Source organism: Streptomyces sp. ActVer (genome assembly GCF_027270795.1).
Lineage (GTDB): Bacteria > Actinomycetota > Actinomycetes > Streptomycetales > Streptomycetaceae > Streptomyces > Streptomyces umbrinus_A.
Genome location: NZ_JAPWHT010000022.1, coordinates 1 through 47187, shown reverse-complemented (window position 1 = coordinate 47187; position 47187 = coordinate 1). Strand labels below are relative to the sequence as shown.

The following is a 47187-nucleotide window of genomic DNA, read 5'->3' as shown; positions in this document are numbered from 1 at the left end:
TGGGGCGGTTCCTCAAGGCCCGGCGGGCCCGGGTCACACCCGCCGACGTCGGGCTCCCGGCCGGACCCGGGCTGCGCCGGACGCCCGGTCTGCGCCGCGAGGAGCTGGCGACCCTCGCCGGGGTCAGCATCGACTACTACACGCGGATGGAACGCGGCAGGGAGACCAACCCCAGCCCGTCCGTCGTCGACGCCCTCGCCACCGCGCTGCTGCTGGAGGAACCCGAGCGCCGGCACCTGCGCGACCTCGCCGCCTGCGCCGCCCGCGGTGCCGCCCCGTTCCGGACGGCCGGGGAACCACCCGCCACGAGCGTGGACCCCGGCATGGAACTGCTCCTGGAGAGCCTGCGCCCCAACCCCGCCCACGTCGTCAGCCGCACCATGGACGTACTCGCCGCCAATCCCGGCGGGCTGCGGCTGATGGCCGGGCTCGCGGACTGGCCGGAGGGGCGGCGCAACATCGTGCGGTACGTCTTCCTCCACCCGACCGCCCGCGTCCTCTTCGAGGACTGGGAGAACCAGATCCGCGGCTGCGTCGCCCGCCTCCGTACCCTGGCCGGCGTCGAACCGGACGCCCCCGACCTCGTCGGGCTGGTCGACGAACTGCTCGCGAAGAGCCCGGACTTCGCCGCCCTCTGGGAGCACTACGACGTCACGGGCCACAGCCACGGCCGGAAGACCTTCCACCACCCCGACGCCGGCACCTTCACCCTCGGCTACCACTCCCTCCAGCTGGACGGCGGCTCGGGCCAGCGTCTGGTGGCGTACCACGCCGTCCCCGGCACTCCGGAGTACGACGTGATGGTCCGGCTCGACCGGGACGGGGATCGGGACCGGGAGCCGGCCAAGGCCGAGGCCGGCGCCGAGGCCGCCGGGCGGGCGCCCCGGCGTCACTGACGCACCCGCATCAGCCGTCGGCTCACGGCTTGACCAGGACCTTCAGCGCCTCGCGGTCCGCCATCGCGCGATAGCCATCCGGTACGCCGTCCATGTCGACCGTACGGTCGAAGACGCGGCCCGGCTCGATCCGGCCCTCCAGCACATCGGGGAGCAGCTCCTCGATGTACGCGCGGGCCGGGGCCATCCCGCCGGTGAGGGTGCGGTTCCTCGCGAACTCCGGGAAGCCGAAAGGGACTTCGGGGTACTGAGGTGCGCCGACGCGGCTGATGGTGCCGCCCGCGCGGACCGCGCCGACCGACATCCGCAGGGCGGGCAGCGTGCCGACGCACTCCAGGACGGTGTGCGTGCCGACGCACTCCAGGACGGTGTGCGTGCCGTCGCCGCCGGTCAGTTCCCGTACGCGCTCGATGCCCTCCTCGCCGCGCTCGACGACGACGTCGGTGGCGCCGTAGATCAGTGTTGCTCGCATGAGTGCATTCCGATCGAGTGTCTTGGTTCGGCGGTGCCGCAGCTCGGGGTTCGGCCGGTGTCGCTGCGCGGGGTTCAGCGGGTGCTGCTGCGCGGTGCGCCGTACTCGGCGTCGTCGACCTTCTCCAGCCAGGTGGTCTCGGGGCCGCCGTCCGGGCCGGGGCCCTCCCACATCGCGAGGTGGGTCATGAAGTGCTCGGCGGCGGCGCCGTGCCAGTGCTCCTCGCCGGGCGGGGTGTGGATCGTGTCGCCGGGGTGGGCCTCGATGACGGTGCCGTCGCGGGTGCCGACCAGGGCGACGCCCGAGACGATGTGCAGGGTCTGGCCCAGGGCGTGGGAGTGCCAGTCGGTACGGGCACACGGCGAGAAACGCACCATGTTGTCGCGCATCCGGGACGGCTCCTGGCCGGCGAGGATGACGTCGAACCAGACGTCACCCGTGAACCAATCGGCGGGCGCCTTCACGGTGGCCTGCTTCTTGAGGATTTCCATGGGGTGCCACTCCTCTGTGCCCGGGCACTCGTCCACGCCCGGGCCTCGTTCATGCCTGGGCCTCGTTCCCGACGATGTCCTTCAGGCGGGTGATCGCGCTCATCACGCTGGGCCGATCGGCGTAGAGGACGAGGCGAGTGATGCCTCCAGGCTGCCCCCGGGCCCGCCCCCGTGGCAGGCCGCATCGTGCCGGGGCCCGACAGGGCCCCCCACGCCGCCGATGCCGCCGATGCCGCCGAGCGGTCAGACGCCCGTGAGATCCCGGGAGGCGCTCATGACCCACCGCGTGATCGTGTCGTCGACGGAGAGGAACGACGCCCCGGAGGAGCCGAGCGACGCGATCACCCAGGAGCTTCAGTCACTCAGCGTGACTACGTACTCTGAAGTACGGTTCTGAGATGGCCGCGAGTACCGGACAACTGTGCCCCCAGCGCCTGACCATGGAGCACGTCACCAGCCGCTGGGGCGTCCTCGTGCTGATCCGGCTCCAGGAGCGTTCGCACCGCTTCGCCGAACTGCGCCGGTCGATCGACTCCACCGAATCCGTCGGCCCGGTGACCGAGAAGATGCCGGCGTAGACCCTGCAGAGTCTTGAGCGGGACGGGATGGTGAACCGCGACGCCGAGCCGGTGGTCCCGCCCCACGTCGAGTACCCCCTGACGGAGCTGGGGCACGAGGCGGCCGTACAGATCCACGCGCCGGCGCTGTGGACCAACGACCGGATGGACCAGGTGGAGAAGGCGCGGGAGAACTACGACGCGGCGAAGGGCCGCACCTGAACGCACGCGCCGAGTTCGGGAGTTCGCGAGTTCGCGAGTTCGCGAAACTTTCTCGGATCCGTGACAACCTCCCGGGCCGCCCGGTCCGTAAGTACGGCATGAAGCACTTCTCACCGCGCACCGCTGCGGTGCCGGGCGGAGGGGGCCTGTGATCCGGACACCGGACGAACAGGACGTCTCCGACACCGGCGGCGCCGTCGAAGTCGGGCTCGACTTCGACGAGTTCGCGCGCAGCCGCCAGGCGCAGCTGCGCCGTACGGCGTATCTGCTGTGCGGTGACTGGCACTTGGCCGAGGACCTGACGCAGACGGCGCTCGCGAAGCTCTACGCGGCGTGGCGGCGGGTGCGGCTCGACACTCCCGACAGCTACGCCCGCAAGGTGCTGTTCCGGACCTTCGTGGACGAGACGCGGCGCCGGCGCTGGTGGGAGCGGCCGAGAGCCTACGAGTTCGACCTGGCGGCCCCGGCGCAGGACCCGGAGCTGCGGCTGACGCTGCTGGCCGCGTTGCGGCAGGTGCCCGCGCGCAGCCGGGCGGTGCTGGTGCTGCGTTTCTGGGAGGACCAGAGCGTGGAGGCGACCGCGGCGGCGCTGGGCTGCAGTGTCGGCACGGTGAAGAGCCAGACCTCCCGGGGGCTGGCCGCGCTGCGCCGGATCCTGGGCGACACGCCGCTTGCGCCGTCGCCGCCCGGGAACGGTGGCGGCGGTCGCGGTAGCGGTGGCGGTGGCGGTGCAGGTATGGACTCGGGCAGCGGATATCTGAGGGCGGGGTGGTGAACATGGCTGAGGAGTCCGGCGCCGGCGGGCGCGGGAACGGGGGCGGGGACGCGTACGAGTTCGCCCTCGTCGACGCGTTGGGCAGGCTGAGTCCTGATGCGGAGCCGCCGATGCCGGATCTGGTGCCGGGCGCGACCGCGCGGGGCAGGCGGATCCGCCGTCGGCGCCGGATCGGGGTGGCGCTGAGCACCGTGGCGACGGTCGCCGCCATGGTCGTCGGGGGGTACGCGGTGCTCCCGTCGACGGTGGAGGAGCGCTCGCCCTCGCCGCCGGCCGCGGAGCCGTCGGTCTGGTACCCCTCGCTGGGGCTGCTGCGGTCGGTCGTCACGGCGAAGTCCGGCACGGTCGAGCCGGCGGATCCGAAGCGTCCGGACGGGGAGCGGCGCTACTTCCGCTGGGTCGACACGTCCGGTCGTCCGAGCTATCTGTACGTGTCGGTCGAGCGGTCCACAACCGGTCAGTCCCTGCTTCCGTCGGGCCCCGTGGGGTGCCGGGACGGTGTCGGCCGCACACTCACGACCCCGTGGGGCGGCCGGCTGACGAAGTGCGCGGTCGTCCCGAGGAAAGAGGGAGACAACCTGCTGGAGTACTTCGTGCGCCAGCAGGAGCTGCCCGGACCGAAGAGCGACGCGAGCGACGACTACGCGATGGGCGTCGCCTACGTGACCTCGGGCGGATGGACCGTGCAGGCGATCGCGAGCGAGACCGGCGAGAACCGCAGGCACGGCCGGGAGTACACGGATTCGGTCCGCCAGACGCTGTACCGGCTGGCCACCGACCCCCGGCTCTTCGACGCCGTCAAGGAGACCGGCGGCTGACAGGTCCGTAACCGACGGGCAAGAACACAACCAGACCCGGCAAGAACACAACCCGACCTGAATGGAGAGGTGTCATGGGCATGCCCAAAAACACCCTGCGCAGTTCCCTGATCACGGCCCTCGCGGTCGGCATGCTCCCCCTGCTGGCCGCCTGCGGCGGCGGTTCGGGCGACGAGGACGGCAAGAGCGGCGGGAGTTCCGCGGCGGGCGGCGGCACGAAGAACGTCGACGGTGCCGTGCAGCTCAACATCCCGGAGGGCGTGAACGCCGAAGCCAAGAAGGAGTACATCCGGGAGAACGCCATCGCGGCCTGCATGAAGAAGGAGGGGTTCACCTACACACCGCACGCGTCAGAGACACCCCCGGCCGACGTCAACACCGACGGTGACGGCGAGGACTACGCGGCGGCGAAGAAGTACCGCCAGAAGTACGGCTTCGGGACCTACGCTGCGGCCGCCTACCCCGACGACCCGAACGTCCCCTTCAGCAACGCGGGCGGCAAGGTCGGCGGAAAGACCCTCGACCCCGTGGACGACGACACCAAGGGACTGACCCCGGCACAGATGAAGGCGTACGAGGCCGCGCTGTACGGTCCCGCGGCCAAGAGCAAGGGAGAGGAGAAGGACGCCGGCTGCACCCTTGAGGGGAACACCGCGGCGTACGGGCCTCCGTTGAGCGCCGCGGCGGAGAAGAAGAAGCAGAACGCCAGGACCGAGGAGAACCGCCAGAACGGGCTGGCGCTCAACGGCGACACCCAACTGGTGCAGCTCGCCCAGCAGTACGCCACCTGTCTGAAGGCGCAGGGCATCCCGGTCTCCACCACCCAGCCGACCGGCATGGCCTACATGGTGCGGGTCGACCTCACCAACAAGCTCCCGGAGGACAGGAGCAAGTGGACCAAGGAGCAGGCGATGCCGCTGCTCACCGCGGACATCGACATCGCTCTGAAGGACCTGGAGTGCGGCAAGAAGTTCCGCGCGGCGTACTTCCCCAAGGAGAAGGCCAACCCGTACTGGGGTGACGGCGCGTGAAGCGGCTCGGCAGCCGCCGACAGCTGGGCGCCCTGGTCGGCGCGGTGGTGCTGGTCGGCGCCGGGGGCTGGTTCGCCGGTACGCAGGTGCGCTCGCCCGCCGACGCCGCCGCGTCGCACCGAGCGCCGAAGGCCGGCCCGGTGACCGTGGAGGTGGAGCGGCGGTCGCTCACCGCGACCGTGGTGGCGACCGGGACGGTGGCGTTCACCTCGCCCCGGCCGCTCTCGCTGGCCGGCTCCGTCGGCACCGGGGCGGTCACGAGCCCGGCCGGCGAGGGCGCGGAGCAGCGGGTCACCAAGGCACCGGTCGCCGGTACGAAGGTCAAGGAGGGCGACGTACTGATGACGGTCAACGGCCGCCCGGTGCTCGCGCTCGCCGGATCCGTACCGATGTACCGCGCGATGGGCCCCGGAGCCACCGGTGACGACGTGAAGCAGCTCCAGAAGGCGTTGCGGCGACTCGGGTTCGATCCCGGATCGGCCGGCGGCACGTTCGGCCGGGCCACGGCCACGGCGGTCACCAACTGGTACCGGAACAAGGGGTACGAGGCCCAGCAGCCGAGCGCGGAGGACCAGCAGCAACTGGGCCAGCTCCAGCAGGCGGTGTCCAGCGCGCAGGAGGCGCTGCTCACGACGCGCGGTGGGAACGCCGGCGAGGATGCCGACACCGGCGACGGCTCCGGCACCGGAGCGGGGACGGGGACGGGCGGGAAGGCGAACACCGGTACGGAGACGGGTGCGGGCACTGGTGCCAAGACCGGTACCGAGACGAGCGCGGGGACTCGTACGGACGCGCAGTCCAGCACCGACCAGCAGGTCCAGGCGATACGGCTCAGGTCCGCGCAGAAGTCCCTGGACATGGCGAACAGCGCCCTCAGCAGCTTCCAGGCCACGTACGGGACGAAGGTCCCGGCCGGCGAGGTCGTCTTCTTCCCGGAGCTGCCCGTACGGCTGGACAAGGTGACCGTGAAGACCGGCGACGCCCCCTCGGGCCCGGTCGGCACCGTGACCGGCTCCGAGCTGCTCGTGGAGGCGGCCGTGCCGGGTGAGGACGCCGAACTGCTGAGGCGCGGTATGCCCGTCGAGGTGACGACAACGGGCGGGGAGAAGGTGAAGGGCAAGGTGGAGGCGATCGGTTCCGCCGCCGCGTCGTCCGGTACGACGGGCGGCGACGGCGAGGCGGCCACCGGTGCGGCATCGGAGGGCAGCGGCGCGGATGCCTCGGACGCGCCCGGCGGCGCCGCCGACGCCAATGCGGCCGACACGTCCGGTACGGACGGCGCTGCCGGGGCGGGCACGCCGGGTCCGGTCCAGTTGCGGATCTCCATCCCCGATCCCGGCCCGCTGGCCGGGCAGGCCGAGGCCTCGGTGAAGGTGACCATCGGGGTCGGCGCTTCGGACGGCAAGGTGCTGACAGTGCCGCTCGCCGCGATCCGTACCTCGGCCGACGGGAAGGCCCGGGTGCAGGTCGAGCGCGACGGCGGGGTGCGCGATGTCTCCGTGACCGTCGGGCTCTCCGCGGCCGGCCTCGTAGAGGTGAAGCCGGCCGACGGCACACTCGAGCAGGGCGACAAGGTGGTGGTGGGCAAGTGACTCTCGGTCCCTCCTACGCCCCTGGCCCCTGCCTGGCCTCCTCCGATGCGGCCGACTCGTCCCATGCGGCCGACTCGTCCGATGCCTCCGCCGTCATCGAACTCACCGACGTGCGGCGGACCTTCGATTCCGAGCCGCCCGTGCACGCGCTGCGCGAAGTGAATCTGACCGTGCGGCGCGGGGAGCACCTGGCCATCGTCGGGCCGTCCGGCTCCGGCAAGTCGACACTGCTCAACACCCTCGGCCTGCTGGACCGGCCCACTTCGGGCTCGTACCGGCTGGACGGGGTGGAGACCACCGGGCTCGGCGACCTCGAACGCACCGCGCTGCGCGGCAGCCGGATCGGGTTCGTGTTCCAGGCATTCCATCTGCTGCCGTACCGGACGGTGGACGAGAACGTGATGCTGGCGGAGGCCTATCGCAGGCCGCGCCCCGGTCGCGGGCGCGACAGCCGGCGCACCCGGGCCCGTGAGGCACTGGAGCGGGTGGGGCTCGGTCACCGTACGGGCTTCCGGCCCGACCGGTTGTCCGGCGGTGAGCGCCAACGCGTCGCCATCGCACGGGCGTTGCTCGGTGATCCGGCGCTGCTGCTCTGCGACGAGCCGACCGGCAACCTGGACAGCGAGAACACGGTCTCCGTGCTGGAACTGTTCGAGGAGTTGTGCGCCCAGGGCATCACCCTGCTCGTCATCACGCATGACGAGGCGGTCAGCCGCCGGGCAGGCCGACGCGTCCGGATCACCGACGGCCGCCTCACCACGGAGGCCGAGGCCGGGTGATGCCCACGGAGACAAGGGAGCCGAACAAGACAAGGCAGACCAGGCAGACCAGGAAGACCAGGAAGAAAAGAAGGCGCGGGTCGGCCAGGTCCATCCGGTCCATCCTCCCCGCCCGCTCCACCCGGTCCGCCCGGTCCGCCCGGTCGACGCGGGTCGGGCGGCCCTGGCTGGACCCCCGGGACCTGTGGACGGAAGCCCTCGCCGGCGTTCTCGCCCGGCCGGTGCGGTCCGCGCTGACCACGCTCGGCACCGTGCTCGGGATCACCACGCTCGTCATCACGATCGGCGTGGCCTCCACCGCGGGCAACCAGATCGTCGGCCGGTTCGACGCACTCACCGCGACCTCGGTGACCGTGACGGTGCCGCGGACTCTTCCCGGCCAGGACGACACCGGCCCCCTGGTGGACTGGTCGGGAACCGGCGCGGTCCGGCGGCTGGCCGGTGTGGAGTCGGTCGCGGCGCTGGCCGACTCCGCCACGACCAACAGTGTCCAGGTGCGCTCCAACGACGTGACCGCGCCCGGCGACACCTCCAGCCAGACCCTCGGTGTGGTCGCCACCTCGGCCGGCCTGCCGGACGCCGTACGGGGTGCGATGACCGCCGGGCGGTTCTTCGACACGGGTGACATCGCCCGGCACGACCAGGTGGCGGTGCTCGGCGACCAGGCGGCGGAACTTCTCGGCATCCGGCGGGTGGAGGACGCCCCGGCGATCTTCTTCCGGGGCCAGTCGTACACGGTCATCGGCATCCTCGGCGGCATCAAGCGCGAACGGCAGCTGTCCACGGCCGTACTGCTCCCGCCCACGACCGCCGCGGACCGGCTCGGTCTGCGCGACGTCACGCGCGTCCTGGTCAACACCTCGCTCGGCGCCGCCCGGCAGGTGGCGCGCCAGGCGCCGATCGCCCTGGCGCCCGGGCACCAGGACGCGCTCACCGTCGTGGCGCCGCCCGATCTGTCCAAGTCCCGCGACGGCGTCCAGAACGACGTCAACGGTCTCTTCCTCGTCCTCGGTCTGGTCTCGCTCGTGGTGGGCGCGATCGGCATCGCCAACGTGACCCTGGTGACGGTGATGGAGCGGGTCGGGGAGATCGGGCTACGACGGGCGCTGGGCGCGTCACGACGGCAGGTCGCCGGCCAGTTCCTCCTGGAGTCGACGACCATCGGCCTGCTGGGCGGCGTCATCGGGGCGTCCCTGGGCATCGCCGTCGTGGTGTGCGTCGCCGTCGTCAAGGACTGGACGCCGGTCCTCGACCTGCGGCTCGCCCTCGGCGCCCCGCTGGCCGGAGCCCTGGTCGGCCTGCTCGCCGGCCTCTACCCGTCCCTGCGCGCCGCCCGCCTGGAACCGGCCGACGCCCTCCGCGCACCGTCGTAGTCCCGCACACCGTACTTCCGTACGAACTCGCTGTCGTCGCGGTAGTTGAAGATGCCGCTGGTGTGGTTGAGGAGTTGGCGGAGAGTGATCCGGCGGCCGTCGTGGCCGTTGCCCCGGACCACGCCGGGCAGCCACGTGTCGACCTTGTCGTCCAGGGACAGCTCGCCCTCCGCCTCCAGTTGGAGCAGCACCGTGGCGACGAAGGTCTTGGTGACGCTGCCGACGCGGTAGCGGTCGTGGGCCGAGCGCGGCTGCTTCGTCCTGAGGTCGCCGACGCCCGAAGTCCCCTTCCAGATCCCGTACTTGTCCTTCGCCTGCCCGGCGACACCGGGTACGCCGTCCTTCACGGCGGCGTCCATCGCCTCCTGCGTCGCACTGTGGTCTCCGGTTGTCGCGGCGGGAGCGGAGGCCGGGGCGGCCACCGCGGACGCCATGAGCGATGTCGCGGTGAGCGCCACGGCTCCCACCAGTCCGAAGCGCAGGGTGCGGGTTGCTCTCATTGGTCGGTACGTCCCTTCCGTCGAAGGTCTGCAGAGGATCTGCAGAGGATCTGCAACGGGAGGGACACCGTGGCCGAGCGGGCGGGTTGACCGACCTGAGTCGGTTGAGCGCTTTCGAGCCCTTTCGCCGGTCAGGCGAGTTTCCGGCAGTACAACGCGTCCGGTGTCCGTGCCGAGCCGACGCGGCCTGTGTAGGCGATTCCGGCCGCGTACTCGTCGGCCGCGCACTGGCCCTTGTAGTGGCCGCTCGCGAAGTCGCCGCCCTTGGGGGCCGGGCCCCTGTCGTCGCCGCGGTCGAACCAGACCGTACGGCCGGCCGTGCCGAGCTTTCCCGCGGGGGCGGCCGCGCACAGGGCGGCCGAGACGGCGGAGCCGCGGACGCTGTAGCCGGTGAGGAAGTGGCCGTCGGGGCACTGGAGTTTGGTGTATCCGGAGGCCCAGTCGCCGCCCGGGGTGACGTACCGCTCGTCCCTGACCACCTCGTGTCCGCCCGCCGGGGCCCCGAGGGGACCGGCGGTCACGTCCGAGCACAGGCCCCGGTTGCCCGTGTGGCTGAGGCCGAGGAGGCGCTGTCCGTCGGGGCAGGCGGCCTTGCGGGCGCCGGAGTCCCAGTCGGGGAACGCGCGCATGCGTCGTGAGGCGACGAAATCGCCGTGGTCGGGGCTGAGCATCGACCACTCCGTCACGGGGGCGACAGGGCCCGTACGGCCGGAGGCCCGGACGAGCCGGGTCCACGCCGCGGCCCGCCAGTCGTCACCGTCGTACACGCCCATGCGGTGGCCCGACGAGTCCCAGTGCAGGAGGGCCCAGCCGTTGCCCCTGCGGTTCTCGTGCCAGCCGACGAGCGGCCAGTACGCGAAGTCGGCGTCGGCGCGGATCAGTTGGTCCACGAAGTTCTCGAACCAGGCACGCGGCTTGGCGCCCGTCTCCTCGCGGCCGCCGACGCCGAACTCGCTGATCCAGACGGGGGCCGTGAAGTGCTGGTCCTGTTCCGCGGTGACGTAGAACGCCTGGCGGTTCAGTACGGCGGTCAGTTCGGCGGGGGTCAGGTCGCGGTAGCGGGGGTCGCTGGTCTCGCCCGTTCCGGTGGCGCCGCTGTGGTTCGGGCCCGTGTAGTCGTAGAAGTGGGCGGAGTACACGAGCTTGCCGGAGTCGACGAGGGTGTGCGAGAGCCGGCGTACGGGCTCCAGGGTGGGGCGTTCGTGTGCGAAGCCGTCGATGGGGATGCCGGTCCAGTTGATCCCCTCGACGATGACGAGGAGGTCCGCGTTGGCCTCCGTCAGGATGCGGTCGCCGACACGCTGGGAGGCGGCGAACCAGTCGTGGTCGTCGCCGAGGCCCCAGTTGGGGTCGTCCCAGATGTTGCGGCGGACCTCGTTGTAGAGGTCGGCGCCGACGACACGCTTGTTGTCCTTGTAGCGGCGGGCCATGAGGAGCCAGTCGTTCTCCCAGGTCGCGGTGGACCGGCTCGCGTTCCAGCGTTCGTTGCCGTCGACTCCGCAGCACCAACGGGTCGTGTTGGTGTGGTTGTTGAGGATCACGGCGAGGCCTGCGGCGGTGAGTTCGCGTACCACCGCGTCGTAGACCTGGAGCGGGGTCATGCCGCGCAGGGACGGGTTCGCGGCGACCGCGTCGTCCTTGACGGGCACGCCGTCGTGGATCATCTCGTTGGAGAAGGGCAGCCGGATGCTGTTGATCCCGATTTCCTGGAAACCGGCGATGATCTCGGCCATGGGGGCCCGGTCCAGGCCGAGGGGTGTCCGGCCGGAGTTCTCCCCCGCGTGGTGGTTGGCGTCCTCGTCCACGCTTCCGGAGCCGTTCCAAGTGCCGCTGGCGCCATGCCAGTTGCCGGACCGCAGCTTGAAGCGGTCGCCGTCCGCGTCGACGATCCAGCGGCCTCGCGTGCTGAGCGGCGCCGTCCAGTCGGCGGCGGCCGAGGCGGCCGTCGAAGCCGTCGCGGTCCCGGAGCGGGGAGCACTCTTGGCGGCGGACTCCTGCGGGGCCGCGGCCGCCGGTCCGGGCGTCAGGGGCGCCAGCAGGAGTGCGGCGGTCAGAGCCACCCCGACGAAGGATCCGCGCACGGTCACCATCCAAGGGACGCCGTCGCCATGGCAGGCGTTTGTCATGGCAGCGACATCATGAGGGACGGGGCGGCATTGGTCCAGGCCTACGCGGGCACCTGTCGGGCCCCGTCGTTCACGTATCCGGATCCGAGAACGTGAACGACGTATCCGGATCCGGATCCACATCCACGCTCTGTTCCGCCCAGATCGTCTTGCCCGTGGGGGTGGGGCGGGTGCCCCAGCGCTGGGTCAGCTGGGCGACCAGGAGGAGACCGCGGCCGCCCTCGTCGTACGAACGGGCGCGGCGCATGTGGGGTGCGGTGCTGCTGGCGTCCGAGACCTCGCAGATGAGGGTCCGGTCGTGGATGAGGCGCAGTTGGATGGGCGGTGCGGCGTGCCGGATGGCGTTGGTGACGAGTTCACTGACGACCAGCTCGGTGACGAAGGCGGCGTCGGACAGGCCCCAGGCCGCCAGTCGGCCGAGTGCGTTCTTGCGGGCCTCGCCGACGGCGGCGGGGTCGGGGTCGATGTCCCAGGCGGCGACCCGGTCGGTGTCGAGCGCCCGGGTGCGGGCGATGAGCAGGGCCACGTCGTCGGAGGGCCGCCGGGGGAGCACGGCCGCCAGGACCGAGTCGCACAGCGCCTCCAGGGAGACCGCGGGGGCGGCGAGGGCGCGGCTCAGCCGGGAGGTGCCCTCGTCGAGGTCGCTGTCGCGGGACTCGATCAGGCCGTCGGTGTAGAGGGCGAGCAGGCTTCCTTCCGGCAGTTCGGTGTCGAGGGACTCGAAGGGCAGCCCGCCCAGGCCAAGAGGCGGCCCCGCGGGCAGGTCGAGCAGCTCCACGGTGCCGTCCGGGCTCACCACGGCGGGCGGGGGGTGCCCGGCCCGGGCGAGGGTGCACCGGCGGGAGACCGGGTCGTACACGGCGTACAGACAGGTCGCTCCGACGTCTCCGCGGCTCTCCCCCTCGGTGGCGGACCGCTCCGCGTCCTCCGTCTCGGTGGCGAGGCGGCCGACCAGGTCGTCGAGGTGGGTGAGCAGTTCGTCGGGAGGCAGGTCGATGTCCGCGAGCGTGCGTACGGCGGTACGCAGCCGGCCCATGGTCGCCGAGGCGTGGATGCCGTGGCCCACGACGTCGCCGACGACCAGCGCCACCCTGGTTCCGGACAGCGGGATCACGTCGAACCAGTCCCCGCCCACGCCCGCCCGGGCACCGGCCGGGAGGTAGCGGGAGGCGACCTCCACCGCGGCCTGCTCGGGCAGGCTCTGCGGCAGCAGGCTGCGCTGCAGGGTGACGGCCGTGGCGCGTTCGCGGGTGTAGCGCAGGGCGTTGTCGATGCAGACCGCGGCCCGGGCCGCCAGTTCCTCGGCCAGGACCAGGTCGTCCGCCTTGAACGGGTCGGGATGCCGGTGCCGGGCGAGAGCGACGACGCCCAGCGTCGTGCCGCGCGCCGACAGGGGCACGGTCATCGCCGAGTGGAAGCCGAACTCGCGGATCCGGGCGGACCGACGCGGGTCCTCGGCCACCCAGTCGGCGATCGCCTCCTCGTTCACCCGGTGCAGCACGGCCCGTCCCGTCCGCAGACTCTCCGCCGGCGGGGAGCCCTCCGGGTACGTGTCCACCTCGCCCAGGGCGACGACCGCCTCCGGGACGTCCGGAAACACGGACATGTGGGCGATGCGCCGCAGCGCGAGGGAGTCGCCCGCCCTCAGCGGTCCCGGGGGCTGCTCGGGCAGGTCGTCGAGGGACGCAAGGAGGTCGACGCTGACGAAGTCGGCGAGCGCCGGAACCGCCACGTTCGCCAGCTCCTGCGCGGTCCGCGTCACGTCGAGCGTGCTGCCGATCCGGGTACCGGCCTCCGCGATCAGCTGGAGCCGCTTGCGGGCCCAGTACTGCTCCGTCATGTCGTGCCCGGTGGTCGCCACGCCCAGGACGCGGCCGTCCGCGTCCTCCAGGCGGTAGACGTGGACCGACCACGAGTGTTCGAGGCCCTCTCCGGGGGCGAGCGCGTGGTTCTCGAGATACTGCGTCTGACCGGTCTCCAGGGCCCTCCGCATCGCCCCCTCGACCTTCTCCGACACCGGATCGTCGAGCACGTCCGTCAGCCTCAGCCCGCGCAGGTCGTCGTCGCCCAGGCCCAGCACACCCCGCCCGGACTTCGTCGACCGGCGAAAGCGCAGATCCGTGTCGTACACGGAGGTCGAGCAGCACGGGGAGTCGAGAAAACCCTGCCTGACGAGCGCGTCGTCGTCCTGCCGGGCCGGGGCGGCCCCGGCCACCGGGGAGACGAGGAGCCAGCCGGGCATCCCACCGTCCGCCACCCCGTCCGAAGCCTGGTCCGGTGTTCCGTGGGTCGTTCCGCGGGGTGTTCCGTCCGGCGCACCGCCCGGCACCCCGTCCGGTCTCCTGCGGTGTGCGAGAACCCTGGCCTCCACGTGGTGGCCGTCAAGGTGCCGAAGGACCAGCGTGCCGTGCCACCTCGGCAGCTCCGAGAAGGGCGGCAGCTCCCCCGCCGTGGGCTCCTCGGCGAGCAGTGAGGCCGCCGCCCGGCCCAGGATCTGCGCCGCCGGGTAACCGAGGAGCCGTTCCGCACCGGCGCTCCAGCCGGTCACGACGCCGTTCTCGTCGACGGTGGCGCGCGCCGTGCGTGCCCCGCCCGCGCCGTCGCGGCCCGGACTCGATTCCTGGTCGTCGACGGCACGCCGCTCCATGACCACTCATCTCGCTCTCGTTGCGCTCTCCACCTCGCGTGACTCCCAGCGCGCGGGCACGCTTCGCCTCGATGTCCGAGACTCCACACCTCTGGGTCTGCCCTGTATTTTCACATTTCATCTTATTTACGCCAGTCGACGTACACCTCACGAACAGCCTCGCCCGGGGCGGTGGTGACACCGCCCCGGGCGAGGCCGGGTGCACGATCCAGACAGTTACGGGGCTACAGGGTCGTGTTGTAGGCCCGTTCGATCGTCTGGACCAGGGTGTTGCCGGCGCGGTCCGTCAGTTTGGCCCGGAGTGAGACCGAGCCTGCCTTCGCCGGGTGGTTCAGGGAGAGGTGGGTGCCTCCGACGGTCTTGGTGGGCTGCCAGGTGGTGCCTTCGTCGTACGAGACCTCGAAGGCGAGCTTGGCGGGGCGTTTGCCGGCGGCCGCGCCCTCGACGGTGAAGGGGACCTTGAACCGCTTGCCCGCCTTCGCCGTGCTGGACAGGGTCAGGTCGGGGGAGAAGCGGATCACCGACAGCGGGAGCGCGGTCGTGCTGTCCTCGGGGGTGGTGGCGGAGCGGAAGGTCCACTCCGTCCGGACGCGGGTGCTGACCGGGAACACCGCGGGATCACGTGAGGCGTCCACGGTCAGTCTGTACGCGCTGTCCTTGGCCGGAACGGTGTACTCGGTGAGGTCGATCGGCGAGTAGCCGTAGTCGTCGGGGATCTCCTTGCCGTCGGCCTGGAGCGAGCTCGTCACCGAGGTGTAGTCGCTGAGGCCCCAGTGGCCGGAGCCGTCGCCGAACAGCGGCGTGAAGGCCCTGATGACGTTCCCGTACCGCACGACTCCGGGGAGCCCCCGCTCCGGTCCCTGGTCACCCGCGGCGGGCACGGTCGGGCCGAAGACGCCGACGTTGAACCGCTCGGTGTAGCTCCGTCCGGCCTGCCAGGTCCTCGGCATCCGCATCAGGAAGCTCTCCGAGACCCTGTCGCGGCCCTCGCCGAACATCTGCCAGCTACGGAAGGACCACTTGACGCCGTTGTCGAGGACGTACTCCGTGGTGCTCAGCGGCAGGTCGGAACGCAGGTCGTCGTAGCTGAGGACCAGACCCCCGTCGGGTGTGTGCGCGGACGCCTCGAACTGGACGCCTCTGCCCTCGACGGGCACGCCCACCTGGACGTCGACCTTGGCGAGCTGGTCCTGCCGGATGTCGGCGGTGAAGCCGTCCAGCCGGCCGGCGCGGTTCCAGGCCAGGTGGTAGGTGACCGGCCGGCCCGCGTCGTCCGTGCGGGTCCAGTCGCCGGCGAACACGGCGGACATGCCGCCCGCGGACTCGTCCGGTCCGAGCTGCCCGAACCGCGTGCCCTGGAAGGTCGGTACCAGGAACTGGAGCTTGCCCGGGCCCAGTTCACCACCCCGGTCGTAGGTGTAGACGACCGTCGCCTCGGTGTTCTTCGCCGCCGCGTCGGGCACGGTGATGTCCACCGGCCGCGCCTGCCGGGCGTCGATGGCGACGGTGGTGTCCTTGTCCACGTTCAGCATCGGCTGCACCAGCACGGCGCGCGTGGCGGCGTCGTACGAGGGATGGATCACGCCGCTCAGGGTGTAGACGCCCTTGGGCACCCGTACGGTGAGCTCGCCGTCCTGCTCGTCGGCGAGGTCGGCGTAGAAGTCGCTGTTGACGGCGCTGAGTTGGGTGGCGGCGTCGCCGATCGGCTCGCCGTTCTCGTCGAGGTGCTTGACCGTCAGGTCGTACGACTCGACCTCGCGCTCCACGCCGACGGCGGAACGCACTTGGGTCGTGCCGTCCGCCGAGGTGGCCTGCACCGAGCCGCCGAAGGTGCCGTCGGCACTGCCGGCGCGGGTGTCAGCGGTCACGTCGGCGGTCGCCTCGCCGCCCGCCGGGACGGTGAGCTGCCGCGGCGACACGGCGAACATGCCCTCGGCCGCGGGCTTGCCGTCCACCGAGAACGCGTCGACGGACAGGTCCAGGGTGACCGGCTCCGTACCGAGGTTGCGGTACGTCAGCTTCTTGGTCGCCGGTGCGTCGTCGTTGTGCGGCCACTGCTGCTTGCCGAAGTCGATCGGCCCCTGCTCGGTGACGACGTCCTGCTTCATCGCCCGGACCACGTCGGTACGGCCGGTGCCCTGCTGGAACGAGCTGTACGAGCCCGGCTTCGCGGAGCCCGTCAGAACCGCCTTGAGACGCTCACCGGTCCAGTCGGGGTGCTGCTGGGCGAGGATGGCGGCGGCGCCCGCGACGTGCGGGGACGCCATGGAGGTGCCGTCGATCGTGAGGTAACCGGGTATGTCGGAGGGGTACTCGCCCTCCAGGATGCTCCCGGCGGCCGAGGCGGCCGTGATGGCGACACCGGGTGCGGTCAGGTCGGGCTTGACCCCACCGTCGCCGACGCGCGGGCCGCGGCTGGAGAAGTCGGCGAGTTGGTCGGCCTTGTCGACCGCGCCGACGGTGAGTGCGGCGTCGGCGCTGCCGGGCGAGCCGACGGTCCCCTCGCCGAACTCGCCGGAGTTGCCGGCCGAGATGACGAAGAGCGTGTCCGACTCGGCGGAGAGCCGGTTGACCGTCTCCTCCATCGGGTCGATGCCGGGCGTGTCTTCGCCGCCGAGGCTGAGGTTGACGACATCGGCGCCCTGCGCCACCGCCCACTCCATGCCCGCGATGATCCCGGAGTCCGAGCCGAAGCCGGTGTCGTCCAGGACCTTGCCGTTCAGGAGCTTCGCCCCCGGGGCGACGCCCTTGAACTTGCCGTCCGACCTGGCCCCCGTACCGGCCGTGATGGACGCCACGTGGGTGCCGTGGCCGAACTTGTCACCCGTGCCGGAGGAGCCGGAGAAGTCCCGCTCCTCGATCACCTGGCTCGCCAGGTCGGCGTGGGTGGTGTCGATCCCGGTGTCCAGCACGGCGACCTTGGTGCCGGTGCCGTCGAAACCGGCGGCCCAGGCCGTGGGCGCGCCGATCTGCGGGACGCTCTTGTCGAGGCTGGCCTTGCGCCGGCCGTCGAGCCACAGTTTCTCGATGGCGGTCGAGTCGGTGAACTCCGTCGCTCCGTCGCCCTTGCCATCGGTGCCGGTGCCGGTCACCGCGTTCCAGAACTCGGCGCCGCGCTGCTTCACGGAGCGCATCGCCTTGCCGTTGACGACCGGGAGCGCCCGGCCCATCCGCGCCCCGGCCCCGGTGAACGGGCTCATCGAGGGCGCCTTCTTGCCCCGGAACGTGACGATCAGCGGCAGGTCGGACCGGCCGGCGTCGTCGTAGCCGTCCGCCAGCAACTGGGTCACGTCGAACAGCCGGGTGTCCAGCTTGCCCTGCGCGAGCAGCAACTGCGCGTCGCCCGGCACCACTTGGGTGTGTCCGTCGACCACCCGGACCGAGAACGGAACCCGCTCCCGGCCCTTCGCCCGCTCCACCCCGGTGACCTGGCCGGCGCCGTCAAGACGGACCCGGTCGCCGGTGACCAGCGTCACCGTCCTCACCTTCTTGGCCTTGCCGACGCCGCTCGCGCCCCCGGCCACCTTTCCGGAACGCCCGTCGGCCGGGTCACCGGCGGGCGCGGCCTGGGCCGTCCCACCCTGGACACCGGCCAGCAGAAGGACCGTCGAAACGGCCCCTGCCGCCACGACGGAACGAAAGGGTCTCGCACGTAACTCCACCTGAACTCCTGACACTTGGACCTTCGGACAGGAGTCGTCCCGCGACGCCGGAAACCCCGGCGCCTCACCCGTACGCCCAACGACTCGCCATAGAGACGGGGCGGATTGTCATCAGGTTGTCAAGACATCCGATTTATTTCTGACGAGACGTCAGATTGCTGTCGGCGGATGCCGGGGAGGAATGCCGGGGCTGGGCGCGGCCCGCCATCGGCCGCCCCGGTGGCTGCTGGAGAATGGGGGCATGAGCATCGTCAAGATCAACGTACTCACGGTTCCCGAAGAGCAGCGCGAGACGCTGGAGAAGCGGTTCGCCTCCCGTGCCGGGACGGTGGACAGCTCGGACGGGTTCGAGTGGTTCGAGCTGCTGCGTCCGGTGGAGGGCACCGACTCCTACCTCGTCTACACGCGCTGGCGTGCCGAGGAGGACTTCCAGAACTGGATGTCCGGTCGCGGTCAGGCCGCACACCGCGACGGGGCCGCCACCGGCGGCGAGCGGCCGAAGCCCGCCGCGACGGACTCGACCCTGTGGACCTTCGAGGTGGTCCAGCAGGCCGCACCCAAGCAGGGCTGACGCGGGCGAGGCCGCGATTCAGGGCCGCTTGCGCGCGACAAGAGTCAGAACCGGCTGCGGGCCGCGCGAGTCGGGACCGGCTGCGGGCCGCGCGACTCAGGACCGGTCGCGGGCCGCGCGACTCAGGACCGGTCGCGGATGGCCCGGGTCAGGACCGGCCGCAGGCGCCGCGAGTCAGGACTGGTCGCGGGCACCGCGGTTCAGAACCGGGTGCGGGCGGCCCGGCTCAGGACCGGTCGCGCGGGCCGCAAGTCAGGACCGGCCGCAGACACCGCGGTTCAGGGCCCGTCGCGGGCACCGCGGTTCAAGACCGGACGCAGGCCGCCCGGCTCAGGGCCGGGTGCGGGCAGACCTGACGAACGCGGTGATCAGGGCCGGTTGCGGGTGGCCTCGATGAACGCCGTGATGAGGGCGGGGTCCTTGACCCCGCGGCTCCGTTCCACGCCACTGGAGACGTCGACGCCCCAGGGTGAGGTGGCGTCGACGGCCGCGCGTACGTTGTCCGGGGTGAGACCGTCGGCGAGGAGCCACTTCTCCCCCGGTCCGGCCAGGGGTTTCCTGGACCAGTCCCAGGCGACGCCGGAGCCGGGCACGGGGGCGTCGAGGAGGAGGACGTCCTCGCCCATGTCCCCGTGGCGCGGCGCGGGTTCGCCGAAGGCCGCGGCGCGGATCAGCGTCCAGCCGCCCGTCGCGAGGTCGCCGTAATAGGCGCGGTCCTCGGGGCCGTGCAGTTGGACGGCCCGGATACCCGAGTCGGTGGCCAGGGACCGTACGTCCCGCAGGGGCTCGTCGCGGAAGACACCGACGGTCAGGACGTTCTCCGGCACACGGGCGCACAGCCGTGCCGCCGTGGCCGCGTCGATGCGGCGCGGGCTGGCCGAGAAGACGAAGCCGATCGCGTCGGCGCCCGCCTCGACGGCCGTGTCGACGTCCCGCTCGGTCTTCAGGCCGCAGATCTTGATGAAGAGGGAGCTGCTCACCCCCTCACCCTGCCGTATCCGGGGCCGGGCGCGCGGCGCAGGGTGCCGTCCCGTACCGGGGCACCCACCACCGGTTGTGTAGATCCAGCTCAACGGCGGCGACATGGTCGGCTTTTCTGGCCATTCCCTGTCCTGTTGAGCTAGAAATTCTCCGAACTCACATTGACCAGTGGGTTCTTGGTGTCACACCAGCCCGAGGGGAAGCACGCAGTGACAACGCACGATCATGTCCCGCCCGGCCGAGACGGCCGACCGACGCACCGGCTCAGATTCAGGTCCGGTTCCGGGACGCGGAAGGGCCTCACCCGCCTGAGGATCGCCGCGGCCGCGGTGACCGCACTCGTCGTCGCCGGGTCGGGGGCCCAGGCGACGGCCGCCCAGGCGGACCCGACGACAGCGGCGACAGCGAAGGCCTCGACGGTCCCGCTTCCGCCTCCGCCGGTGCCGTCGCTCTCCTGGACCGACTGCCAGGGCGGCTTCGAATGCGCGAACGCCGACGTGCCGCTGGACTACCGGGCACCCGAGGGCCGCAAGATCACTCTGGCGGTGATCCGCAAGAAGGCCGCCGACCAGACGAAGCGCAAGGGCACGCTCTTCATGCAGCCCGGCGGACCGGGCAACTCCGGCGTGGACTTCGTCCGCGGCAACTACGACGACCTGCCGGCCGCCCTGCGCGACTCGTTCGACGTCTTCGGATACGACGTACGAGGCGTCGCGCGCAGCTCGGCGCTGGAATGCTGGGACGACCAGCGGTACACCAAGGCCGTCACCGACGCGAAGGGCGCCCCGGGCCCCGACGCCTTCGGCCCGGCCCTGCGCGAGGCCGCCGAGTTCAACCAGGCCTGCACGGACAAGTCGGCCGGCCTCCTGCCGTTCGTGGGCACCGAGTACGTCGCCCGTGACATCGACCTGCTCCGCCAGGCCCTGGGCGAGGAGCAACTCACCTACTACGGACGGTCGTTCGGCACGTACATCGGTACGGTCTACGCCGCCCTGTTCCCGAAGCGGGTGCGCGCCCTGGCGCTCGACGGGGCGTACGACCCGGTGCACTACGCCAACCAGCCGTACTCCTACGACAAGCCCCAGTACCTGGCCCTGGACGGCGCGATGAGCCGCTTCCTCGACTGGTGCAAGGCCGACCAGGCCACCTGCGGGTTCGGTGACGGCGACCCCCGGGCGGCGTTCGAGAAGCTCAAGCGCGACCTGGACGCCAACCCGGTGCCGACCGCGAGCGGCGGGCTGGCCAACGGCTACACCCTGGTCTACCGGCTGATGTTCAACATCAACGAGGGCAAGGTCATCTGGCCCGCGTTCGGCGAGGCCCTGCGCAAGGCCCAGCAGCGCGACAACACCTCGTTCCTGCTGCGTCCGCCGTCCCCGGGCAGTTTCGACTTCCTGGTTCCGAACGTGGTCGTCGAGTGCGTCGACAGGGACTACCCGCGTGACCCGGCCCTGCTGAAGCGGAACGTCACGGCCTACGCCAAGGCGGCACCGCTGCTCGGCCCGGCCATGGCCTTCGGCCCGCCGACGTACGACCACCAGCACGCCACGGCCTGCACCCAGTGGCCCGGCGAGCGCGTCAGCCGCTACGACGGCTCCTACCGTGCCAAGGGCTCCAAGCCGATCCTGGTCCTCGGCACCACCGGCGACCCGGACACCCCCTACCAGGACGCGGTGGCGCTGTCCCGGCAGCTCGACAACGCCTCGCTGCTCACGTTCAAGGCGGAGGGCCACACCGCCTTCGGCCGGAGCGCCTGCGCGACGGACGCGGTCACGGGCTACCTGGTCGACCTGAAGGTCCCGGCCAAGGGCGCGACCTGCGCGGACGAGACCCAGCCGCCGACCGTCACGCCCAAGGTGGCACCGCCCGGCACGACGCTCGGCGAGCTCCGCAACGGCGTCGACGAGCGCCTCGACCTGCTCGGCTCGCTGCGCTGACCCACCAGGCGGACCGACACCGATCCGCCGACACCGATCGACGCCAGGGGCGTCGGGCCCTTCCCGGCCCGGCGCCCCTGGCGCGTCAATATCTGTGCCCGCGAAGTAAGAAATGAACACGACGCGCGATGAACATTCCTTCCTCGACAGGCAGAACAGAATTATCCTCCGCACACGCCCGACCGCAGCGTGCTACTCTCGATCTCAGTTGCAGTTGTGGTTCCCGAAATCTTGAAGACGGGGCGATCATCATAGCGACTCGGATTTCACAAGTTGTGGATTCCGACGCACCCCCGAAGGAGATTTGACATGGCTGCAGGCACCGTGAAGTGGTTCAACGCGGAAAAGGGCTTCGGCTTCATCGAGCAGGACGGCGGCGGCGCCGACGTCTTCGCCCACTACTCGAACATCGCCGCCCAGGGCTTCCGCGAGCTGCAGGAGGGCCAGAAGGTCACCTTCGACATCGCCCAGGGCCAGAAGGGCCCGACGGCCGAGAACATCGTTCCCGCCTGACGCTGACGCGTACTTCGCAGCTGGGGCCCGCACCTTGGGGTGCGGGCCCCAGCTCGCTGCTTTCCAGAAAACCCGCTCCCACCCGCTCCTCGGGAATGCTCGGACCGACGCTCCGGTTGACACACTGCCGGACCCTCCCGAACGGAATACCCGGCCGCACCGCCGGAATATCGCCTCGAACTTCAGCGACGTATCCCGCGAGCATTCCCCGCCGATCCGATTCGGCCCCCCATTCTCCTCGGCTCGTTCTTGCAATTCTCTGCGCTGCTCATTTGCTGCGGGAATTCCTTGATACGTGCCACATCAAGGAAGGTTCCGCATGAACCGCACACGCACGAACGACCGCTTCTCCCGCACCCGTTCGGGAGGATCCACCCGCACGGGCGGCTCGGGCTCCGGAAGGGGCGGCGGCTACTCCGGTGGCTCGCGCCGCTCCGAGGGCTACAGCCGTCAAAGGTCCGCGCCGCAGGGCGAGTTCGCACTGCCGGTGACGACCACCCCCGCGCTGCCCGCCGTCGAGGCGTTCTCCGAGCTCGACATGCCGGCGCAGCTGCTGGCCGCGCTCGGCCGGGAGGGCGTGACCGTGCCGTTCCCGATCCAGGCGGCGACCCTGCCGAACTCCCTCGCGGGCCGTGACGTGCTCGGCCGTGGCCGCACCGGCTCCGGCAAGACCCTCGCGTTCGGTCTCGCGCTCCTCGCCCGTACGGCGGGCCTGCGCGCCGAGCCGAGGCAGCCGCTGGCGCTGGTCCTCGTACCCACCCGCGAGCTGGCGCAGCAGGTCACCGACGCGCTCACCCCGTACGCCCGTTCCGTGTCGCTGCGGCTCGCCACCGTGGTCGGCGGGATGCCGATCGGCCGGCAGGCCGGTGCGCTGCGTGCCGGTGCCGAGGTCGTCGTCGCGACGCCGGGCCGGCTCAAGGACCTCATCGAGCGCGGCGACTGCCGCCTCAACCAGGTCGCCATCACCGTCCTCGACGAGGCCGACCAGATGGCCGACATGGGCTTCATGCCCCAGGTCACCGAACTGCTCAACCAGGTGCGGCCCGAGGGACAGCGGATGCTGTTCTCGGCCACGCTCGACCGCAACGTCGACCTGCTGGTCCGCCGCTACCTGGCCGACCCGGTGGTCCACTCCGTCGACCCCTCCCAGGGCGCGGTCACCACGATGGAGCACCACGTCCTCCACGTGCACGGCGCGGACAAGCACCGGACGACCACCGAGATCGCGGCGCGCGAAGGCCGGGTCCTCATGTTCCTGGACACCAAGCACGCGGTGGACCGGCTGACCGAGCACCTGCTGAACAGCGGTGTCCGGGCCGCGGCCCTGCACGGCGGCAAGTCCCAGCCGCAGCGCACGCGGACGCTGACCCAGTTCAAGACCGGGCACGTCACGGTGCTGGTGGCGACCAACGTCGCGGCCCGCGGCATCCACGTCGACAACCTCGACCTGGTCGTGAACGTCGACCCGCCCAGCGACCACAAGGACTACCTGCACCGCGGAGGCCGTACGGCCCGCGCGGGCGAGTCCGGCAGCGTCGTCACGCTGGTGACCCCCAACCAGCGCCGTGAGATGAGCCGGCTGATGGCCGCCGCGGGCATCACCCCGCAGACCACTCAAGTGCGTTCGGGCGAGGCGGAGCTGAGCCGCATCACGGGCGCCCAGGCTCCCTCGGGCGTGCCGGTCGTCATCACCGCTCCGGTCGTGGACCGTCCGCGGCGCGGCGCCTCCTCCTCGTCCCGGGGCCGCCGGGGCCGTACGGGCGGCAAGGGCCGCTCCACCGGCGAGGCCCGCCGCACGACCCAGCGCCCGACCGCCACCGGTGCGGCGGCCTAGGTCCTGCTCTCACCTTCCCGTCGCTCGCCGGAAGGGCGGTCCGGGCTGCGTCCGGTACGCGCTCCCGGCGGGCAGTGGGAGAGTGTGCCGGGCGTTGCCCGGCGTTCTCGCGCCCTCCCGCCGATCGACCCCCGGCCGGCCCGGGTCCCCCTCGTCTTTCTTCTCCTCCCTCCCCACCCCTCCTTTCCCTGTGAGGCATCATGCGCTGCGTCATCGCCCGGTTCCCGTTCGACCTCGACAAGAGCGGGGTCCTGGACTCGATGAAGGGCGTCAAGCCCGAGGCCATCACGGGCGAGTCCGTGATCATCGGCCGCCGCCACTACCCCGTCAAGCAGGTGGGCGAGGTCATCACCCGGCAGGACCGCCGTGACTTCACGAGCGGAGAGGTCGTACGGGCCATGACCCGGCTCGGCTTCACCTGCCAGGCCGGTCCCGCGCCCGAGCCCGCCCCGGTCGCCGCCACACCGCTCCAGACCGCGTCGGCGCTGCTCGGCAGCCCGGCCCCGGCCCCCCTGGGCCTGTGACGGCCGGAGCGAGCCGACACCGGTACGCAGCACCCCCCGGCTGACACCGGGAACAGCGATGAGGGCCCTGCCGACGCGCGTCGGCAGGGCCCTCATCGCTTTTTTCGGAGCGTGTCGCTCTTGCGGAGCGTGTCGGGTACGGCGGATCAGTGGTCGGAGTAGCTGACGTCGCCCACGGTCCAGGCGCTGACGTCCTCGATCGCGACGCGGTACATCCCGCCCGTCTCGGGAATCCCGATGTTGCCCTGCAGGATCCGGGCGAGGTGGAAGTGCAGATACGCGGGTGGCTCGCCGTGGCCGTCCTCGGGACCGCCATCCGTGGGCTCGGCGCCGAAGACGGCGGAGAACGGACCCAGGCGGTCCGAATCGTTCAGGACCTCCGAGACCCGCTCCCTCCACACGGCTTCCGGAGCGAGCCGGCCGGTGATGACGGCGCCGCCGACCACCACGGTCAGCGACATCTGATTGCTCTGCCCGGACTCCACGAGGGCGGAGATGTCCACGAGGAGCCGGTCGGGGTTCGTCATGGAAGCCGAGTCTATTCAGCGGCTCGCCCGACCTCACCCGCACGGCCCCGCCTCAACCTCACCCCAACCCCACCGGGTCGCGCCCGCCCGCGCCCTGACGTCACCGGGTGTTACCGGCCGTCACCGCGGACCGCAGAATACCTACGCCTCAAGCGAACCGAAATCTACTCTCGCCAGAGTAGACATTGGCGCGCGTCGTGGTTAGTGTTTCTCTCGTAGACAAGGTCGAGAGAGACCCGGCAGACACGAACTGGCGGGTAGAAGACGACAGTTCCACCACAGGTCCCGAGAAAGAACGGAAGGAGCAGACGCCATCAGGATCGCCCGGCCAGGGCATCATCCGGCCGGGTACCGCAAGACCCCGGAATGGAAGGTGGTCCCCGGTCACGCATTCGCGATCCCCGCATACCCGCCCGTCTCCCGGGCCGGACTGCGGAAACAGAAGGTCGGCGCAGCAGTAGAGCCGACAGATGGTGTTCAATTTCCTTCGGGGCCCTGGTGCCGTACGGCACCAGGGCCCCTCGACGCGTTGGTCAACGAGGTGACATGACAGCAGATACTCCGCTCAGCGGTCGTCTGGACGACGACGACTACCCCGCGTACACGATGGGCCGGGCAGCAGAAATGCTCGGCACCACCCCGGGTTTCCTCCGGGCCATCGGCGAGGCACGGCTGATCACTCCGCTCCGCTCCGAAGGCGGACACCGGCGGTACTCCCGCTACCAGCTACGGATCGCCGCGCGCGCCCGCGAACTCGTCGACCAGGGGACCCCTGTCGAAGCCGCCTGCCGCATCGTCATCCTTGAGGACCAGCTCGAGGAAGCACAGCGCATCAACGCCGAGTACCGCCGCGCCGCGAAGGAGACACCCGAGACTCCCGCCTGAGCGGGTCGGACGCCAGCTCGCGGAGGATGCGGGTCAGGTCGTCCGCGACCGCTACCGGCCCCGTGTCGGAAAGGACACGACCGACGACGAACTCTTCGCCGTCCTGCGGGAGATGATCGAGCCCCTGCACGACGCGCACACCTCGCTGTCGGACGGGAAGGACCGGGAGTTCGGAGGCCTGCGGCCCGACACACCGCCGCACGGCCCCGAGGACCTCGCCCGGATCGACACGGCCGTCGCGAAGGCCGTCGGGGTGCCGCTGCGGCAGTACGCGGGCGGCGCACTGTCGTTCGCCCGCCTCCCGGAGGGGACCGGCTATCTGCGCATCACCCGCTTCATGGGCTACACCGACGAGGAGTCGTACGCGAAGTGGGAGGCGGAGCTGGACGCGGCCCTGGACAGGATTCCGTGGAAGAAGCTGACCGGGCTGGTCCTGGACGTCCGGCTGAACGGCGGCGGCGCCGACCCGCTGGCGCTGCGCGTCATCTCGCGGCTGACGGACCGTCCGTACACCGCGTACACCAAGTACGCCCGCAACGACCCACGGGACCCGACCCGGTTCACGCCGGGACAGCCGATCACGGTGCGGCCGCACCACGGGCCCCGCTTCGGCGGACCGGTCGCGGTCCTCACCGGCCCGCTGGCGGTCAGCGCGGCCGAGACCTTCACCCAGGCGCTGATGGCACGCAGCCCGGAGCCCGTACGGATCGGGCAGAACACCCAGGGCGTCTTCTCCGACACCATGGACCGCACCCTGCCGAACGGCTGGAGCTTCGCGCTGCCCAACGAGGAGTTCCGTACGGCCGACGGCACCACCTTCGACGGGCCCGGCATCCCACCGCACCACCGCACCCCGGTCTTCACCGAGGAGGAGTTCGAGCAGGGCCGCGACAGCGCCCTGACAAAGGCACGGGAACTGCTGCGCCACCGGGACCGCTGAGCGTGCCGAGCCGGTGAGCCGTCCTGGATCTCACCGGTCCGTGCCGCTGCCTACCCCCGGGGCGGGCCGGCGTCCACGACCGCCATCGACAGGTCCAACGGGTCAAAGTGGATCAGGGACTCCAGCCACCACGTCATACCGGCCTCGGCGAGTCCCTTGAGGTCCACGTCCTTGTCCTCCTGCCACGCGGGGCTCGCGTTGCCGCGTACGGCGATGTCGTACGGCCGGTCGACGGGCAGGCCGGCGCGGTGCAACTCCCGCCGGACGCCGGCGACTTCCTCGGGAGTCAGTTCGTGGTCGACCGGGTTGGGGAAGATGCCGTCGCAGCCGGCGGCGCGGCCGATCACCCGCGGGCTGGAGGTGGAACTGGCCATCCAGACAGGGATGCGGTACGGCTCCGGCTCGGTGGCGGCCAGGTTCACCCGGTAGTGCGGGCCGTGGTGCCGGATCGCCTCGCCGGCCCACATCGCCCGCATCAGCCCGAGTCCCTCGGTGAGCATCGCCGAGCGGGTCGGCAGATCCGAGGCCTCCCCGAACCGGCTGAAGTCACCGGACTCGTCGACGCCCACTCCGGTGCCGACGACGAGCCGTCCCCCGGAGAGCCTGCTGACGGTGGACGCGTGCCGGGCGACCACCCAGGGCCGCCGCCGGGCCGGCGGCGTGACCGTCGGGCCGAGCACCAGTCTCTCGGTGGCCTGCGCGATCGCCGCCAGCGTGGTCCAGGGGTCGGCGATCGGCATCGCGTCGGTGACCACGTGGTCCCACAGGAACACCCCGTCCCACCCGGCGGCCTCCGCCCGTACCGCCAGCTCGACGAGGATCCGGGGGTCCCCGAACGGACCGAACGGCGGAAGGTAGACACCGAAGCGCGTGTTCTCGTTGATGGGGACCATCTCCAGGGCAGGGGTCGACTGCGGGAACAGGGCGGACCGGCGGGCCTGTCCACCCTGTTCGGTCCACCCTGTGCAGTCTCGCCGGGCCGTGTCGCGGTACGTGAATTGGGGCCCCGTCAGATGTCGAACTCCTGGTCGCGGGTCTCCGGGAGGGCCAGTAGGCACAGGAGGCTCAGCAGGCAGAGGGTGCCGGTGTAGAAGCCGAGGACCAGCGGTGATTCCCAGTGGCTGTTGAGCCAGGTGGCGACGAGTGGGGCGAAGCCGCCGCCGAGGGTGTTGGCGAGGATGAAGGCCGCGGAGGCGCCGGTGTAGCGCAGCCGGGCGGGGAACAGTTCCGGGAGGAAGGCCGCCACCGGGGAGAACATCAGCGCCAGGAACATCAGGCCGACCGTGTACGCGCCGGTGATCACCAGCCCGTCGCGCGAACTCAGCGAGGCGTACATGGGCACCGCCCACACCACGCAGCCGACGGCTCCGGTCAGCATCACCGGGCGCCGGCCGATCCGGTCGGACAGCCTGGCCACTGGGAGAGTGATGGCGATTCCGGCCGCCGCGCCGATACTCGCGGCCGTCAGCATCGTGTTCTGGGGGATACCGAGTTCCTTCGGCCCGTACGAGATGCTGTAGACGATCGTCAGGTAGTAGACGGCCGAGCCGCCGATCGCCGCGCCCGTCCCGAGCAGCACCCGGCCGGGGTACCGCTTGAGCAGCGTGACCAGCGGAAAGCGGGATGCCGTCGGGGGTTCCGAGCGCGTCTGTGTCGTTCGGTCGGCCGCCGCGCTGAACACCGGCGACTCCGAGACCGTCGTACGCACCCACAGGCCGATCACGACGAGCACGGTGCTGAGCAGGAACGGTATGCGCCAGGCCCAGTCGACGAAGCCGTCCCGGCCCACGATGTTCAGGGTGGGCAGGATGACGGCGGTGGAGAGCAGGAAGCCGAGGGAGGGGCCGGCCTGCGGGATGGACGCGTACAGCGCGCGGCGGCCCGGCGGCGCGTGTTCCGCGGCGAGGAGCACCGCCCCGCCCCACTCGCCGCCCATGCTGATGCCCTGGAGCAGACGGAGCGTCACCAGCAGTACGGGGGCGAGGAGTCCGGCGGTCTCGTACGTGGGCAGCAGGCCGACGCCGACCGTGGCCACGCCCATCAGCAGGAGCGAGGCGACCAGGGCCCGTCGGCGGCCCAGCCGGTCACCGATCGTGCCGAACAGGACGACGCCGAGGGGGCGGGAGAGGAAGGCCGCGGCGAACGTGAGGAACGCGGCCAGGGAGGAGACGGTGGGGTTGCCCGAGGGGAAGAAGGCGGGGCCGAGGACGAGTGCGCTCGCGGTGCCGTACACCGCGAAGTCGTAGTACTCGATCGTGGTGCCGACCAGGCTGGCGACGGCGACGCGCGGGGCCTCGGTCTTCCCGGCGGACGTGTCGATGGTCCTCGCCGTCGGGGGTGGGGACGCGGCCGGTCTTGGGCCGACGGTCTCGGGAGCGGTCTTGGACGGTAATTCGGGCATGGGGAGTCACTTCCGGTACGCCCGGTCCGTACGGTCCGGGTGCAGATGGGGGGACGGCCTCGCATGTAACACGTTCCGGAGCGCGCCTGACACCCTAGGCCCGGAAATTCAATTTCGACAAGGAAGTTCGACAAAGAAGTCCGACGGAAAAGCCGCCCCGTCCGAATTACCGAACACGTCGACTCGAACCCGTCGAACCCGTCGAACCCATCGAAGGGGCGGGCTCGGGAATTGCCTGCCATTTACACGTGACATCCGTAGGAAAGCGTCCGATGCGGCCATGTGCGGGGGCAGACCTCCTCAATGCGCATAGAGCACATCACACCCGCCACCTCGGCATTTGCCACACAACACCCCACGAACAGCACCCTCCTGCGGCGTCAACCCCGCCATACCTGTCAAATCGCTGTCAATATTCATTCCCAGGCCCGCATAAAAATTCGCCGGTGATCACGCCTTGCCAACGGACGATTACGCGTGAATGCTGATGCCCGACTGAACTTGAAAGTTCTACGACCATCGTTTTTCGGACATGGAGACCGCAACAGGATGTCGCGGTTCGGCTTTCTTAAACGCGGCCTCCGGGCTGGGAAGGCGCATTACCCATGCTGAAAACTGGCAAGCTATTACGCTTGAGAAGACTTTCGCTCGCGGGTGACGACCGGCACCTGCTCGTACCGCTCGACCACAGCGTTTCGGACGGCCCGATCGTCCCCGCCGACAAGTGGGACGACCTGCTGCGCGCACTGGTGGCCGGCGGCGCCGACGGGATCATCGTCCACAAGGGGCGTGCCCGCGCCTTCGCCCCGGACATCCTCAGGAGCTGCGCCCTGGTGGTGCACCTGAGCGCCAGCACCGCCCGCTCCGCCGACGTCCACGCCAAGGTGCTGGTCGCCGACGTCGAGGAGGCGCTGCGGCTCGGCGCCGACGCGGTCAGCGTCCACGTGAACATCGGCTCGGACACCGAGGCCCAGCAGCTCGCCGACCTGGGGGCGGTGGCCCGTTCCTGCGACGCGTGGGGCATGCCGCTGATCGCGATGGTCTACCCCCGCGGCCCCCGCATCGAGGACCCGCGCGATCCCGACCTCCTCGCCCATCTGGCCAACGTCGCCGCCGACCTGGGCGCGGACATGGTGAAGACCTCCGTCGCCCTGCCGATCGACCGCATGGCCGAGGTCGTGGCCAACAGCCCGATCCCCGTGCTCGCGGCCGGCGGTCCGCCGGACGGCTCCGACCTGGTCGAGTACGGCGCCGCCGTGATGGCCACCGGCTGCCAGGGGCTGGCCATCGGCCGCCGGATCTTCTCGGCCCCCTCGCCCGCCGCGCTGGTGTCCCGGCTCTCCGCGGTCGTGCACGGCGGCAGCACCATCACGGATGACATGAGCATGCCCAAGTATTCGACGATCGTGGCAGGAGTCGCATGAGGTTCGCATGGATCGATCTCCGTGAGGTCCCCCGTCCGCAGCTCCAGGCGGTGGTGGACGCGGCCGTCCACAGCCGGATGGCCGGCGTCGTGGCCACCGACGCCGAGTTGCTCGGGACGCTGCCGCCCACTGTCACCCGGGTGCTGGTCACGGGGACCACGGGCACGGCCGCCGCGAAGAAGCCAGGGGACAGGCCCGAGGCCAAGCCCGGTGACAAGGAGGTGAAGGGTTCCGGGGGTGCGAAGGACGCCAACCCGCCCTCCGGGAAGGGCAGTTCCCCGGCCGACAGCGGAAACGCCACGGGAACCGTCACCGGAACCGCCGCCGGAATCGACCTCCTGCTGCGGAAGTTCGGCACCCAGGAGGAGCTGGACGCCCTCGCCGCCGACAACCGAGCGGCCGGGGGTACTGGCGGCACCGGGGGCACGCCCGCCGCCGGGTTCATCGACGTACGGGACGACCGCACCCTGACGCTGTCCTGCGCGGGCGCCATGGCGTTGCCGTACACCGTCATCCACTTCGCCGACCCGACCAAGATCCCGCTGGAGATCGTGCTGGCCGCGGCAGAGTCCGCCGAGGGCAAGCTGGTGACCGTGGTCGACGGCCTGGAGGAGGCGGCCATCGTCTTCGACGTCCTCGAACGCGGCTCGGACGGCATCCTCTTCACGCCCCGCAGCGCCGACGAAGTGTTCGCGCTGGCCCGGCTGCTGGAGGCCACGACGCCCCAACTGGAGCTGTCCACACTGACCGTGGAGAGCATCCGGCACGTCGGGCTCGGCGACCGGGTCTGCGTGGACACCTGCTCGCACTTCGACGAGGACGAGGGCATCCTCGTCGGCTCGTACTCCTCCGGGTTCGTGCTCTGCTGCAGCGAGACCCACCCGCTGCCGTACATGCCGACCAGGCCGTTCCGGGTCAACGCCGGTGCCCTGCACTCGTACACGCTCGGGCCCGACAACCGCACGAGCTACCTCAGCGAGGTCGGTTCCGGCAGTGTCCTGCTCGGGGTCGGTGCCGACGGCCGCACCCGGCGGGTCGTGGTCGGCCGCGCCAAGCTGGAGTCCCGGCCGCTCCTGGAGATCCGTACGCACGCCGAGGACGGACGGCTGGTCAGTCTGACCGTGCAGGACGACTGGCACGTACGGGTGCTCGGCCCGGGCGGGAAGGTCCTCAACGTCACCGAGCTGCGGACGGGCGACGAACTGCTCGGCTATCTGGCCACCGACAAGCGCCATGTGGGCCTGCCCATCGGCGAGTTCTGCAAGGAGGTCTGATGGGCGGCGGCCTGAGAGACCCCCTGAGAGAAAGCGACCTGTCCGGCGGTCCCGTGGACGTCGACGGGATGGGTTCCCTGGTCCGGCGGCTGTTCGACGCGCGGGACGACGCTCTGCCGTATCTGACACATCGACAGGAAACCGTCACCCGGGGCGAGTTACGGGAGCGGGTGGCCAAGCAGGCCGCCGTGTTCGCCGGGTTCGGCATCAGGCCGGGCAGCGCCGTGGGGCTGCGGACTCCGCCCAGCTTCACCCAGGTCGAGGTGCTGCTCGCGCTGTGGCGGCTGGGCGCCCAGGTGATGCTCTTCGACTTCCGGCTCAAACCGGCCGAGGTGGCGGCGCTCTGCACGTCCTGCCGGCCGCAGTTCATGGTCCGGGCCGGGTCCAACGTCCAGGCGACGTTCGGCTTCCGGCCCGAGTACGAGGTCGTCACCGAGTGCCGCGGAACGGGGCGGCCGGCTGCCACCGGGCACCGGCTGGTCCAGTTCAGCTCCGGCTCCACCGGGCGGCCCAAGGTGATCGGCAGGACCGCCGCGTCGCTCGCCGCCGAGGTGGACCGGTTCGCCGGGATCGGCGGAATGCCGGGCGAGGGCGACCGCGTGCTGCTGCTCAGTTCGACGGCGCACAGCTTCGGCCTCGTCGCCGGGCTGCTGCACTCCCTGGCGGCCGGCGTCTCCGTCGTCTTCGCGCCCCGGATCTCCGCCCGCGACCTCCTGCGGACCGCGGTGGACCACCGGGTCACCGCCCTGTTCGGGGTGCCGATGCACTACGAACTGCTCGCCGCCGCCGTCGATCCCCCCGAACTGCCCGACCTGCGGGTCGCGGTGTCGGGCGGCGAACTGATGCCGCCGGACGTCGCCGCCCGGTTCACCGAGCGGTACGGGGTGCCGGTCGGCGAGTCCTACGGCACCACCGAGAGCGGTGTGGTCGCCATGGACGTCGGCGGCACGCTGCGGCCGTCGGTCGGCCCGGCCGCCCCGGGCGTGGTCGTCCGGGTGCGGCGGGGCGAACTGGACGTCGCCCTCGACGAGTCGCCGTATCTCTTCGACTCCGGCGGTACGCAGTACGCCGACGGGTGGCTGCGTACGCGGGACCGGGCCTCGGTCGACGGCACCGGGGCCGTGCGGGTGCATGGCCGTGCCGACTCCCTCGTCGTGATCGGCGGTCTCAAGGTGGATCTCACCGAGGTCGAGAACGTGTTGCGGGGGCATCCTGCGGTCGAGCAGGCGGTTGTGGTTCACGAGGGTGTGACCGAGGCGTATGTCGTGACCTCCGCCGCCGGTTCCGCCGGAGGCGGGGGGCCTTCCGCGGAGGAGTTGTTGCGGTGGTGTCGGGAGCGGCTCGCCGACTACAAGTTGCCCCGGGTGGTTCGGCTGTTGGACGCGTTGCCTCGTACGTCCAACGGGAAGCTTGTTCGCCGGCCAACGCTGTTGCGTGAACGCGCTGTTGGGTGAGGTGGGGCAGCTCCCGTTGTTCGTTGGCCGCGGGCCCGTTGTGGCTTGTCGCGCCCCGCGGCAGAGCCGCAAATGTCACAGCCCCGCGCCCCTTTGGGGCGCTCGACCCCTCACTGGAGATTCTGATGAGTACGTCTGTCCTGGAAGACGAGATCCGTGAGTTCGTGCTCGGCACCGTCATTGACGAGATGAACATCCTGATGAGCCGTGACGGCATCACGGACGAGAGTCCGGTGACCGTCGGGGGGCTGGATCTGGACTCGTTGAGTCTGATCGAGCTCACGTTGCGGCTGGAGACGCGGTTCGGTGTGGAGATACCGGACACCGACATCGAGCCCCTCGCCTCGCTGACCCTCGGCTCCCTCGTCGCCGAGATCGTCCGACGCGGTGCGAAGGCATGAGTACGGGAGCCATGGCGAACGACGCGCGCGAGGGGGAACCCACGCCCACGCTCTCGCCCCTCACCGTCGACACCGTCCGTGAGCTGCTGGCCGACCGCAAGATCTTTCCCGGCGTGCCCGACGAGCTCGGTGAGGACACCGAACTGATCCTGGATTCCCTGGGGTTGGTGTGGCTGCTGCACGTGGTGGAGGAGCGGTTCGGGCTGGTCGTTGAGCCCAGCTATGACGACATCGCCGGGTTCACCTCTCTGCGGCGGCTCGCCGACTATCTGTGCGGCGCTCAGGCGGGTCGCCTGGAAGGGGGTGGTCCTGATGAGCGGTGACGTGACGGTCACCGGGTTCGGTGTGCGTACCGCGTTCGGTACCGGTGCCGACGCCTTGCGGAGGGGGGTCTTCGCGGGGGTTCCGTCGTTCGCCGCCACGACCCGGTTCGATACCGGGCCCTACCGTACGGCGATGGCGGGGGCCGCGGCCGATGGGCCCAACGCGGTTGAGGGGTGGGCCCTTCGCCACGCCCTTGCCGAGTGTGGCGCCGAAGCCCTTGCCATGGCGGGGCTCGCCCCAGGAGGGGAGGCCGCCGTGTTGCTCGGTGTGGCCGGGGATCACACGAGTGTGACTCGGTATTGGCGGGGTGCCGGGTCGGATGTCGGCTGCGGGTCCGTCGTGGCTGGTCGCGCAGTTCCCCGCGCCCCTGAAAAGCAGCCGGTGCGCGGGACTTCCACGGACGTGAAGCGAGTTGCCGACGCCATGCCCGCCACCGACTCCCAGCGAGTTGCCGACGCCATGCCCGCCACGGGCTCCGAGCGAGTTGCCGACGCCGTTCCCGCTCGGTTGACCGAACTCCTCGCCGGGGAACTCGGGTTGACCGGGCCCCGGCTCACCTTCACCAATGCCTGTGTCGCCTCCGCTGCCGCGATCATTCATGCCTGTCGGCTGATCTCCTCCGGGCGGACCGACGTGGCCGTCTGCGCGGGCGGGTATCTGGTGGAGGAGGAGACGTTCGGGAAGTTCGACTCCGGGCGGGCGCTGTCGCGTGACGGGATGGTGCGGCCGTTCAGTGCCGACCGCAGTGGGCTGTTGCTCGGCGACGGTGTGGCGGTCGTCGTGCTGGAGTCCGCCGAGCATGCCCGGCGCCGCGGGGCCCGGTCGCTGGCGGGCGTGGTGGGCTGGGGTGCGGCCTCGGACGCCCACCACATCGCCCAGCCGCACCCGGAAGGTGTCGGACTCGCCCGCGCGGCCCGGCAGGCGATGCGGCTCGCCGGCGACCCGGACGGGACCTCCCTCGACTACGTCAACGCCCATGGCACCGGCACCAAGTACAACGACGGGGCCGAGACCCGCGGACTGCGGGCCGCCTTCCCCGAGCGGGCCGAGTCGATACCGGTCAGCTCGACCAAGAGCACCACCGGCCATCTCCTGGAGGCGGCGGGCGTCGTGGAGTTCGTGATCACGATGCTGGCCCTGACGGACGGCGTACTGCCGCCGACCGCCGGATTCACCACGCCCGACCCGGAGTGCGACCTCGACTACGTGCCGAACGAGCCGCGCCGGACCGACGCCCGCAGGGCCCTCACCGTCAACGCCGCCTTCGGGGGCGCCAACACCGCACTCGTCCTGGAGCGGCCGTGACCCCGACCGAGAACACCACGACCACGGCCGGGAACACCCGCAGGACCGTGCTGCGTTCGTCCCTCGGCATCCTCTCCACTGCCACCGCCACCCACGGCACCGGGCAGGACGGCGACATCCCGCTGCCGAGGCTCCCCGGCTTCGTGGAGTCGGCCTTCAGCCCGCTGGCGTACGAGGCCGCCCGGCAGTGCCTCGCCGAACGGCCCGATGGGGGCACCTCCCGGTCTGGGGGCACCTCCCGGCCGGAGGCTGGGGGAGAAGCCGAGAGTGGGGGAGGGTCGCGTACGGCGGTGGCACTGGCGAGTACGACCGGTGACACCACCACCGCGGACCTGGCCAGCCGGCGCATGGTCTCCGGACGGGTCCACAACCCGCTGCTGTTCATGCAGGCCACCCCCAACTCCGTACTCGGCTATCTGAGCCGGGAGTTCGGGATCACCGGGCAGATGTTCAGCCTCTCCACCCTCGACGACCCGGTGACAGAACTTCTCTCCATGGCCGACCTGCTCCTGGAGGACCCGGAGGTGGACCGGGTCCTGGTGGTGGGCGTCGAACTGGGCGGCGGCGAGCGGCTGGCCGCCGTGTATGAGGAGTTGGCCGGTGGCAACGGCCGTTCGGTCCCGGTCCCCGCCCTTCCCGCCCTTCCCGCGGACGCCGGACTCGCGGCGGCGGTCCTGCTCGGCCGTCCCGGCACCGGAACACCGGTCTCGGTCCGGTCGGCAGAGGCGTACGAAAGCCACGGCGACACCAGCGCCGACGGAACCGGCACACGCGTGCGTCTCGGCAGCATCCAGAGCCTGTTCGACCTGGTCGGGCTCCACCGGCGGCTGCTGCGGGAAGGCGGCAGCCATGTCCTGGTGACCGACCCGCGCGCGCCCGCGTTCCTCCTCACCGCCGGCACAGAGGCAACGACCATCGCAAGGAACGAGACGGAGACCCATGCTCATCAGTAGACAGGAGCGGGCACGGATCTGCTCCGACACCGAACTCGGCGCCGGCAACGTACTGGAGCGCCTGACCGCGTACGGCAGACCGCTCGACGAACCCGTGCTGTGGACGGACGGCGGCTGGCGGGCACCGGACGGCAGCCGGCCCGAGGTGCTGACGCTCGGGCAGCTGAACGAGGTGGTCGAGACGTACGCGGGCTGGTACGCCGCCCGGGGTGTGCGGCCCCGCGACCCGGTCGCCGTGCACTCCTACTCCAGCACCGAGTTCGCGGTGAACTTCCTGGCGCTGACGGCCCTCGGTGCCGTCCCGTCGTTCGTCAACGGCAATCTGCCTCCGGAGACCGCCCGGGAGTACGTACGACGGCAGGGCGCGGTCGGCGCCTTCACGGACCGCGAGCACCATGACGTGCTGTCGGCGGCGGAGGGGGCGGAGACGGCGGAGGGGCTCGGCTTCTGCGTGACCTCCGGCGACATCCGCCCGGAGCACCGCGAGTTGCTCCCGTCCTCCTACCCGTACCGGCACGACCCCACCGATCCGGTGCTCATCTCGCACTCCTCCGGAACCACCGGTATGCCCAAGGGAGTTCCGCACACGCACCGGACGCTGATGTACGCGCAGGTGCACCGGCTCCGCTACTCCACCGGTACCGACATGGCCCGCACGCTGGTGGGGCTGCCGGGTGCGCACAACGCCATGGTGGCGACGCTGCTGTACTGCCTGCTGCTGCGCACGGACATCAAGCTGCTCTCCAGCCAGCGCGGCGCCCAAGTGCTCGACGCCATCGAGGAGTTCGGGCCCACCACGGTGCTGGCCTTCGCCGGGACCTTCGGCGAGATGGCCGCCGAGACGCTGGCGGACCGTGATCTGTCGAGCGTGCAGGTGTGGTTCAACACCGGGGACGCGGCCCACGAGGCGCACATCCGGGCCCTCGTCCGGCACGGCAGCCACCAGACGATGGGCAAGGACCTGCGGCGCGTACGGGTCGAGGGGTCCGTCTTCGTGGACGGGCTCGGCTCCTCGGAGGCCGGCTACTCCGTCTTCCACAACCGGCACACCAAGGACACCTCGGCCTACTCGCGCTGTGTCGGCAAGCCCATCAGCTTCGCCGAGGCCGCCGTGCTCGCCGAGGACGGCACCCCGCTGCCACCCGGGCGGATCGGCCGCCTCGGCCTCAAGTCGCCCACCCTCACGCCCGGTTACTGGAACGACTCGCTGACCTGGAACCGGATGCGGCTGGGCGGCTACTGGCTCACCGGGGACCTCGCCCAGCAGGACGAGGAGGGCAACTTCTACCACCTTGACCGGGCCCCGGACGCCGTCCGCACCAGCGACGGAATCCTCTTCAGCACCCGCACCGAGGAACTCCTGCTCCGGGAACTGCCCGAACTGGCCGACTGCACGGTCGTCGGGGTCGCCTCCGAAGGCGTACGGGCCGACTGGGACGGCGACGGCGAGGCCGAGGCGTACGCGCTGCTCCAGCTCGCGGACGAGACCGCCGAGGACGACGGCGACGAGGTGTGGACCGCGCGGGTCAACGCCGTTCTCGTACGCGCCGGATTCCCGCCGGTCGCCCGCGCCCTGCGCATGAAGCCCGACGACGTGGCCAAGGGCGCCACCGGCAAGGTCCTGAAACGCGTGATGCGTGACCGGTTCGCCGCCAGGGGGCAGGTGTGAGTGCCGACGAGGTCAACCAGCGCGCGCAGACCGTGGAGGCGTACCGGCTGTGGTGGCAGCACGACGCCCACTGGTACCAGGGGGTGGCGAGCCGGTTCGGGCAGCAGGCCGCGAACGAGATCAACGCCGAGGCACTGCGCAAGGTCGCCCTGCACGTCGGGCAGCGCATCGCCCGCAGGTCGGGGCCCCTCCCGGACAGCGGTGACAACGGCAAGGACCTGGAGGAGCTGCGCCGCCGCTACGACGAGTGCGGCGACCGGATGTTCCCCCGGGAGCTGCGCAACGCCTCCACCGAGGTCGAGGACGCGGGCGGGGACGGGGGCGAGGGCCTGATCGTGCTCACGCTGCGGCGGAACTTCGCCATCACCATGGTCCGGATGGCCGGTTCGCTGGAGGGCTACCGGTGCCCGTGCACCGACATCCACGCGGGCTGGTCCGAGGGGCTCGGCGTGACCCTGACGGAGAACCGGGCCGAGAGCTGTCTGCGCGACGGCGACAAGGCGTGCCGTCTGCTCATGCGGGTCGCCGCTCCCCTTTCCTCCGCGACCACCACGGAGGGCTGAGCCGTGCGCGTACTTGTCGCCGGGGCCACCGGAGTGGTCGGACATCCGCTGGTGGGCGCGCTTCGGGCGCGGGGCCATGAGGTGAGCGCGCTGGTGCGGGCGGAATCGCGGGACCGGGCTCCGGAGGCCGACGCTGTGGTGGTCGCCGACGCCCTGGACCGGGAGGGCCTGCTGTCGGCGGTGTCGGCCGCCCGGCCCGAGGTGGTCGTCCACCAGATGACGGCGTTGCGGCTGCTGCCCGCCGATCCCGTGGAGGCCTTCGCGCTGACCGCACGGCTGCGGACCGAGGGGACCGCCCATCTCGTCGCGGCGGCCCGTGCGGCCGGTGCGCGCCGGATGGTCGCGCAGTCCGTCGCCTTCGCCGCCGCCCCGGCCGGGGACCCGGTCCTCGACGAGGACGCGCCACTGTACGTGGACGCCCCGGACGCCGGCTGGGCCGCCACCGTACGGGCCGTCGCCGAACTGGAGCGGCAGGTCCTGGGCGGCGGCCCGGACCTCGCGGGCGTGGTGCTGCGGTACGGCACCCTGTACGGCCCCGGCACCGGGTACGCCCGTATCGGCGGGACCGGCCAACGGGTGTTGACCGGAAGGTTCCCGCTGCCCGAGGGCGGGGCCGGGATCACCTCGTTCGTGCATGTGGTGGACGCCGTGGGAGCGGCCGTGGCGGCGGTCGAGTCGGATGCCACCGGCGTCTTCCACGTGACCGACGACGATCCGGCTCCGGCCGCGCAGTGGCTGCCGCACTTCGCCCGCACGCTGGGCGGCCCGCCCCCGCGGACGATTCCGACGGCACTCGCGGCCCGGCTCCTCGGCTGGTTCATGACCCACCAGCTCACCGCGGCGCGGGGCGCGGCGAACGACCGGGCCCGTACGGAACTGGGCTGGAAGCCGCTGCGGCCGAGCTGGCGCGACGGGCTGGGCCGGGAATGACCGGCCCCGGTGACGCCATCACCCTGTGCGTGATCGGCGCCGGTCCGCGCGGCCTCTCGGTCCTGGAGCGGATCTGCGCCAACGCGGGCCCGGCCGCCCGCCAGGTCGCGGTCCACCTCGTCGACCCGTACCCGCCCGGCGCGGGCGCGGTGTGGCGTACCGACCAGCCGGGCGAGCTGCTGATGAACACGGTCGCCTCCCAGGTGACCCTGTTCACCGACGACAGCGTGGCCTGCGCGGGGCCGTCGGTGCCGGGCCCGAGCCTGTACGAGTGGGCGCGCGCCCTGGAGCCCGAGGCGTACCCGGACCGGGTCCTGGAGGAGGCGCGGCGGCTCGGCCCGGACACCTATCCGACCCGCGCCTTCCACGGCCACTACCTGGAGTGGGTCTTCCGGCATCTCTTACGCACCGCCCCTCCCGGGGTGACGGTCCACACGCACCGGGCGACCGCGGTCGCGCTGGCGGACACCCCGGACGGGCGGCAGACGGTGACGCTGGCGGACGGCGGCCGGCTGACCGGGCTGGACTCGGTGGTGCTGGCGCTCGGCCACGGCGACCTGGCCCCGAGCCCGGAGGAACGTGCGCTGGGCTCCTTCGCCGACCGGCACGGCTCGCTCTACGTGCGGCCCGCCAACCCGGCCGACGCCGACCTGAGCCGGATCGCGCCGGGCACACCCGTCGCCCTGCGCGGCCTGGGGCTGAACTTCTTCGACTGCGTGGCGCTGCTCACCGAGGGCCGCGGCGGCACCTTCAAGGAGAGCCAGTCCGGCCTGGTGTACCTGCCGAGCGGCAACGAGCCCGTGCTGTACGCCGGTTCGCGGCGCGGAGTCCCGTACCACGCACGCGGTGAGAACGAGAAGGGCGCGCTCGGCCGCCACCACCCGCGCTTCCTGACCCCCGAGGTCATCGCATGGCTGCGGCGGCAGGCGGACGACGGCCACCCCGTCACCTTCCGCGACGACATCTGGCCGCTGATCGACCGCGAGGTACGGACCGTCCACCACGAGGCGTGGATCGGCCGGTACGGGGTGCCGCCCGCCGAGCCGTGGGACTGGCGGCGGATCGAACGGCCCTACGGCGAACGGGACTTCACCGGCCGCGACGACTTCCGGCACTGGCTGCTGGAGTACCTGCGGCGGGATGTCGCCGAGGCCCGGCTGGGCAATGTGAGCGGGCCGGTGAAGGCCGCGCTGGACGCCCTGCGGGACCTGCGCAACGAGATCCGGCTCGTGGTCGACCACGGCGGGGTGTCCGGCGCGTCGTACCGGTCCGAACTGGACGGCTGGTACACGCCGTTGAACGCCTACACGTCCATCGGCCCGCCGGCCTTCCGCATCGAGCAGCTGATCGCGCTGATCGAGGCCGAGGTGGTGCATGTGCTCGGCCCGGGGATGCGCGTACGGCCCTCCGCGCGCGACGGCGGTTTCCTCGTGGACGCGGAGCAGGTGCCCGAACCTCCGGTGCCGGTCCGCGCGCTCGTCGAGGCGCGGCTGCCCGTCGTCGATCTGCGGCGGAGCGCCGATCCCCTGCTGCGGGGGCTGCTGGCGGCCGGTGACTGCGTCCCGTACCGGCTGGGCGGACAGGAGACGGGCGGGCTCGCGGTGACCAGGAACCCGCCCCGGCTGGTGGACTCGGCGGGCCGGGCACACCCGCGCCGGTTCGCCTTCGGGGTGCCGACGGAGGGGGTGCGCTGGGTGACGGCGGTCGGCATCAGGCCGGGTGTCGGCTCGGTGACGCTGGAGGACTCGGACGCGATCGCCCGGGCGGCGCTGGCGCTGCGGGATGGCGAAATACCGCCACTCCCAAGTGATGTGACGGTACGTCAGATATCGGACGAAGAAGGCCGAGGAGCGTGAACGTGATGTCCGTGGGTATCGACGCGGGCCTGCTCGCCCCCACCTGGGCGGGTACGCCCGCGGCGGCCGAGGTGACCGACGAGGCGTGGCTGCAGGCCATGCTGGACGCCGAAGTGGCCCTGGCCCGCGCCCAGTACGCGGTCGGACTGGCCCCCGCCGCCGCGGTACGGGCGATCGCCTCGGTGGCCCGCGCGGACCGGCTGGACCTGGTCGCCCTGGCCCACGCGGCCCGGGCCGCGGCCAACCCGGTGGTCGCGCTGGTGACGGCGTTCACCGAGGTGGTCGCCGCCAAGGACGCGGCCGCCGCCGAGTACGTACACCGGGGGTCGACCAGCCAGGACATCCTCGACTCGGCGGCCATGCTGGTCGCCCGCAGGGTGCTCGGTCTGATCGCCGCCGACCTGGAACGCACCGGCGCCGCCCTGGCCGCGCTGGCGGACACCCACCGCCACACCGTGATCGCCGGTCGCACCCTGACCCAGCACGCGGTGCCCACCACCTTCGGTCTCAAGGCGGCGGGCTGGCTCCAGTTGGTCGGCGACGCCCTGGTCCGGGTTCGGGCGGTCGCCTCCGCGCTCCCCGCCCAGTTGGGGGGAGCGGCCGGGACGCTCGCCGCGTACCGCGAGTACGCCCTGCTGGACCGCGGAGATCGCGGGGAGGACGGGAGGGGCGGGGACGAGGGCCGGGAGCCAGTCGGCAACGAGGGCGGAGTCGAGTTGCTCCGCCCCTTCGCCGAGGCGCTTGGGCTGGCCGAGCCGGTGCTGCCGTGGCACACCGTGCGTACGCCCGTCGCGGAGGTGGGGGCGGTGCTCCAGTTGGCCACCGGCGCGCTCGGCAAGTTCGCGCTCGACGTGCAGACCCTGTCCCGTACCGAGATCGGCGAGGTGTCCGAGCCCGCGGCCGCCGGGCGCGGGGCCTCCTCGGCGATGCCGCAGAAGCGCAACCCCGCGCTCGCCACTCTGATCGTGTCGGCCGCCCGTCAGGTGCCCGCCCATGCCCTCGTACTCGCCCAGTGTCTGCTGGCCGAGGACGAGCGGCCCGCCGGGGCGTGGCACGCCGAATGGCAGCCGCTGCGCGAGGCGTTGCGGCTGGCGGGCGGGGCCGCGCACACCGCCGTCGAGCTCGCCGAGGGACTGGTCGTCCACCCGGAACGGATGCTGGCCAACCTCGAACTGACCGGGGGCGCCCTCGTGACCGAGCGGCTGACGGTGGTGCTGGCCCCGGCGTTCGGCAAGGTGCGGGCGAAGAAGCTGCTGACCGCCGCGTCGGCCGAGGCGGCCGACACCGGGCGCCCGCTGGCCGAGGTGCTGGCCCAACACCCCGGACTCTCAGCCCTGTTCACCCCCGCCCGGCTGTCGGAACTGCTCGACCCGGCCCACTACACGGGCGCGGCCGACGCACTGGTCGACCGGGCGCTGGGCAGATTCGCGGAGCTCGACGAGCAGGGAGGCAGCCGATGACCGCCGTGAGCCGGGCGGAGGACGCTGAGGACGCTGAGGACGCGGAGGAGAAGGCCGTCCCGTCCCGGTCCTGGCCCGTTCTCCTGGTCGTGGTCTGCGCCCAGATGCTGATCTGGCTGGACACCTCGGTCCTCAACGTCGCCGTCACCACGCTCGCCGACCCGGTGGACGGCCTGGGCGCGACCTCCGCCGAGCTGGAATGGGTGGCGAGCGCCTACACCCTGGTCTTCGCCGGCACGCTCTTCGCGGGCGGCGCGCTGGCCGACCGTTTCGGCCCCCGGAACACGCTCCTCGCGGGGCTCGCGCTGTTCGGCGCCGCCTCCGGCGCGGGCGCCTTCGCCACCGGTCCTGCCTGGCTGATCGTGGCGCGTGCCCTCATGGGCGCGGGCAGCGCACTGCTGATGCCGGCGACCCTGTCGGTCATCGTGCAGAGCACCCCGGAGGAGAAGCGCACCCGGGCGATCGCGATCTGGAGCTCGTCCAGCGGTCTCGGGGTGGCCGTCGGCCCGGTCGTGGGCGGGGCGCTGCTCAGCCACTTCTGGTGGGGCTCGGTGTTCCTGGTCAACGTGCCGATCGTGGCCCTGTGTCTGGCCGGAGTGGTGGCCGTCGTACCGGAGTTGAAGGGTCCCCGGCGCAGGGTGCTCGATCTGCCCGGTCTCGCCCTGTCGGTGCTCGGTCTCGGCGGAGTGGTCTACGGGATCATCGAACTCGGCAACGGACGGACCTGGTACGGCCCGCACGTACTCCTCCCCCTCCTCCTGGGCGGCGCGCTGCTCGCCCTCTTCGTCGCCGGTCAGCGCAGGTCACCCGCGCCCAGCCTGGATCTGCGGCTGTTCCGGCAGCCCGGGTTCACGGCCGGGAGCGTGGTGCTGCTGATCGCGTTCATGGCGCTGGCCGGACATCTCTTCTACGCGGCCTTCTACCTGCAGGGGCCGCGCGGGCTCTCCCCCGCCGACGCCGGAACGGTCATGATCGCCGCGGCCGTCGGCATCGTCCTCGGCAGTCAGGCGTCCCCCGCGCTGAGCCGGCTGCTCTCGGCCCGGTGGACGGTCGCGGCCGGGGTGCTGGCCACGGCTGCCACGTACGTCGGTTATCTGTGGTTCGACGGACGGACCCCGGTCCTGACCGTCGCCGCGCTGCTGTGGGTGCAGGGCTTCGGGATGGGCCTGGTCGGTACGCCGGTCACGGCCGTGATGATGAGCGGGGTGCCGCCGCATCTCGCGGGCGCCGGGTCGGCCGTCAACAGCGTCACCCGGCAGGTGGGCGGGACGCTCGGAGTGGCGATGACCGGCTCGATCCTCTCCGGGGTGTACCGGGAGCGGATGACGGACGCCGAACTCCCGGGCGGGGCACGTGGGTTGACTCCGGACGCCGCGGAACAGGCCCGCACCTCCGCCGAGGCGGCCCGCTCGCTGGCCGGTTCACTGCGCCTGCCGGAGCTGGCGGCCACCGCCGACCGCGCCTTCCTCGACGCCATGTACGCGGCCACGTTCTGGACCGCCGTACTGGCCCTCGTCGGATTCGCCGTGGGCGTCGTGGGACTGCGGACACGGAACGTCAACGGACCAAGCAGTGGCGGAGGCAGGGGAAGTGGGGACGACGATGGAACAGGCGACGGGCCGGTCGGTCTTCGTGACCGGGGGGAACCGGGGGATCGGGCTGGCCACGGCCCGCCGCTTCGCGACGGCGGGGGACCGGGTCACGGTGACGTACCGCGGTGAGGAGCCGCCGCCCGCGTCCGCCGGACTCCTCGCCGTACGCTGCGATGTGACGGACAGTCAGCAGGTGGACCGGGCCTTCAAGGAGGCCGAGGCGGCCCACGGTCCGGTCACCGTCCTGGTCGCGAGCGCGGGCACCACCCAGGACCGGCTGCTGGTGCGGATGACCGAGGAGGACTTCACCTCCGTCGTCGACACCAACCTCACCGGGGCCTTCCGGGTCACCCGGCGCGCGGTGCGCGGAATGCTCCGCGCGGGCCACGGACGTATCGTGCTGATCTCCTCCACCGCTGCACTGCACGGCGCCGCCGGGCAGACCAACTACGCGGCGTCGAAGGCGGGTCTGGTCGGTTTCGCCCGGTCGCTGACCCACGAACTCGGACCCCGGGACATCACCTGCAACGTGGTGGCGCCCGGTCTGACCGAGACGGACATGAGCCGTGCGCTCACCGAGGAGCAGCGCGGGAACCTGCTTCGGCAGACGCCGGCCGGCCGGCTCGCCCGACCGGAGGAGGTCGCCGACGCGGTGGCGTTCCTGGTCGGCGCGGGTTATGTGCGCGGGGCGGTGATCCCGGTCGACGGGGGTGCGGGGCTGGGGCACTGAGACCACCACCGCGGAGTCGATGCCCGAGAAGGCCGCGGCTCCTGGCCCGGCGCCGGAGTGCCGGACCAGGAGCCGCTTGGGGACGGCCGGTTACGGGGCGTTGATCAGGTCGTGCGGCGGGACCGTCACGGTGCGGGCGCCCGGGTCACCGGACAGGACGACCTTGCGCAGCGCGACGTTGTTCTTGGTGTTCGTCTCCTGGAGGCGGTTCTCCGGGGTGGCGATCACCTGGATGTAGTACGTGCCGTTCGGCAGGTCGGTGATGTCGAAGGACTGGCCGGGACGGTACTGGGTGTACGTGTCGCCGGAGCCGACGTCGAGGACCTCACGGACGGAGATCGAGTTCTGCTGACCGCAGGCGGTCGACAGGTCGGTGTTCTCCGGGTGCCAGTTGGCGTTCTTCACCGTGTAGTCGACGGCGTCGGTGTTGGCCAGGCAGAACGCCTCCTTGCCGCTGCGCACCTCCTTGGTCTGGTCCTCGCTCAGCAGCCGGTAGCTGGCGAAGTCCGTGAAGTGCCAGTGCTCGTGGCCCTCCCGCGGGTCCCACTCCATGGTGCCGCTGGGTGTGTACCCGACCTGCTTGCCGTCGGCGTCGTAGAAGTACTGGTAGGAGTCCATCAGGTCCTTGCCCGGGCTGCGGAAACCGTCCACGACGAGCGGCGCGGGTCCCGCGTTCCAGACGTTGGCGCTGAAGGCGAGGTAGTCCTTGCCCGGGGCGTCGCCGTCCTCGCCGTCGGTGACGGCGATGTCCCAGGCCGGGAGCGAACGCAGGTCGGGCTTGGGCACGTCGGCCGGGACACCGGCACGGCCGCTGGGCCGCTTGGCGGCCGGCTTCAGCGCGGGCGCGATGCGCGAGCCGTCGGTGTGGCCGGGGCCGTCGCCCAGGTGGTGCGCCAGGCCACGGTCTTCGAGGGCGTGGGAGAGAGCGGGCGGGGTGGGTGCGTCGGCGCCGCGGGGGCCGTAGTGGTGGGCGGCGGCAGCGGCAGCCGCGGCGGCGACCGCCTGCCACATGAGCCTGCCCACGGTGAAGGCCCACGTCTCCCACATCCTGACGAGACTCGACCTCAACAACCGCGTACAGATCGCACTGTTGGTCTACCGCGCGGGCCTCGTCTGAGCGTTCCGTTTCGCGGGGGCGCGGTGGACCGGCGCGTTTGCTGCGGCTCACGCCGGTCCGCCGGGCACCGGTGCGGAGTAACCTGAGGTCACCGAGGGCATTTCGTACGCCGGCCTTCATGCCTACGTCGTTCTCGGTGAGCGACAACACCGGACGGCTGCCCGCGGGCCGCGGTCCGGAGACAGGTTCGCGCGATGTCCGCGACCACCGATCGTCCCCCGCTGCGGATCGTCCCCTTCAGGGCCCCGACAGCCCGCCTCGCGCTGAAGCCGACGAACACTCCCACGGGCCTTCCAGAACTGCCGGAACTGCCAGGGACGCCCGGACTCTCAGGGCTTCCAGGGCTTCCAGGGCTTCTGGACGGCGCATGGTGGCCCCGCTCCCGCGACCTGCCGCTCGAACTCTCCGCCCTGGCCGACGTCCTGGACCCCCTCGGCGGCCGGATCACCCGGATCGCCGTCAACTCCCGTTACTGGCCGGTCGTCCCCCGCAGAATCCCCGTGAACGGCCATGTGGTGAAGGTGGGTTGGTTCACCACGGAGCTGGACCCCCACAAGATCCTGCTGCTCTCCCACACCACGGGCCGCTGGAACCTCCTGGTGATCCCTCCGGAGGCCGACGCCTCCGCGGCCGCCCGCCTCATGGCAGCCGCGAGCGACAGTACGGGCCCGTCCGCGACCGCGACCGCCACGGAACTCATCGCCGCGGAACACGCCCTGCACGGCGCCCCGGCGACCGACGGGACGCAGGATCCCGCGGAGGCGGAGGCGGAGGCGGAAGCGGAAGCCTGGGAGGACGACGAGATCGCCCCTCCACTGGTCCCGCTGGTCCCACTGGTCCCGCAAATGCCTCCGATGCCGCAGATGCCGCTGGTCAAGGAGGCCGCGCTCGCCCGGCCCGTTCACCCGGTCACAGGGCGGTGACCGGCATGACCGGCGCCCTGGCGGCCAGTGTGCTGCTGATCCTGACCGTGGTGGCGACCCGCCTGATCCAGCCCGCCGACCGGGCACGCCGACAGCCACCGCCGACGCTAGCCGCGCGCCCCGCCGAGGTCCGCCCCCGCCACGACCACCGCGACGGC

Annotated in this window: 38 protein-coding genes and 5 pseudogenes; 32 read left to right on the top strand and 11 right to left on the bottom strand. The window is 71.6% G+C overall.

The window, feature by feature from the left end; translation table 11 throughout:
* The coding region (locus O3Q52_RS06275) for a helix-turn-helix transcriptional regulator (protein ID WP_269647789.1) at positions 1 to 896 on the top strand (896 nt) is incomplete at its 5' end.
* A 22-nt stretch (positions 897 to 918) separates the two neighbouring features.
* Here the strand turns inward: O3Q52_RS06275 and O3Q52_RS06270 are convergent.
* Positions 919 to 1350 (bottom strand): annotated as a pseudogene (locus O3Q52_RS06270) (IMP dehydrogenase); the annotation flags it as partial.
* Positions 1351 to 1442: 92 nt separating this feature from the next.
* The gene (locus O3Q52_RS06265) at positions 1443 to 1859 is read right to left on the bottom strand and encodes a cupin domain-containing protein (RefSeq protein ID WP_269647788.1); all 417 of its coding nucleotides are present in this window, start codon (positions 1857 to 1859) and stop codon (positions 1443 to 1445) included.
* Between the two features lie 274 nt (positions 1860 to 2133).
* Here O3Q52_RS06265 and O3Q52_RS06260 point away from each other — a divergent pair, with 274 nt between their 5' ends.
* From O3Q52_RS06260 to O3Q52_RS06225, 8 genes and pseudogenes are all read left to right on the top strand, one after another.
* Positions 2134 to 2256 carry a hypothetical protein gene (locus tag O3Q52_RS06260; protein WP_269647787.1) on the top strand — a complete coding sequence of 41 codons (123 nt, stop codon included), beginning with the start codon at positions 2134 to 2136 and terminating at the stop codon, positions 2254 to 2256.
* 1 nt (position 2257) lies between these two features.
* Positions 2258 to 2638, top strand: a pseudogene (locus O3Q52_RS06255) (winged helix-turn-helix transcriptional regulator).
* Positions 2639 to 2789: 151 nt separating this feature from the next.
* Positions 2790 to 3413 carry a SigE family RNA polymerase sigma factor gene (locus O3Q52_RS06250; protein ID WP_269647792.1) on the top strand — a complete coding sequence of 208 codons (624 nt, stop codon included), beginning with the start codon at positions 2790 to 2792 and terminating at the stop codon, positions 3411 to 3413.
* Between the two features lie 2 nt (positions 3414 to 3415).
* A complete protein-coding gene (locus tag O3Q52_RS06245; RefSeq protein ID WP_269647786.1) occupies positions 3416 to 4231 on the top strand; it encodes a hypothetical protein in 816 nt (271 codons plus the stop codon).
* 74 nt (positions 4232 to 4305) lie between these two features.
* Positions 4306 to 5262 carry a hypothetical protein gene (locus O3Q52_RS06240; RefSeq protein WP_269647785.1) on the top strand — a complete coding sequence of 319 codons (957 nt, stop codon included), beginning with the start codon at positions 4306 to 4308 and terminating at the stop codon, positions 5260 to 5262.
* Complete coding sequence (locus tag O3Q52_RS06235) at positions 5259 to 6854, top strand: peptidoglycan-binding protein (RefSeq protein ID WP_269647783.1); 1596 nt, start codon at positions 5259 to 5261, stop codon at positions 6852 to 6854. The genes O3Q52_RS06240 and O3Q52_RS06235 overlap by 4 nt, the downstream gene beginning before the upstream one ends.
* Before the next feature lie 95 nt (positions 6855 to 6949).
* Entirely contained in the window at positions 6950 to 7633 is a 684-nt protein-coding gene (locus O3Q52_RS06230) for an ABC transporter ATP-binding protein (RefSeq protein WP_269647791.1), read from the top strand.
* Complete coding sequence (locus O3Q52_RS06225; RefSeq protein ID WP_269647782.1) at positions 7633 to 9006, top strand: ABC transporter permease; 1374 nt, start codon at positions 7633 to 7635, stop codon at positions 9004 to 9006. Before O3Q52_RS06230 ends, O3Q52_RS06225 begins: the two co-directional genes overlap by 1 nt.
* A gap of 14 nt (positions 9007 to 9020) precedes the next feature.
* Here the strand turns inward: O3Q52_RS06225 and O3Q52_RS06220 are convergent.
* The 4 genes and pseudogenes from O3Q52_RS06220 to O3Q52_RS06205 form a co-directional block, all read right to left on the bottom strand.
* Positions 9021 to 9506 (bottom strand): annotated as a pseudogene (locus O3Q52_RS06220) (serine hydrolase domain-containing protein); the annotation flags it as partial.
* 131 nt (positions 9507 to 9637) lie between these two features.
* Positions 9638 to 11596, bottom strand: a complete 1959-nt coding sequence (locus O3Q52_RS06215; protein ID WP_269647781.1) for a glycoside hydrolase family 5 protein — start codon at positions 11594 to 11596, stop codon at positions 9638 to 9640.
* Between the two features lie 106 nt (positions 11597 to 11702).
* Positions 11703 to 14279: a SpoIIE family protein phosphatase gene (locus tag O3Q52_RS06210; protein ID WP_269647780.1), complete on the bottom strand. Its 2577-nt coding sequence runs from the start codon at positions 14277 to 14279 to the stop codon at positions 11703 to 11705.
* A gap of 224 nt (positions 14280 to 14503) precedes the next feature.
* On the bottom strand, positions 14504 to 17908 hold the full coding sequence (locus O3Q52_RS06205; RefSeq protein WP_269647779.1) for a S8 family serine peptidase: 3405 nt from the start codon (positions 17906 to 17908) through the stop codon (positions 14504 to 14506).
* Positions 17909 to 18182: 274 nt separating this feature from the next.
* On the opposite strand from O3Q52_RS06205, the gene O3Q52_RS06200 reads away from it, so the two are divergent.
* Entirely contained in the window at positions 18183 to 18512 is a 330-nt protein-coding gene (locus O3Q52_RS06200; protein WP_269647778.1) for an antibiotic biosynthesis monooxygenase, read from the top strand.
* 368 nt (positions 18513 to 18880) lie between these two features.
* Here the strand turns inward: O3Q52_RS06200 and O3Q52_RS06195 are convergent, their stop codons facing one another.
* Entirely contained in the window at positions 18881 to 19492 is a 612-nt protein-coding gene (locus O3Q52_RS06195; protein ID WP_269647777.1) for a phosphoribosylanthranilate isomerase, read from the bottom strand.
* Between the two features lie 330 nt (positions 19493 to 19822).
* On the opposite strand from O3Q52_RS06195, the gene O3Q52_RS06190 reads away from it, so the two are divergent.
* The 4 genes from O3Q52_RS06190 (at position 19823) to O3Q52_RS06175 (ending at position 24301) form a co-directional block, all read left to right on the top strand.
* The gene (locus O3Q52_RS06190) at positions 19823 to 21430 is read left to right on the top strand and encodes an alpha/beta hydrolase (protein WP_269647776.1); all 1608 of its coding nucleotides are present in this window, start codon (positions 19823 to 19825) and stop codon (positions 21428 to 21430) included.
* A gap of 309 nt (positions 21431 to 21739) precedes the next feature.
* A complete protein-coding gene (locus O3Q52_RS06185; RefSeq protein WP_055611897.1) occupies positions 21740 to 21943 on the top strand; it encodes a cold-shock protein in 204 nt (67 codons plus the stop codon).
* 319 nt (positions 21944 to 22262) lie between these two features.
* Positions 22263 to 23777, top strand: a complete 1515-nt coding sequence (locus tag O3Q52_RS06180; RefSeq protein ID WP_269647775.1) for a DEAD/DEAH box helicase — start codon at positions 22263 to 22265, stop codon at positions 23775 to 23777.
* Between the two features lie 200 nt (positions 23778 to 23977).
* Positions 23978 to 24301: an SCO5918 family protein gene (locus O3Q52_RS06175; protein ID WP_055618089.1), complete on the top strand. Its 324-nt coding sequence runs from the start codon at positions 23978 to 23980 to the stop codon at positions 24299 to 24301.
* A gap of 146 nt (positions 24302 to 24447) precedes the next feature.
* Here the strand turns inward: O3Q52_RS06175 and O3Q52_RS06170 are convergent, their stop codons facing one another.
* A complete protein-coding gene (locus O3Q52_RS06170; RefSeq protein WP_269647774.1) occupies positions 24448 to 24828 on the bottom strand; it encodes a hypothetical protein in 381 nt (126 codons plus the stop codon).
* Positions 24829 to 25374: 546 nt separating this feature from the next.
* On the opposite strand from O3Q52_RS06170, the gene O3Q52_RS06165 reads away from it, so the two are divergent.
* Both O3Q52_RS06165 and O3Q52_RS06160 read left to right on the top strand, forming a co-directional pair.
* Positions 25375 to 25713: a MerR family transcriptional regulator gene (locus O3Q52_RS06165; RefSeq protein WP_269647773.1), complete on the top strand. Its 339-nt coding sequence runs from the start codon at positions 25375 to 25377 to the stop codon at positions 25711 to 25713.
* A gap of 112 nt (positions 25714 to 25825) precedes the next feature.
* Complete coding sequence (locus O3Q52_RS06160; protein WP_269647772.1) at positions 25826 to 26653, top strand: S41 family peptidase; 828 nt, start codon at positions 25826 to 25828, stop codon at positions 26651 to 26653.
* A gap of 50 nt (positions 26654 to 26703) precedes the next feature.
* On the opposite strand, the gene O3Q52_RS06155 is transcribed toward O3Q52_RS06160, so the two are convergent.
* Entirely contained in the window at positions 26704 to 27546 is an 843-nt protein-coding gene (locus tag O3Q52_RS06155; RefSeq protein ID WP_269647771.1) for an LLM class flavin-dependent oxidoreductase, read from the bottom strand.
* Between the two features lie 116 nt (positions 27547 to 27662).
* The gene (locus O3Q52_RS06150) at positions 27663 to 29054 is read right to left on the bottom strand and encodes an MFS transporter (protein WP_269647770.1); all 1392 of its coding nucleotides are present in this window, start codon (positions 29052 to 29054) and stop codon (positions 27663 to 27665) included.
* Positions 29055 to 29659: 605 nt separating this feature from the next.
* Between O3Q52_RS06150 and O3Q52_RS06145 the strand changes: the two genes are divergently transcribed.
* The 14 genes from O3Q52_RS06145 to fabG all read left to right on the top strand — a co-directional run bounded on the left by O3Q52_RS06145 (position 29660) and on the right by fabG (position 44989).
* A complete protein-coding gene (locus tag O3Q52_RS06145; RefSeq protein ID WP_269647769.1) occupies positions 29660 to 30478 on the top strand; it encodes a 2-amino-3,7-dideoxy-D-threo-hept-6-ulosonate synthase in 819 nt (272 codons plus the stop codon).
* A complete protein-coding gene (locus O3Q52_RS06140; protein ID WP_269647768.1) occupies positions 30475 to 31752 on the top strand; it encodes a 3-dehydroquinate synthase II family protein in 1278 nt (425 codons plus the stop codon). Before O3Q52_RS06145 ends, O3Q52_RS06140 begins: the two co-directional genes overlap by 4 nt.
* 68 nt (positions 31753 to 31820) lie before the next feature.
* Positions 31821 to 33206, top strand: coding sequence for a class I adenylate-forming enzyme family protein (locus tag O3Q52_RS06135; RefSeq protein WP_332112872.1), 1386 nt, complete (start codon positions 31821 to 31823; stop codon positions 33204 to 33206).
* Positions 33207 to 33331: 125 nt separating this feature from the next.
* Entirely contained in the window at positions 33332 to 33607 is a 276-nt protein-coding gene (locus tag O3Q52_RS06130) for an acyl carrier protein (protein WP_189843965.1), read from the top strand.
* Complete coding sequence (locus tag O3Q52_RS06125; protein WP_269647766.1) at positions 33604 to 33930, top strand: acyl carrier protein; 327 nt, start codon at positions 33604 to 33606, stop codon at positions 33928 to 33930. The genes O3Q52_RS06130 and O3Q52_RS06125 overlap by 4 nt, the downstream gene beginning before the upstream one ends.
* Positions 33920 to 35236, top strand: coding sequence for a beta-ketoacyl synthase (locus tag O3Q52_RS06120; protein WP_269647765.1), 1317 nt, complete (start codon positions 33920 to 33922; stop codon positions 35234 to 35236). The genes O3Q52_RS06125 and O3Q52_RS06120 overlap by 11 nt, the downstream gene beginning before the upstream one ends.
* Positions 35233 to 36189, top strand: a complete 957-nt coding sequence (locus tag O3Q52_RS06115) for a hypothetical protein (protein ID WP_269647764.1) — start codon at positions 35233 to 35235, stop codon at positions 36187 to 36189. The genes O3Q52_RS06120 and O3Q52_RS06115 overlap by 4 nt, the downstream gene beginning before the upstream one ends.
* The gene (locus O3Q52_RS06110) at positions 36176 to 37858 is read left to right on the top strand and encodes a class I adenylate-forming enzyme family protein (protein ID WP_269647763.1); all 1683 of its coding nucleotides are present in this window, start codon (positions 36176 to 36178) and stop codon (positions 37856 to 37858) included. The genes O3Q52_RS06115 and O3Q52_RS06110 overlap by 14 nt, the downstream gene beginning before the upstream one ends.
* Positions 37855 to 38421, top strand: a complete 567-nt coding sequence (locus O3Q52_RS06105; RefSeq protein ID WP_269647762.1) for a hypothetical protein — start codon at positions 37855 to 37857, stop codon at positions 38419 to 38421. Before O3Q52_RS06110 ends, O3Q52_RS06105 begins: the two co-directional genes overlap by 4 nt.
* A gap of 3 nt (positions 38422 to 38424) precedes the next feature.
* Positions 38425 to 39351: an NAD(P)-dependent oxidoreductase gene (locus O3Q52_RS06100; protein WP_269647761.1), complete on the top strand. Its 927-nt coding sequence runs from the start codon at positions 38425 to 38427 to the stop codon at positions 39349 to 39351.
* The gene (locus tag O3Q52_RS06095) at positions 39348 to 41207 is read left to right on the top strand and encodes an FAD/NAD(P)-binding domain-containing protein (protein ID WP_269647760.1); all 1860 of its coding nucleotides are present in this window, start codon (positions 39348 to 39350) and stop codon (positions 41205 to 41207) included. The genes O3Q52_RS06100 and O3Q52_RS06095 overlap by 4 nt, the downstream gene beginning before the upstream one ends.
* Positions 41208 to 41212: 5 nt before the next feature.
* Positions 41213 to 42667, top strand: a complete 1455-nt coding sequence (locus O3Q52_RS06090) for an adenylosuccinate lyase family protein (RefSeq protein WP_269647759.1) — start codon at positions 41213 to 41215, stop codon at positions 42665 to 42667.
* Positions 42664 to 44388, top strand: coding sequence for an MFS transporter (locus O3Q52_RS06085; protein WP_269647758.1), 1725 nt, complete (start codon positions 42664 to 42666; stop codon positions 44386 to 44388). Before O3Q52_RS06090 ends, O3Q52_RS06085 begins: the two co-directional genes overlap by 4 nt.
* Entirely contained in the window at positions 44270 to 44989 is a 720-nt protein-coding gene (gene fabG / locus O3Q52_RS06080; RefSeq protein ID WP_269647757.1) for a 3-oxoacyl-ACP reductase FabG, read from the top strand. The genes O3Q52_RS06085 and fabG overlap by 119 nt, the downstream gene beginning before the upstream one ends.
* A 90-nt stretch (positions 44990 to 45079) precedes the next feature.
* On the opposite strand, the pseudogene O3Q52_RS06075 reads toward fabG, so the two are convergent.
* Positions 45080 to 45958, bottom strand: a pseudogene (locus O3Q52_RS06075) (lysyl oxidase family protein); the annotation flags it as partial.
* Positions 45959 to 45995: 37 nt separating this feature from the next.
* On the opposite strand from O3Q52_RS06075, the pseudogene O3Q52_RS06070 reads away from it, so the two are divergent.
* Positions 45996 to 46106 (top strand): annotated as a pseudogene (locus O3Q52_RS06070) (LuxR C-terminal-related transcriptional regulator); the annotation flags it as partial.
* A gap of 194 nt (positions 46107 to 46300) precedes the next feature.
* Complete coding sequence (locus O3Q52_RS06065) at positions 46301 to 47029, top strand: DUF5994 family protein (protein WP_269647756.1); 729 nt, start codon at positions 46301 to 46303, stop codon at positions 47027 to 47029.
* Positions 47030 to 47187 lie beyond the last annotated feature (158 nt).

Bases quoted from the DNA above. Each gene is read 5' to 3' on its own strand.
- O3Q52_RS06265 (WP_269647788.1), bottom strand. From the start codon at position 1,859: ATGGAAATCCTCAAGAAGCAGGCCACCGTGAAGGCGCCCGCCGATTGG.
- O3Q52_RS06260 (WP_269647787.1), top strand. From the start codon at position 2,134: ATGACCCACCGCGTGATCGTGTCGTCGACGGAGAGGAACGACGCCCCG.
- O3Q52_RS06245 (WP_269647786.1), top strand. From the start codon at position 3,416: ATGGCTGAGGAGTCCGGCGCCGGCGGGCGCGGGAACGGGGGCGGGGAC.
- O3Q52_RS06240 (WP_269647785.1), top strand. From the start codon at position 4,306: ATGGGCATGCCCAAAAACACCCTGCGCAGTTCCCTGATCACGGCCCTC.
- O3Q52_RS06225 (WP_269647782.1), top strand. From the start codon at position 7,633: ATGCCCACGGAGACAAGGGAGCCGAACAAGACAAGGCAGACCAGGCAG.
- O3Q52_RS06215 (WP_269647781.1), bottom strand. From the start codon at position 11,596: ATGGTGACCGTGCGCGGATCCTTCGTCGGGGTGGCTCTGACCGCCGCA.
- O3Q52_RS06210 (WP_269647780.1), bottom strand. From the start codon at position 14,279: ATGGAGCGGCGTGCCGTCGACGACCAGGAATCGAGTCCGGGCCGCGAC.
- O3Q52_RS06200 (WP_269647778.1), top strand. From the start codon at position 18,183: ATGAGCATCGTCAAGATCAACGTACTCACGGTTCCCGAAGAGCAGCGC.
- O3Q52_RS06185 (WP_055611897.1), top strand. From the start codon at position 21,740: ATGGCTGCAGGCACCGTGAAGTGGTTCAACGCGGAAAAGGGCTTCGGC.
- O3Q52_RS06180 (WP_269647775.1), top strand. From the start codon at position 22,263: ATGAACCGCACACGCACGAACGACCGCTTCTCCCGCACCCGTTCGGGA.
- O3Q52_RS06175 (WP_055618089.1), top strand. From the start codon at position 23,978: ATGCGCTGCGTCATCGCCCGGTTCCCGTTCGACCTCGACAAGAGCGGG.
- O3Q52_RS06170 (WP_269647774.1), bottom strand. From the start codon at position 24,828: ATGACGAACCCCGACCGGCTCCTCGTGGACATCTCCGCCCTCGTGGAG.
- O3Q52_RS06165 (WP_269647773.1), top strand. From the start codon at position 25,375: ATGACAGCAGATACTCCGCTCAGCGGTCGTCTGGACGACGACGACTAC.
- O3Q52_RS06160 (WP_269647772.1), top strand. From the start codon at position 25,826: ATGATCGAGCCCCTGCACGACGCGCACACCTCGCTGTCGGACGGGAAG.
- O3Q52_RS06155 (WP_269647771.1), bottom strand. From the start codon at position 27,546: ATGGTCCCCATCAACGAGAACACGCGCTTCGGTGTCTACCTTCCGCCG.
- O3Q52_RS06150 (WP_269647770.1), bottom strand. From the start codon at position 29,054: ATGCCCGAATTACCGTCCAAGACCGCTCCCGAGACCGTCGGCCCAAGA.
- O3Q52_RS06145 (WP_269647769.1), top strand. From the start codon at position 29,660: ATGCTGAAAACTGGCAAGCTATTACGCTTGAGAAGACTTTCGCTCGCG.
- O3Q52_RS06140 (WP_269647768.1), top strand. From the start codon at position 30,475: ATGAGGTTCGCATGGATCGATCTCCGTGAGGTCCCCCGTCCGCAGCTC.
- O3Q52_RS06135 (WP_332112872.1), top strand. From the start codon at position 31,821: ATGGGTTCCCTGGTCCGGCGGCTGTTCGACGCGCGGGACGACGCTCTG.
- O3Q52_RS06130 (WP_189843965.1), top strand. From the start codon at position 33,332: ATGAGTACGTCTGTCCTGGAAGACGAGATCCGTGAGTTCGTGCTCGGC.
- O3Q52_RS06125 (WP_269647766.1), top strand. From the start codon at position 33,604: ATGAGTACGGGAGCCATGGCGAACGACGCGCGCGAGGGGGAACCCACG.
- O3Q52_RS06120 (WP_269647765.1), top strand. From the start codon at position 33,920: ATGAGCGGTGACGTGACGGTCACCGGGTTCGGTGTGCGTACCGCGTTC.
- O3Q52_RS06110 (WP_269647763.1), top strand. From the start codon at position 36,176: ATGCTCATCAGTAGACAGGAGCGGGCACGGATCTGCTCCGACACCGAA.
- O3Q52_RS06095 (WP_269647760.1), top strand. From the start codon at position 39,348: ATGACCGGCCCCGGTGACGCCATCACCCTGTGCGTGATCGGCGCCGGT.
- O3Q52_RS06090 (WP_269647759.1), top strand. From the start codon at position 41,213: ATGTCCGTGGGTATCGACGCGGGCCTGCTCGCCCCCACCTGGGCGGGT.
- O3Q52_RS06085 (WP_269647758.1), top strand. From the start codon at position 42,664: ATGACCGCCGTGAGCCGGGCGGAGGACGCTGAGGACGCTGAGGACGCG.
- fabG (WP_269647757.1), top strand. From the start codon at position 44,270: ATGGAACAGGCGACGGGCCGGTCGGTCTTCGTGACCGGGGGGAACCGG.
- O3Q52_RS06065 (WP_269647756.1), top strand. From the start codon at position 46,301: ATGTCCGCGACCACCGATCGTCCCCCGCTGCGGATCGTCCCCTTCAGG.